Here is a 57,671-nt window from a genome sequence, read left to right on the forward strand (position 1 = left end):
GAAAATACTAGAGCCGATATTTTATATAAAATGGGATTTGCATCTATGGCTTCAAAAAATATTTTAGATTCTAAAAAATTTATTTTTTAGAGGTAAACTTAGCTTCCCTCTTAGTCTTATATACCTCTTCGATGGTTGGATTTTGAGGGCAGCTTTTTATTTGCTCAAACTTATCACCTGACTTTACATAACCTGTTTGCAATATTTTAAAGTAAACTCCTGGTATGTTTTGTTGCCAAAATTGTTTTACGATTTTCATATCATTAAAACGCACTCCTAGCTTCATGCATGGTTGACGTGGTTTAGTTACTTCAATAATAACCTCTCCTACTTTAAAAGTATCTCCCACGTGCAATTGACTTTCCTCTAAATCCGAAACAGTCAGATTTTCACCAAACATTCCATGTTTCCAATCTAAACTTGGGTATAACTCTTTCCAATATGCATAATGCTTCTCTGAATAGGCATAAACTGCTTGATCTATTCCTCCATGATATTCTCTATCACAAATAGCATCATCTTTTACTTTTTCAACATCTAAAAAGATAGGTTTCTCAACAGGAAACTTAAAAATACCTGTAGTAACGGTTTTCCCTTTCCAATCGATTTCTTTTCTTTCTCCTATGTTGGTGGCTACAATTTTCATTTTACTTCTTTATTCAATTAAAAAATTCTGCAATACATCCGCAATTTTTCGGTTATCTGATAATTGTGGAATCTTATTCTGACCTCCAAACTTTCCTATGGATTTCATATATTCATGGAAACCTCCTTTTTTCACTTTTCTAATAATAAGAGGACGTAAAATTTTACCTTCAATTAAATCGAAGTAATATACATTTTGCTCTTGCATAGAAGCATCAATTTTAGATGCTAACTCATCCAAATTCTCAGGTTCATTTTCAAACTCAATAAACCACTCATGATAAGGTAATCCACTTTCAGGATTTACTTGCGGAGCTACTGTAAACTCGCTTACATTCACATCAGTTCCTTTTATAGCATCATTCAACGCTTTTTCTACCTCTTTCCCTATTACATGCTCACCAAAAGCAGAGATAAAGTGTTTTATACGTCCTGTTACTTTTATTCTGTAGGGTTTTAAAGAAGTAAATTCTACAGTATCGCCAATATTATATCCCCATAAACCCGCCGAGGTGTTTAAAATAATAACATAATTCACCCCTAATTGAACGTCTTTTAATGATATTCTTGTTGGATTCTCATCAAAAAATTCATTTGCTGGAATAAATTCATAAAACATTCCTGAGTTTAACTGCAATAACATTCCTTTTTCGGTTTGAGAGTCTTGATATGCAATAAACCCTTCAGATGCTGGATATAACTCTACATAGTCTATTTTTTTCCCTATTAACGCTTCAAACTTGTTCTTGTATGGTTCAAAATTCACACCTCCATACACAAAGAAATTGAAGTTTGGAAAAATTTCAGAAACTGTCTTTCCAGTTTTCTCAATCAGTCGTTCAAAATACATTTGTACCCATGATGGAATTCCGCTAATTACCGTCATGTTTTCTGGCAAGGTTTCTTCAACTACTTTATCTACTTTGGTATCCCAATCTTCAATACAGTTGGTTTCCCAACTTGGTAAACGATTTTTTAAGAGATAATTTGGAACATAATGCGCTGCTATTCCACTTAACCGCCCTAATTTCACGCCGTTTTTATCTTCTAAAACTGGACTTCCCTGTAAAAAAATCATCTTCCCATCAACAAAGCTGGCATCGTTTGTTTCTGTGATATAAAACAACAAAGCATTTCGAGCTGCTTTAATATGTGTGGGCATGGATTCTTTACTTATAGGAATATATTTGGCTCCTGAAGTAGTTCCTGAAGTTTTGGCAAAATATAAGGGCTTTCCTTTCCACAAAACATTCTCTTCTCCTGCTACAACTCTATCTACATAACTACGTAAACCTTCATAGTCGTTAATAGGTACTCTTTTTTTAAAGTCTTCGTAATTGTTGATTGATACAAAATCATGATCTTTTCCAAATGCTGTTTTACATCCTTCTGTAACCAAATATTGAAAAACTTTTTCTTGTGTTTTATGTGGGTTGTTTGCCCATTTATATACTTGTTTTCGGACAATTTTTGCAAATGGAATTGCTAATATTGATTTTATACTCATGTTCTTTTTCTATTTACTGAAAATCTATATAGTTTGTTGGGTTAACAGGAAATCCATTATTCCACAACTCAAAATGTAAATGAGGTCCGGTAGTTAATTCTCCTGTGGAACCTACACTTGCTATTGCTTCTCCAGACTTTACGACGTCTCCTTGTTGTTTTAACAAAGTTCCGTTATGTTTATATACTGATATAAATTCGTTAGAATGTTGTATCGTTATTACATACCCTGTTTCTGCTGTCCATTCTGCTAAAATAACTGTACCGTCGGCTACGGCTTTTACAGGCGTGCCAGTTTTAGCTACAATATCGATCGCATAATGTTTGTCATTAACGTCGAATGGTTGTGATATGTTTCCTGTTAAAGGTGAAAAGAATACATTTTTAACTCTATTTGCCCCTCCGTTATGCAAAGGAAATAAGTCTTTGCTCTCTACTTTTTCTCTAAATAAAGAATCCTCCTTTGATGCTTGTAATTTACTTTCATCAAAAGCTATTGTTTTCATTTCTTTTGTTATAGAGTCTATCTTTTCAGGCTCAATTTGACCTGTTAAAACTGGCTTTAAAGCTTTAGTGTAACTTTCAATAACTGACAATCTAGTTTTTAAAGAATCTGCTTCATATGTTAATCTGGTAGCTTTTCTTTTTAAGGCTGTTGATGAATACCCTGGTATATATTCACGTATACCCGTAAAAGCAATTAACAAAGTGGTGAGTACTATAAGAAGTATAGAAAACACTCCTCCAAATACAAAAACATTTAATCGTGATAGCTTTAAAGAAAATCGTTCTTGAAACGTATCTTCATTAATTATTACTAGACGATACTTATCGGTAAGTTTCTGTTTAAGTTTTCGTTTTTTTTTATTTTTTGCCACGTTTTATACTTGTTTGGATTTCAAATATACAACGAAAAAACGGCGAAACTATTTTTTATAAAAATTCATCTCATCAATATACTTCCAAACCTTTTGAGACAACAAAGGTTTACAGTTTTTTTCTTCTTTTATGGCTTTGCGAATCATGGTTGAAGAAATTTCTATTATTGGAGCTTCAACTCTATGAATTTTTTTGTGATTTTTAAACTGGCTTTCAACAATTCCTTCAGAAACCCTAGGGTAAACATAAATATTATAATCTTCTAAAATTGCCTCATAGTTTTTCCATTTATGCAAACTTTTTAGATTGTCTTCTCCCATAATTAGGCTAAAGTTATAACTAGGGTGTTTTTCAGAAATATGTGCTAAGGTATTTATAGTATAATTTGGTTGAGGAAGCCTAAACTCTATATCTGATGGTTGAATCTTCTCATATTCTTCTGTAGCCAAATATACCATATCTAAACGATGATGGTTATCTAACAGTGAGCTTTTCTTTTTAAAAGGGTTATGAGGCGTAACCACCATCCAAACTTCATCTAAATTAGAATACTCAACCATATGATTGGCTATAATTAAATGCCCTATATGAATTGGATTAAAAGTTCCGAAGTATAATCCGATGTTTTTCATATTTATAGATACTAGACTTATTCTTTATCCGTTTTTCACTTTCTTTTTTATTCCTAAAAAATCATCTACTAAATCTTCCGCTTCTTGTAATGCTACAGGTAAGTCGTAGTTTTTAATGATTTTATCAAACTGTGGTGCTGTTGCTAATTCTACTGATGCTTTTGCAATACGCATGTTAATCTTGTCTTCGCTTTCGGTACTTCTTTTCTTTAAACGAATTTTTAGCTCATCAACACTTGGTGGCTTTACAAACACAGCTAAGGTTTCTTCTGGAAATTTCTTCTTAATACGTAAACCTCCAACAACATCAATATCAAAAATTACATGTTTTCCTTGCGCCCAAATTCGTTCAACTTCTGTTTTTAACGTTCCATAAAAGTTATCACGATACACTTCTTCCCACTCTAAAAACTCGTCATTTTTTATTTTTTGCTTGAATTCTTTTGCAGAGATAAAATAATAATCTTTTCCATCAACTTCTTCTCCTCTTGGAGCTCTTGAAGTAGCTGAGATTGAAAACTCCAAATTAAAACGTTCTTTTGCCAACAAATGACGTACAATAGTAGTTTTACCTGAACCTGATGGTGCTGAAAACACAAATAATTTCCCTTTAAACTCTTTCGACATTTTTATAAAACGTTTAAAATTTGTTCTTTTATTTTTTCTAACTCGTCTTTCATTTGGATGACTAATTTTTGCATTGGTGCAAAATTAGCTTTTGATCCTGTTGTGTTGATTTCTCTTCCGATTTCTTGTACGATAAATCCTAATTTTTTTCCATTGGAATCTTCTGTTGCTAATTGCTGTAAAAAATACTCTAAGTGATTAGCTAAACGTACTTTTTCTTCGTTAATATCTAACTTTTCTAAATAATAAATCAGCTCTTGTTCAAAACGATTTTCATCAACCTCAACTTTTAAATCTGTTAATGCTTTTTGTAAGCGTTCTTTAACATGCTCTATTCTATCACCATCTAACTTTTTAACTTCTTCTAAAGCAGATTGAATATTTAGTATTCTTGTTTTAAAATCTTCTTCTAACGATTTTGCTTCGTCAGTTCTATATTGAATAATTTCTTTTAAAGCTTCGTCAATATGAGTATCTATTTGCTTCCACTCTTCTTCATCTAACTCTTCACGCTCTGTTTTTAAAGCATCTGGCATTCTAACAGCCATTTTCATTAACTCAACATCATCTGAAGTTCCTACTTGAGTTACATTTCTTAATTGCTGCATGTACTCTCGTACCACACCTGTATTCACCGTAGTTGAAGTTTCATCTGCAGTCATTTCCACATAAATAGAAAAATCCACTTTACCTCTTACCAAGTTACTTGCTAGTTTTTTTCGAACATTGAGTTCTTTTTCTCTGTAATATGAAGGAATTCTAGTATTTAAATCTAAGTTTTTACTGTTTAAAGATTTAATTTCGATTGTTACTTTTTTAGAGGGTAAATGTAGTACGGATTTACCGTAACCCGTCATTGACTGTATCATAACTTCGGTTTAATAATCCGCAAAGATACGTTTATTTATTGGGAGTTTCTGCTGGACGTTTGGTTACCAAAAATACTCCTAAAAAGATTAATAATGCAGCTCCTATTTTAACCAAATCTAAATGATCACTACCTACAATCAATGCGTAAATAGCTGCTACCACAGGTTGTAAATACATAAAAACACTTACTGTGGTTGGTTTTAATTTTGATAATGCAAATAAGTTAAACAAGTAAGTAATACAAGTAGTGAATAATACTACAAAACCTACTTTTAAGAAAATTGAAACAGGCATTGTTTGCCACTGTACCTCTAACAGTTCAGAAAAACCAAAAGGTAGTACCATTATCAATCCAAAAAGATATAACCACTTAACAAAAACAATAGGGTTGTATTTTGCTATTAGTTTTTTTACAACCACCAAATACATACCATACGATGCTGCATTAATGAATACTAAAAAGTTTCCTAGCACCATATTAGTTGCATCTCCTTTAAGTGGGTTTCCGTAAGCTATTAAAATTATGGCTCCTACCATACCAACTACAACTCCTGCTATTTTTCTTAAAACTAATTTCTCTTTTAAAAGAATACTAGCAAAAATTAATACTAAAATAGGAGTAGTCACCATCATAACTGATGCATTGATCGGCGTAGTATAACTTAACCCTTTAAAAAACGTAAGCATATTGAAAGCAATGCCAAAAAAAGCTGCCATTGCTACTCGCTTATAATCTGTTTTATCTATCGATGCCGCTTTAACAAAAAGCCCTAATAGCCAAAAAATCATAGTAGCCCCACCAACACGAAGCAATATAAAACCAAATGGTTGAATATATCCCTCCATCACTTCTTTAGCTACTGTAAATGTAACCCCGTAAATAAGTGTTGCGATTGAAGCTGCTGTAAGTGCTAACGCTCTTTGATTCATTTTTATGGTTTTAAAAACAGGTGCAAATATGATGATAATTTTATTCTTTTTTACTACTATTTTACCTCATACCAATCTTTAAATATCACTTTTACTTAAACTAAAAAAGCACTGCAAATGCAGTGCTTTTCCCTTTGGCTGATTAACTTTTGATTAGTCCACTAAAGGTGGTATTCTTAATACTTGTCCTGGATAAATTTTATCAGGGTGTGTTAACATTGGTTTATTTGCTTCGAAAATTACTGGATACTTCATAGCATCTCCATAAAATTCTTTTGCAATTTTACTTAATGAGTCTCCACTTACTACAGTGTGAAATTGTGCCATAGCAGCTTCTTCGATAACTTCAACTTCTTTAACGGTCATATTGTCTTCTACAGAAGCAATCCCCTCCGTATTACCCACTACTAAAACTACTTTTTCTTTAGTAGCTAAATCTGCTGCTTCTCCTGTTACTGTAGCCTTATCATCTTCCACATTAACAGCTAAGTTTTCAACAGAAAGCTCTAATTTATTTACTGCATCTACTAATTTTGCAGCTTTCTCTGTAGCTTCTTCTTCAGTTGTTTTCCCGATACCGAATACTTTTGCCCCGGCATTTTTAATAAATGAAAAAATTCCCATTCTCTTTTTTGATTTTTTGTTAATATTCTTTTTACTGTCTGACTAAGATACAATTTTTATACCAAAACTCGTATTCCAAAATAATTAAAAAAAAGCCTCTTTAAAACTAAAAAAGCACCTAAACATGGATGCTTAACCTATTATATCTTGTTCTCCTCTACTCTTTATTAAAAGAATTCCAACCTTGTGCTTTTAATTCAATTTCTTGGTTTGCACGTGTTACTAAGTTTATCCCTTCATTTTCTTCAGTAATATGACCTATAACTGTTAAATTAGGATTTCCTTTTATTTTATCATAATCAGCAATAGAAACCGTAAATAACAACTCATAATCTTCTCCTCCACTTAAAGCTATCATCGTACTATCCATATTAAATTCTTCAGAAGTAGAAATAACCTGTGGGTCTAATGGTAATTTATCTTCATATATTTTACATCCTGTTTTACTTTGCGTACAGATATGCATAATTTCAGAAGATAATCCATCAGAAATATCAATCATCGAAGTTGGCTTTACCTCTAATTCTTCTAATAACTTAGGAATGTCTTTACGTGCTTCTGGTTTTAATTGACGTTCGATTATATAAGTATACTTATCCAAATCTGGCTGATTTTGAGGATTCACTTGAAACACTTGTTTTTCACGTTCTAATACTTGTAACCCTAAATATGCTCCTCCTAAATCTCCCGAAACTACAATTAAGTCAGTAGGTTTAGCCCCATTTCTATAAACAATTTTCTCTTTATTAGCAGTACCAATAGCTGTAACAGAAATTAATATTCCTCTTGTTGAAGATGTAGTATCTCCTCCCACTAAGTCTACCTTATATGTATCGCATGCTAGTTGTATTCCTGCATATAATTCCTCAATAGCTTCTAACGGAAAACGATTAGATACAGCGATAGATACGGTTATTTGTTCCGCATTAGCATTCATTGCGTAAACATCTGATAAATTAACCATTACCGCTTTGTACCCTAAATGCTTTAAAGGCATGTAACTCAAGTCAAAATGCACTCCTTCAACCAATAAATCAGTTGTAATTACAGTTTCTTTATCCGATGTATTAATCACAGCTGCATCATCTCCAACCCCTTTCACAGTTGAAGAATGATACATTTTAAAATGTTTTGTTAAATGGTTTATTAACCCAAACTCTCCTAGCTCAGCTAACGAAGTTCTTTCTTGATTTTTATCTTCTAACATGCTGCAAAGATAACGACTAACAAACAAAAAGAAGTATTCTGCTTAAGCTAATCTATACAAAATAAAAATAGGGTTTTGCTGTTTTTATATGTTATATAAATAGTTAATTACTTAATTTAGTGATTTTAAACCCCAATTTATGGAAAACTTTAAAACCTTATTCGTTTTAGTTGGAATGCTGTTTTTAGCTTCTTGCACATCCTCTTCTAGCGAAACTCCAATAAAAACCAATAAAACTGCGTGCTCTAATGGAAAAGCAGGAATTTATTCTTGTGATGGCTATGATTTACTATTAAACATACCTCTAAGCACATTTGATGCTGTTAGCGGAAGTGACTGTTGGGGATGGACAGATCCAACAACCAACAAAGAATACGCTATTATGTGTGTAGATAATGGAACTACTTTTGTTGATATTACCGATACAGAAAACCCTATTTATTTAGGCAAACTTCCAACTGCAACTACGAGTAAAAGTTGGTGGGATGTGAAGGTATATAACAACCATGCTTTTATTGTTAGTGAGGCTACAAATCATGGTATGCAAGTATTTGACTTAACAAAACTTAGAAATATTACAAACCCTCCAAAAACGTTTGTAGCTGACAAGCATTTTACTGGTTTTGGTAGCGCACACAACATTGTTATTAATGAAAATTCAGGATACGCATACCCTGTGGGTACAAATAGATCTGGAACATATAGAGGAGGTCCTTTATTTATCAATATACAAAATCCTCTAAATCCAATAAATGAAGGTGGATGGGGAATGGACAATTATAGTCATGATGCACAAGTGGTAACCTACAATGGACCAGACACAAATTACATAGGTAAAGAAATACTAATAGGAAGTAATGAAAATGAGGTCGTAATTGTTGACATTACTGATAAAGCAAACCCTGTAAACATTTCTAAAGTTTCATATGCAAACGTTGGTTATACACATCAAGGTTGGTTTACTGAAAATCAAAAATATTTTATTTTAGGAGACGAGTTAGATGAACAAAATTTCGGTCACAATACAAGGACTATTGTTTTTGATTTTTCTGATTTAGAGAACCCTAAACAACACTTTATATACACAGGACCTACTTCGGCAATTGATCATAATGGATATATTAAAGGAAGTACTTTTTATTTAGCAAACTATAATGCTGGTGTACGTTTTATTGACATTTCAAATATAGAGAGTAAAACTATTACCGAAACAAATTTCTTTGATACACACCCTGAAAATGATAATGCTGATTTTAATGGTGTTTGGAGCGTATACCCCTACTTTAAAAGCGGAAAAATTGTGGTAAGCGACATTAATAGAGGTTTATTTATCCTTAAAAAACAATAAATGCTTAAAAAACTCCCATTATTAATTTTCTTATTAATTATTTACAGCTGTAATAAAGATGATGGTATACAACTTAATTCTACAACCAAAATCCCTAAAGTTAGTTTGGTTCAAACTTTGGGCGGTTCTATAAATGAAAGCGGTAGAAGTGTAATTAGTACTACTGATGGAGGCTATATTATAGCTGGTTATACTCAAAGTATTGATGGAGATATAGAAACCACTAAAAATATAATTCAATACGACTTTTGGATTTTAAAGTTTGACTCCAATGATAACCTTATATGGCAAAAAACCTATGGCGGTTCAAAAGATGACAAAGCATCTAAAATTATTAAAACAAAAGATAATGGTTTTGCTATTGTAGGTTACGGAAAAAGTGATGATGGAGATGTAAATACAAACGAAGGGTTTGATGACGTTTGGGTATTAAAACTAGACAACAACGGCACAATAGTATGGGAAAAAACTACTGGTTTTTCTGGAGCTGACCAAGGTTTTTCAATTATTCAGACTTCTGACGGAGGTTATTTTGTTGGAAGTATTCTAGATGTTACAGCATCTGGAGGCTTAGGTAATTCAAAACAAGCAGCCAAACATGCCGGTGGAGACTATTGGGGAGTTAAACTCAATATTAACGGAGATATTGAATGGAGAAAATACTTTGGAGGCACAAATACTGATACTTGTTACGACGTAGCAGAAGCAGCTGACGGCTATTTATTAATTGGTTCTTCAGACAGTAATGATGTAGATATAAAAAACAACAAGGGCTCTTATGACTTTTGGGTTGTTAAGATTAATAAAAGTGGAAATTTACTTTGGGAAAAATCTTTTGGTGGTACAGAAATTGATGAAGCTAGAGCAATAACAAAAACCAATGATGGAAACTTCATTATAGTAGGAGATACACGTAGCTCTAATCAAGACATTTCTCAAAATAATGGTGGTGCCGATTTATGGGTTGTAAAAATAACAAGTCAAGGAGCATTGCTTTGGCAAAAGAACTATGGCGGTTCGAGTTTTGATGTTGGCAGATCGATTAAAAAAACATTGAACGGAGATTTTTTAATCTCTGGAAGTTCAAGAAGCGCTGACAACAATTTCATCAATAAAGGTCAAAATGACGCATTGATTATGAAAATTGATACAGATGGAAATCTATTATGGCAAAAAACCGTTGGAGGAACAGAAATAGATTTTTGTTACGATGCTGTAGAATTAACAAATGGTAGTATTATAGCTGTAGGCGATAGTAGCAGCAATAACCAAGATATAACAACAAACAAGGGGTTTTCAGACCTACTAATTATCAAACTAAAATAATAAATGAAATACTTTTTAACTTTTTCCCTTAGTCTATTACTATTTTCTTGTAGCTCAGATAATGATGAACCTATCAAAGAAGTTTCAGTAAAACTAAAATTTAGTCAAAATTGGGATGGTACTTTAATTGAAAAATCTGACTTAGAAAGCACTGAATTCACTAATAAAAAAGGAAGTAAACTCTCTATAAGCAGATTACGCTATTTAATCTCACGTATTAGCCTTGTTAATGGTGCAGGAGATACAACTAAATTTGACAGTTACAAACTAATTGACCTAAGTAAACCAGACAGTTTAACCTACGCTCTTTCTAAAAAAATATCAGAAGGAAGCTATAAACTACTTTTTACCTTCGGTTTTAATAATAGTAACAATTTAAGTGGAACATATCCAGATTTAAACTCTGCTGATTGGAATGTACCAGATATGATGGGAGGAGGATACCACTTTATGCAATTAGACGGTAAATACAAAGACACCTTAGGGGTAGAAAACCCATATAATTTTCATGCTGTAAGAGCTTATGACAAAGAAAAAGATTCTATTTTAGATACTTCTTTTGGAATTGAAACTGGATCTATCCTCTTAAAAAACAATGCTACAATAGAAATTAAAATGAATGTAGCTGGATGGTTTAAAAGCCCTAATGACTGGGATTTAACCAAAAAAAGTGTTGACTTAATGATGGATTTTGAAGCTCAGAAAGAAATTTCTGAAAATGGGAAAAGTGGTGTATTTAGTTTAGGAAATATTTCTCAATAATAATGATGCTAAAAAGTATATATCTTTCTTTTCTACTGTTTCTTTTACTTAGTTGTTCTTCTAAAGGAGAAGAAGAAAGTATATATACTCCTGTTCCTACCAGTTTAGAAATCCCTAAATTATTTCAACAAAAATTAATAGCTCCTGTTATTCCAGCTAACAATCCTCTAACAAAAGAAGGAATAGCTTTGGGTAAAAAATTGTTTTTTGACCCTATTTTATCAAAAGACAACACACAATCTTGCGCTAGTTGTCACGACCCAAAAAACGCTTTTACCGATGACACTCGTTTTAGTGAAGGAGTCGATGGTAAATTCGGAACGCGAAACTCAATGCCGCTATTTAATTTAGCTTGGAATTTTGATGAACGTTTTATGTGGGATGGAAAAGAACTCAGTATTGAACGTCAAGCATTCTCTCCTGTTCGTAATCCAATTGAAATGCACAGTGATTGGAAAAATGTAACTAAAAAACTACAAGAACACGCTGAATACCCGACCCTTTTTCAACGAGCTTTTGGAGCATCAAAAATAGACTCAACATTAGTTACCAAGGCAATCGCTCAGTTTGAAAGAACTCTAATTTCTGGAAATTCAAAATTTGACCAACACCTTTTAGGTAAAGTAGAGTTAACTCCTAAAGAACAAAATGGGTTTAATGTGTTTATGGACGAAACTAGAGGAGACTGTTTTCATTGTCATGGAAGCGACAACAACCCTTTATGGACAGATAACAAATTCCACAACAACGGTTTAGATGAAAATTTTACCGATTTAGGATTAGGCACCGTTACAGGTGACCCTAATGACAACGGAAAGTTTAGAAGCCCCTCTCTACGAAATTTAAAATTTACCGCTCCTTACATGCACGATGGACGGTTTACTACTTTAGAAGAAGTTATAAACCATTATTCTGAAGGTTTAAAATTATCTTCTACAATAGATCCCTTAATGAAGAAAGCCAATCAAGGAGGAGTACAACTCTCAGATAAAGATAAAGCAGACTTAAAAGCTTTTTTGCTAACCCTTTCTGATGATGATTTTGTAAACAATACTGATTTCAAACAATAATCTTCTAACAATCAACCTGTAGATTTAAAGTATAAACAATTTTTATTGCTTAATAACTATATTCATTTCAAAAAATGATATAAATCATATTTTGTCATTATCTTTGCAGTCACTTAGATTTAATCTATTTAAAACGATGATAAAAGTTTCAGACACAGCAAAAAAGAAAGTCATTGAACTAATGACTGATGACGGATTTGACACTACAACTGACTTTGTTCGTGTTGGGGTAAAAAGTGGCGGTTGTTCAGGATTATCATACGACTTAACTTTTGACAAAACCCAACAGGAAAACGACAAGGTTTTTGAAGACAACGATGTAAAAATTATTGTTGATAAAAAGAGTTTTTTATACCTAGTTGGAACAACTTTAGAATATTCTGGAGGTTTAAACGGTAAAGGATTCGTATTTAACAATCCTAATGCTAACAGAACTTGTGGTTGCGGAGAGAGTTTCTCTCTATAAACCTATACATCACAAAAAGAATACAAAAAACTGATGAGTAAATACACCGAGGACGATTTAAGAGAAGAATTAAAAACCAAAGAGTACGAATATGGTTTTTATACTGATATTGAAAGTGAAAAGTTTCCTAATGGAATAAACGAAGATATCGTTCGTGCCATTTCTAAAAAGAAAAATGAGCCAGAATGGATGACTGAATGGCGTTTAGAAGCTTTTAGAATTTGGGAACAAATGGAAGAACCAGAGTGGGCTAATGTTACCTACAAAAAACCAAGTTTTCAAGATATTTCTTACTACTCAGCTCCTAAACAAAAACCTAAATTAAATAGTTTAGATGAGGTAGACCCTGATTTATTAGCAACTTTTGAAAAATTAGGAATTTCTTTAGAAGAACAAAAAAGGTTAGCAAATGTAGCTGTTGATATTGTAATGGATTCTGTTTCTGTTGCTACTACTTTTAAAGAAACCTTAGCTGAAAAAGGAATTATTTTCATGCCAATATCTGAAGCTATTCAAGAGCATCCAGAATTAGTACGAAAATATATCGGTTCTGTTGTACCACCAACTGACAACTTTTACGCTGCGTTAAACTCGGCTGTATTTTCAGATGGATCTTTTTGTTATATTCCAAAAGGAGTTCGTTGTCCAATGGAATTATCTACTTACTTCCGTATTAACGAAGGAGGAACAGGACAGTTTGAGCGTACGTTAGTAGTTGCTGATGAAAGTAGTTACGTTTCTTACTTAGAAGGATGTACTGCTCCACAACGTGATGAAAATCAATTACACGCAGCAGTTGTTGAGCTTATTGCTTTAGACGATGCTGAAATAAAATATTCAACAGTTCAAAACTGGTTTCCTGGAGACTCAGAAGGTAAAGGAGGAGTATATAACTTTGTTACCAAAAGAGGTTTGTGCGAAACCAATGCTAAAATTTCTTGGACGCAAGTTGAAACAGGATCAGCAATTACATGGAAGTACCCAAGTTGTATTTTAAAAGGAAATAATTCTGTAGGTGAATTTTATTCAATTGCTGTAACAAACAATCATCAACAAGCCGATACGGGTACTAAGATGATTCACTTAGGAAAGAATACCAAATCAACTATTATATCAAAAGGAATTTCAGCAGGTAAGTCGCAAAACAGTTATCGTGGTTTAGTTCAAATAAATTCAAGAGCAGAAAATGCACGTAACTTCTCTCAATGTGATTCTTTATTAATGGGTAATGAGTGTGGTGCTCATACTTTTCCTTATATCGAAGCTAAAAATAAATCGGCTCAAATAGAACACGAAGCTACTACTAGTAAAATTGGTGAAGATCAATTATTTTACTGTAATCAACGTGGTATTGATACTGAAAAAGCTATTGCATTAATTGTTAATGGGTTTAGTAAAGAAGTATTAAATAAGCTTCCAATGGAATTTGCTGTAGAAGCTCAAAAATTATTAGAAATTTCGTTAGAAGGTTCTGTAGGATAATTAACCTAATGTGTTAATTATAAACACAACAATTATTAAAAATTAAACGTACGCTTATAGTCAACAGCTTAAAGCCAATAGTATAAGAACAATGTTAAAAATAGAAAACTTACACGCACAGGTAGAAGACAAAGATATTCTTAAAGGAATTAACTTAGAAGTAAAAGCAGGAGAGGTTCATGCAATTATGGGACCAAACGGTGCAGGTAAAAGTACCTTATCATCTGTAATTGCCGGTAATGAAACTTACGAAGTAACTTCTGGTTCTATTGAATTAGAAGGAGAAGATATTAGCGAATTAGCTCCTGAAGAAAGAGCCCATGCTGGTGTATTCTTATCATTCCAATACCCTGTAGAAATACCTGGTGTTACTGTTACAAACTTTATTAAAACAGCCATTAACGAATCTCGAAAAGCCCAAGGTTTAGAAGAAATGCCTGCTAAAGATATGCTTAAAAAGATTCGTGAGAAATCAGAATTATTAGAAATCGATCGTAAATTCTTATCTCGTTCTTTAAACGAAGGATTTTCAGGAGGTGAGAAAAAACGTAATGAGATTTTCCAAATGGCTATGTTAGAACCTAAATTAGCTATTTTAGATGAAACTGATTCTGGTTTAGATATTGATGCTTTACGTATTGTGGCTAATGGAGTTAATAAGTTAAAATCTAAAGATAACGCTGTAGTAGTTATTACCCACTATCAACGTTTATTAGAATATATCGTTCCTGATTATGTACACGTTTTACATGATGGAAAAATTGTTAAAACTGGAGATGCTTCTCTTGCTTTAGAGCTTGAAGAAAAAGGATACGATTGGATTAAAGCAGAGGTAAATAGTTAAAAAGTTGAAAAGTAAAAAGCGAAAATTTGCTCATAAGATAAGCCACTTTTCAGTTTTACAAACTTTTATACTTTATAAACTTTACAACTAAAAACAATGGAGTTGAGAGAAAAAATATTATCATCATACGTAGCTTTTGAAGACAATGTAAATATTAATTCAGATTTACATGAAATAAGAACAAAAGCACTACAAAATTTTGAAAAATTAGGCTTTCCTACAAAAAAATTAGAAGCTTGGAAATACACTTCTTTAAATTCAGTTTTAAAAGAAGATTATAGTATTTTTCCTGATAGAGATGCTTCTGTAGAGTTTGCTGATGTAAAAAAATACTTCATTCATGAAATAGATAGCTATAAAATAGTTTTTGTGGATGGTAAATACAGTTCTTTTTTATCAACTACTACTCATGATGGAAAAGATATTTGTTTATTATCTGCTGCTTTTTCTAAAGAAAAGTATAAGCCTATTATTGAAAAATATTTTAACAAAATTGCTAAACAAGACAATTTAACGTCTTTAAATACAGCTTTTGCTACAGAAGGTGCATTCATTCACATCCCAAAGAATGTTGAAGTTGAAAAACCTATTCAGATAATTAATTTTACTACGGGTAAAGAACATGCAACCATGTTACAGCCTCGTAATTTAATTATTGTAGAGCAAAATGCACATGTTCAAATAATAGAGCGTCACCAAAACCTTAATAATAATGCTGTGTTAACAAATGTTGTAACTGAGATTTATACAGACACACATGCTACAGTAGATTATTACAAGATTCAGAATGACAATAATGATGCTTCTTTAGTTGATAATACATATATCGAGCAACAGAAAGAAAGTACATGCTCTGTACATACTTTTTCTTTTGGTGGCAATATTACTAGAAACAACTTAAACTTCTACCAAAAAGGAGAATATATTAACTCTATTTTAAAAGGAATTACCATTATTGAGGGGAAACAACACGTTGACCATCATACTTTGGTAAACCATATAGAGCCTAACTGTGAAAGTCACCAAGACTATAAAGGTATTTATACCGATCGTTCTACTGGTGTGTTTAATGGTAAAGTTATTGTTGAAAAAGAAGCTCAAAAAACAAATGCTTACCAACAAAACAACAATGTTTTAATAAGTGATAAAGCAACCATAAATGCTAAACCTCAATTAGAAATTTTTGCTGATGATGTAAAATGCTCTCATGGTTGTACCATAGGTCAATTAGACGATCAAGCTTTATTTTATATGCAGCAAAGAGGTATTCCAAAGAAAGAAGCAAAAGCTTTACTTATGTACGCCTTTGCAAATACTGTTTTAGAGAGTGTTAAAATACCAGAGGTTAAAAAAAGAATTACCAAATTAATTGCCAACAAATTAGGGGTTAATATTGGTTTTGAACTATAAAACAAACAAAAGGCATTATATTTAATAATGCCTTTTTAATTCTTTAAATGTTATGAAGTATAAGTTTTTAAAAAGCTTATCAACCCCTTACCCATATTTATTTCATACCAAAAGAAACCTTATTATTGCTTGTATACTAAGTATTGTAATATTCTTAGTTAACTATTACTTTTCTCAAAATACTGTTACAAACAATTTTTTTCCATGTTTAACGGCTAGTATAGTTACTTTTTTTAGCATCTTATTTTTTACTGAATTGGTGCCCACCATTTTTTTTACTTCTGAAATTAAAGAAAATTGGAATACTTTAAGAGAATTTTTCTTTACTCTTGGTATTCTTATTTCAATAGCTCTTTTTCAAAATAGTTTTCTGTACCCTATCAAAAATAGTGTTAATAGTAATTTTTTTTTAAGTTTTATTAATACTTTCTCTTATGTTATTTTAATAGGTACTACACCTATACTCATTATTATTTGGATAAACTATGTGGTTATTTTAAAAGAAAATTTAAGAAGTGTTAAAGCGTACAATAAAGAGCTCGAGAAAGAATTAAAACAAAAAAACAAAGAGATTGTTTTATCTATAAAAACGAATAATATAAATGAGACATTAATTCTTGATTTGGCTACTTTTTTATTCGCTAAATCCGAAGGGAATTATGTAGACATATACACTAAGACTCTTAACTCTGTAGACATTAAACCATACAGAATATCTATTCAAAAATTACTTAATAATTTATCTGATTACCCCTTTATTTTAAGTACACATCGTTCTTATATAATTAATATTAAAAATATTAGAAGAACCTCAGGAAATGCGAGGAACTATAAAATTTCATTTCCTAATGTTTCCCATGAGGTTCCTGTATCTAGAAATAAATTTAAATTATTTAAAGAGAAGTTTGACAAGTTTTATAAATAGAATTTATAATGTATATCCTACTCCCATTCCAAAAAACAATCTTGAATCAAAATCACCTGGTCTAAACCTTCCGCTATCAAGAATTCCTTTTAGTGAACTCCAAACATCAAAGGTTATAGTTACTCTATTAAAAGTATAACCTAGAGAATTTATCATTCCGTAATTAAAGTAAGAATGTGAGTTTTTATACTTTTCATATACACCTATGTGATCTATATATAAACTTCCTTTTGATTTTAAGTTAGTATAGCCAAGAAAAGGTTGAATTGACATGTAAAATCTTCTTTTATTGAAAGGATAAAAACTAAAATCTACCAAACCAACAACAGATAAGTCTCTTGTGTAGCCATCAACAAAACCTGTAAACATATTTTCGTCTTCATTAATAAAACTGTTTTGATAGGCTGCTCCTACCATTAAGGTAATCTTCTTACTTTCCAACAATTTCCTTTTCGCTTTAAAAACAAAACCATAATGCTTTCCAAAACTTGTATTAATTATATCAGTCGTATAGCCCAATTCTAATTTCCACTTTCTTGTAGTATCATGTTCTTGAGCATTCATAAAAAAACTACTTAACAATACTATGTATAAAATTTTCTTCATTTTTTTCTTATTGAATAATTTTTAATCCATTTTTAAATCCTATGATTGGACTATTTCTGTGAGAAATATTTTCTAATCTTTCATAACTGAAATTAAAATCATTATAGTTATTCAATTTTAGTCGCTTAACCATTGCTTTAAATGATGCGTTCATACCAACTCCTTCAAGGTCTCCCATAGCCATGTAAAAAGATTTGCCATCTAACAAACTCAACTTCTTAGCTTTTTCTTCTAAATCGAAAATAAATGAGTTATACCACATTAAATTAGGGCTTACCACAATTGCATTATCAAAAGGGTTTTCTTGTTCTTCTTGCAGCATAACATATAAAGCAAAATAACCTCCAAGTGAATGCCCATAAATTGTTTTTGTTAAACTCTTTATTTGATAATCTTCTTCAATCACAGGGATTAACTCAGAATTTAAAAAGCTAATAAACTTGTTTGCTCCTCCTGAATCTCCATCAAAATCTCTGTCATATGGGTAAGAATAATCTGTACCTCTTTCATTATCGCCCGCATAACCTATGCTCACTATAACGGTATTTTCTTTTTTTTCTAAGCTTAACATTTGCATACATTCATTATAATAGTCGTCACCATCTAATAAATAAATCACGTGACAATCTTTAGTTACATCAACTTCTTCAATGCTCCCTATTTTAATAGCATACTTAAAATTTGTTGAGTTCGATTTTAGAGTGAATTTTTGCTGCTTAATGTTAGAGGGTAAATCTTCTTCAGTGCAACTCATAAAGAAAAAGAGTATAAAACTTAAAAATACAAAAGGTTTTTTTGTGTAAGAATGCGTAATCATTTTTTATGTTTTTTATTAATCCGCATCAAAAATATCTCTCTCACTTGCCTTTAAATATTGTAAAAAGATATATGGTATGAAATGTTCTTTATTTGTGACAAATGGACTCTTTATAGTATAGTTTATATAGTGATTTTTCTTTTAAACCATACTTTTTTAAACCTGATTAAAAATTTTTCTTTATTTTGATGAAGCCTATTAAATAAGTATTACTAATCGCTGATGTTGTATAGAAAACTTACATTCTTGTACAATCGAAAATACAAGTTTTTATGAGTGACATAAACTTAACCAAAGCGCAAAACAACACTGCTTTTTATATGATGATTAGTATTATTGTTATTTATTTAAGCTCACTTTATTGTAAAAAATAATAATAACAATTTCTCTTTTTTAAAACCTCTCCAAAAGGTCTTTTTTGCTTCAATGAAATATTTGTGTAATGAATTAAATTTATCTACGTCAAAAGTATTGTAAACTAATTTATTTACTTAAAATTTAAAAAAATGCGAAAAACAATTACTCTCACTTTTACCTTCATACTAATTTTTGTGAGTATTCAAACACAAGCACAAACTGATGTATATGATGCTTTATTAAAAACCTATGTTGACTCTCAAGGCAATGTGGATTATAAGGGACTAAGAAAAAATCGGGCGGTTTTAGATATATATATAAAGCATTTGGATAACACCATACCTAGTAATAAATGGTCGCAAAATAAAGCAAAAGCTTTTTGGATTAACGCTTACAATGCTTATACAATCAAATTAATTTTAGATAGTTATCCTTTAAAAAAAATTACCGACATTAAACGTAAAGGAAGAAATGCTTGGAAGATTCCTTTTGCTTCTGTTGGTAAAAAACTATACTCGCTAGATTATATTGAGCATAAAATACTTCGTAGATGGCATGATGACCCTAGAATTCATGTTGCCTTAAATGCAGCATCTAAATCTGGACCTCGATTTGTAAATTTTGCTTTTACTAAAGAGAATATAGAAGAAGCGTTGGAAAACTTAATGAAAGCTTTTATAAACGACTCCACAAAAAATAAGATTACGTTAACTAAAGTTGAAGTTTCAAAAATATTTCAATGGTACCAAGAAGACTTTACCTCTCGTAATACTTTAGTAGATTATATAAATAAGTACTCTCACATTAAAGCTAATGATAATGCCGAAGTGCTATATTTGGACTACGATTGGAGCTTAAACAACAAATAGATTACGTTTAAAAGATGAAAGACACATCTTGTTTTTCATCTTTTAAACATGCTGGTCTATTAAAATCATGTTTCCATCAGGATCAAAGAAAACGATGCTAGAAGGGCCAGAAGTCTCTTCATCTGCCTCACTTTTCAATTTGATGTGATTTTCTTTTAAATGTTGTTGAATGGTTCTTACATCGTCAAAGTCATCTAACTCATTGGCATTTTCATCCCAACCTGGATTAAAAGTAAGAATATTATTTTCAAACATACCTTGAAACAACCCAATTAACGAATTACCATTTTTCATAATCAAATAATTGCTTTCTATTTGACCTGCAAAAACAGTGAATCCCAACGTTTCATAAAATTCTTTCGACTTATTAATATTTTTCACTGATAAACTAATTGAAAAGGCTCCTAGTTTCATAATTTTATAGCTTTAATTTTTTTCTTCAAAAAATATAATACTCCCTTTTTACAAATAAATTTTTAGTCTGTTTAATAACAATTTATGACAGTAAGAAGAGTGTATAAGATAATTATTTTATTCAATTCATCCTTTTAAAAATAAATAAAAAAATCCCACACAAGTTGTGTGGGATTTTTTTATTTATCTGTATAAACTTTATACTACATTTCTAAAGCTTTGGTAGGGTTATTATTCATTAATAGCTCTACAGGATTTTCTAACGCTTCTTTTACAGCTACTAAGAATCCAACAGACTCACGACCATCAATAATTCTGTGATCGTATGATAATGCTACATACATAATTGGTTGAATCACTACTTCGCCATTAACTGCCATTGGGCGATTTACAATATTATGCATTCCTAAAATCCCGCTTTGTGGAGGATTGATAATTGGTGTAGATAACATAGAACCAAATACACCACCATTCGTGATAGTAAACGTACCTCCTGTCATTTCATCAACTGTAATTTGTCCGTCACGTGCACGTAATGCTAAACGCTTTACTTCGCTCTCAACTCCTCTAAACGTTAAATTTTCAGCGTTTCTTATTACTGGCACCATTAATCCTTTAGGACCTGATACTGCAATAGAAATATCTTGGAAATCGTGACTTACTTTGTAATCTCCATCAATCATAGAATTTACATCTGGATACATTTTTAAAGCTCTTACTACTGCTAAAGTAAAGAATGACATAAATCCTAAACCTACACCGTGTTTTGCTTTAAACGCTTCTTTATATTCGTTACGTAAGTCGAAAATTGGTTGCATATTAACCTCATTAAAAGTAGTTAACATCGCTGTTTCGTTCTTTACAGAAACCAAACGTTGCGCTACTTTACGACGTAACATTGATAACTTTTTACGCTCTGTACCACGAGATCCCATTCCTGGAGTTCCCATTGAAGGCACTGCTTTTACAGCATCTTCTTTTGTTACACGACCGTCTTTACCAGTTCCTTTAACATCAGATGGATTCATCCCTTTTTCAGCTAATACTTTCTTAGCTGCTGGAGATGCTGTACCAGTTGCATATGTTTCTTTTGCTGGTTCAGCCTTAGGTGCTTCTTTTTTCTCCTCAGTTTTTGGTGCAGCTGCTTTTGGTGCTCCAGCTCCATCTGGCTTTGCAGCATCCATATCAATATGACAAACTACTGCTCCTACTGCTACTGCATCACCCTCTTCAGCTTTTAAAGTGATTATTCCGCTTTCTTCCGCAGGTAATTCTAACGTTGCTTTGTCAGAATCTACTTCGGCAATTGGTTGATCTTTCTCAACGTAATCACCATCTTCAACTAACCAAGTTGCGATTTCTACTTCTGTAATTGATTCCCCCGGAGAAGGAACTTTCATTTCTAAAACCATCAGTTCTAAATTTTATATATCTGAATTATTTTATTTCTTTTATTTGGGCGTTTCCCTATCAGGTCGGGCTTTTCGCACTACACGGTAGTTTGCTTCTATCCCTAACGCATTTATTTTTTAATCAAAAACCTTATCTATAATAGCTTGATGACGTCTTTTAAAACGTGCACTTGAACCTGCTGCTGGCGCCGAACGGTACTCTTCCGAGGCACATTCTAACCTAGCTAATTCAAAACGTTCTAACATATAACTCCAAGCTCCCATATTTTTAGGTTCTTCTTGCGCCCAAACATAACGTTCTACATTTGGATACTTATCCATTACTTCTTTAATTTTATCATTATGTAATGGGAACAATTGCTCTATACGAACTAAAGCTACATCTTCTCTTTCTAACTTTTCACGTTCTGCTAATAAGTCATAATAAAATTTACCTGTACAGAACACCATTTTCTTAACTTTTGATGTATCGATAGTATCATCAATCACTTCTTGAAAAGTTCCGTTTGCTAAATCTTCAATAGGGTTTACTGCTTTTGGTAAGCGTAATAAACTTTTTGGTGTGAAAACAATTAATGGTTTTCTAAAATCACGCTTCATCTGACGACGCAAAATATGATACATATTTGCTGGTGTAGAACAGTTTGCTATTGTCCAGTTATCAGTTGATGACGATTGTAAGAAACGTTCAATTCTACCTGATGAATGCTCTGGTCCTTGACCTTCATACCCGTGAGGCAATAACATTACCAATCCGTTTTGTAACTTCCATTTATCTTCTGCCGAAGAAATATACTGGTCGAACATAATTTGTGCTCCGTTGGCAAAATCACCAAACTGAGCTTCCCAAATGGTTAAGGTATTTGGAGCTGCCATTGCATATCCATAATCAAAACCTAACACTCCATATTCTGATAAGTGAGAGTTGTAAATAGTCATCTCTCCTTTATTCTTAGGGTTTGTGTTTAATAAATTTACACGCTCTAAAGTTTCTTCATCACGCATAATTGCATGACGGTGAGAGAACGTTCCTCTTTCTACATCTTCTCCTGAAATACGAACATCGTATCCTTCTTCTAACAACGTACCGTATGCTAAGTTTTCAGCTGTACCCCAATCTAATAAGTTATCTTCAAAAACCATTTTTTCACGACCTTTTAAGATACGTTCTGCTTTACGAACAAACTTGTGTCCTTCTGGTGTTTTTGAAATAACTCTTGCTATGCCTTTTAAACCATCTACTGAATAGGTTGTATCTACAGGCTGTAACATATCTTGTAATTGCTTACGTACAAACCCATCCCATACATCAGGCATGAACTCTTGAATTTTAGACGTTTCTTTCTTTTTAGATTCTGTAAATTCAGCCTCTAAATGCGCCTTAAATTCATCTGTTATTTTCTGTAAGTAATCCGTTGTTATACTTCCTTCTTCTATTAATTTATTAGCATAAATTTCTCTTGCATTTTTATGCTTAGAAATTGCCTTATATAATTTTGGCTGAGTAAAACGTGGTTCATCTCCTTCGTTATGACCGTATTTACGGTATCCTAATAAGTCAATAAAAATGTCTTTGTTGAATTTCATACGATATTCAACAGCCATTTCCATAGCGTGACAAACAGCCTCAGCATCATCAGCGTTTACGTGTAATACTGGAGATAACGTTACTTTAGCTACATCAGTACAATACGTACTTGAACGAGCATCTAAATAATTGGTTGTAAAACCAACTTGATTATTTACTACAATGTGTATAGTACCTCCTGTTTTGTATCCGTTTAATTGTGCCATTTGCACAACCTCATACACAATACCTTGAGCTGCCACAGCGGCATCTCCATGTACTAAAATTGGTAATATTTTATTTTCGTTTCCTTCGTAGTCTTTATCAATTTTAGCTCTAACAATTCCTTCAGCAACTGCATCAACGGTTTCTAAGTGAGATGGATTTGGAACTAAATTCATCTTCATCTTTTGTCCACCTTGATACGCTTTGCTTAAGGTTAAACCTAGATGATACTTAACATCTCCATCTATATCTTGATCTTCAAAATCTTTTCCTTCAAACTCACTAAATAAATCGCGAATAGGTTTTTTAAAGATGTTTACCAAAGTGTTTAAGCGTCCACGATGTGCCATTCCTAACACGCATTCTTCCACTCCATACAATTCAGCCGCGTCTCTAAGCGCTACACTTACCCCTGGAATTAATGTTTCTCCTCCTTCAACAGAGAATCGTTTTTGACCTACATACTTTGTTTGCAAAAAGCTTTCGAAAGTTGATGCTTGATTTAGCTTCGTAAGAATATACTTTTTAGACTCTACATCATAGCTTGGATGGTTAGCATTCTTATTCAAACGCTCATTCCACCACTTTAACTCTTCAGGGTTGCGTACATACATATACTCAACTCCAATGCTTTCGCAGAAAACAGACTTTAAATAGTTTATAATTTCTGCTAAACTTTTAGGTCCTATTCCTAAAATCTCTCCTGCATTGAAAACAGTGGATAAATCTGATTGATTTAATCCAAAGTTTTCAATATCTAATGTTGGAGTATATGTTCTTCTATTTCGTACTGGGTTTGTTTTGGTAAACAAATGGCCACGGGTACGGTAACCGTTAATTAAATCGATTACTAAAAATTCTTTACGTACTTCTTCAGGGACTTCTACCGAAACTTCTTCATCTGTTAATGAGTATTTCTCGTTAGCCAAATCATATCCTTGAAAAAAACTTCTCCAACTTGGTTCTATCGCATCAGGATTTTTTTGATATTGTTCATACAAATCACCTATAAAACCTGCATGTGCTGCGTTTAAGAACGAAAACTTGTCCATATATTTTGTTATACTTTTCTATCAATAAGAATAATGGAGACAAAAGTACAACTTTTACGAAAAATACCATTCCTTTTTAGTCTAATTTTAAACTCTTTAACGAGTATTAGCTTTTTGTTAAATTTCAGTTAAAAACATAATTCCCTTAAAAAATAAACAACTGAAATCCAGAGGTAAGTAATTTTAATCTTACTTTTTTTAAAAAATAATTTGCAGATATAAAAAATCCCCTTAAATTTGCACTCGCATTTTAAGACAAGTATGTTTTAAATTCCTCCTTAGCTCAGTTGGTTAGAGCATCTGACTGTTAATCAGAGGGTCCTTGGTTCGAGCCCAAGAGGGGGAGCAAAGGCAAGGTAGAAGCCGATAATTTCTACAGTACATATATATTGTTCTACATGAACATTCCTCCTTAGCTCAGTTGGTTAGAGCATCTGACTGTTAATCAGAGGGTCCTTGGTTCGAGCCCAAGAGGGGGAGCAAAACAAAAAAAATCAATCTTTTTTAGATTGATTTTTTTGTTTTAATGATTTTCTATCAAAACCACTCTATTTATTACATCTTTTTTACATCTTTCTTCTCCATAAATGTCTTTTTCACCTCAAAATACACGACATTGTAATACAATCTAAGAATACTATAGTATCAGATAAATAACACCTAAACCTATTGTAATATAATCCCGTTTCTTCATCTTCATACTGCCCCTGATATCTAAAAGGATGCAACGTTTTTTCTCCCGTAAAACTAAGAGCTTTTACGTAATAAGAAAACCACAGCTAAAACTGTGGTTTTGATTTTATCAAAATAGCCATATTTCTTTTAGTTCAATTCAAAAAAGTCTTCTAGGAAATTATTGAAACTATTCCATTTTTTGTCATAGTAATCATCATTAGACAGTTGCTTCATATTTTGCGCCTCTATTAACTTAACACTATCATCATCTTTGTTGTATAATAAGTAGTCATCTGATTCACTTATTAATAAAGAAAAGAATTTTGAATTAATTTTATCATATTTCCTTAATATCATAGTTTGACTCTTATCAAATTGCTTAATGTCAAGCATAAAATCAATAAGAGTACCTTCACTACCATAATACTCATCACTATAAACACTCATAAACTCAATGAAACTTGAGTTCTTTTTTTGACTAAAACCTAACTCTTCAAGCCTTTTTTTATAGTCTTTTTCATACTGAGGCAATATTTTATCAGCATTACCCTCCAAGTACTCTTTTATTTTTTCTGTTAACATAAATAGAATTTATAATTATTTACAACCATTTAACCTAGCTCGTTTTGCTTTCTCTTATCTAGATCTATCTTTACAATAATTTGTTCTATCATTATCAAAAGCTTTTCTATTTACAGGGTCATAGGGATTTTTGACCTTCTCCACTTACTTTATATGGATGTAGGGCACTAGTTCTATCATACGTTTTATGCACTTCATCGGTCATTTCAAAAAGTGGACCATGTCCTTTTTGCTTAGAATGATGCAAATTCATTGGTTTTCCATCTTTACCAAGGGGAGCTCTCCCTTTAGACATTCTATCAAGGTTAGTTCTACCTTTATCATCAATTATATCAAAATCTATATTTTGTTGAAAAATTTTATATGTATTACCTGTTCCTTTAGGACTTGTAGCAGTCCATATTGTAGTAGAACTAAATACACCTGTTAACCCAAACGGATCTACCCAAATAGTACTATTAGCTACATAAGAATACATGTTAGGCATTCTACCAGCCAGTCCAATCGGGTCTTGGCTAATGTACGTTCCTGTATCGCTTGAATAATAACGAAAGCGGTTGTAATACAATCCCGTTTCTTCATATTCATACTACCCTTGGTAACGAAATGGTATAAAAGAACGTTTACCAGTAATATTACGAATTTTACCGTAAATATTATATTCTGCTTCCCATGCTTTATCTTCTTTATTTTTATATAAAATTGTGTTTTCTAGTTCTACTACATTCTCACAAGCAAGGTATTTATGCCAGCTAGTGCCTTACTTAGAGACTCTAAAACTCAAATAAGTATAACAATAAAAACAACTACATCTAAATATGCCTATTTCTATTTTGCATTGTTTTCTAATTTAGAATATTAACATAATAAAAGTCAGTGAAGTCAGTTTTTCACTTCCAAAACCCTGCATGAGAATTTTGAAATTGATATTTCAAAGCCAAAGACTCAAACTCATTAGTTTCAGAATTATCCTTACTTCTAAAGTAAAAAGTATCTAATAACATATTCTTTGCAATCTTTTTAATCTCTCCAAATTCTATATTAGCATCTGTTATTGCTAATTTTTCCAATTTTTTATATGAGACTATATTATGGATATTCTGCAAATTTTTACAATTTAAAAATTCTAGTCTTTTAATTATTTTAGACTTCAAAGAAGGAACTTCTGTAATCGTATTTACTCTATTGAATGAGATATTTTCTAAATCTAACAATTCGTTTAAAAATGAAAAATCAGCAATTTTCTTACAAAAACTAAGTTTTATAGTTTTTAAACTGGGATATTTTTGTGTCAGCAGATGTTCATTTTGTACATTATCAAGAATGACGAGTTCTTTTAAATTAGTATTCTTCGAAACATATTCTAAATTAATATCTTTTAGTTTAATCTTCACTAAAGAATCTTTGATTATGCTATAATCTTTTTTGTTTATTGAATGTTCAAAACTTAATTCTTTAAGATTATTATGTTTTTTCAGAACATTTAAGTTTATTTTTTTGTTATAAAACCCACCTAGAGAAAACGACTGTAAATCTTTTATGTAATCAATCTTATCTATACTTTCAAGAGGGGTTGAAGAACCAACAATAATACTAATATGTTTCAAATTATTTAAAAATTGTAATACATCCAAATTTCTAAATAAATTATCTCGATTTGTTTTGTTAGGATCACAAAACAGAATTAATTTAATACTTGAAATATCATTAAGAATTTCATTCAGTTTATTCAAAACATCTGCGCTAACTCCTTTTTCTATAGTTATGGTATTATTCTCTTTCAAAAAAGAAATATTATTTCTCAAATAAGATAGGTCTTTCTTGTCTAAATTAATATTTTAATTATTTACACATTCCTTTAGGTTTATAATGATCTTTAACTCTTTTATCTATTATTTCATCATAATCATCACCAAAAATATCAACCAACCATTTACACTCAAAATATTTGGTATTATACTTTATAAACTAAATAAGTTTTCAAACATTAAAAAACAGCTACAAATTAATGTAACTGCTTTTATTTTCATCTCTACACTGATTACAAATCCTCATCAACAAATTTAAAAAATTACTCATCTATCAATTAATCTCCTTCAAATAGACCTATATACTTTAAGCCATTGTAACTCTCCTTTGGTTCTTTTATTTCTAAACTGGAATCTTGATACCACAATATTGCATTAGCTTTTTTTATCCCTAAGCTCTTACAAACTTCTTTTACGTTATCCCATTCATATTCATCTATTGCCGCCTCTTCTAAAATTTCATCTAATTCAATTTCTTTCTCAAATAATGGTATAATCCCTATAAAGTCGTGATCAAACCATTTTTTCCCTATATCAGTACAGAAACCACATACTTTATAGTTTGGATCATCAAAATCTCCTTCAGTAGAATAATCTAACTTAAAATATTTCAAATATTCTTCTTGTGAAATATTTACACTACCAATCCATAAGTGTACTTTATTTTCTTCCATTTTATATTATTTACAAGGTGATAATTTCATGTGCTTTTTATGGTGCTTTGCAATTATTTTTTTAGCCTCTAACTTAGTTTTTGCTCCTTTTAAATCTTCTATTAATTTATTATGAAAATGTCTACCTGCTCTACTTCCATGATGTTTTCCGTCAGGTAATATATTCCCTCTTTTATCTTTAACATTTGTAAATATTATACGATCAGTCTCAACGGTCATTTTCTTTATTTCTTCAGCTGTAAATCCAAGTTCTTTAGCCTTAGCTGCCTGAGAAACTGGAAACATTTCATGCATACCACCAGTCCCTCTTAAAGCACTAGATACAGACTCTTTATTAGCTATTATATCCTGGACAGATGCTTTATTAAACCATTCATTAAACCCTCCTTTAGGCCATGGTGCTAACCCTAAAGGGTCAATACATGTATTACTATCATATACATACGCATAAAAATTAGGCTCGCCAGAAAGTAACCCAATGGGGTCTTTACTTATGTAAGTTCCTGACTCTGGAGAGTAATACCTAAACCTATTGTAATACAAGCCCGTTTCTTCATCCTCATACTGCCCCTGATATCTAAAAGGAATGAACGTTTTTTCTCCTGTAAAACTAAGGGGTTTTCCGTATACACCCAACCCACATTCCATCTCTTTTCTTTTGCCTTCATTGGACTCTATTAGGCTTAAAACCAAATAAACTTTCTTACGACAAAAAACACAGTTTAATAACTGTGTTTTTTATCGTATTCTTTTATTACTTACCTCACTTGTAGTGAACCTTATATAAAAAAAAGAGAGGACTAAAAAATTATTGAAAAGTCATTTTCTTTTATTCCTTCTTCTATCCTAGTAGGGTGATGAATTATCCATTCTTTATATTTTGACCTCTCATCAACACTTATATTCATCTTCTGCCCTCCTTTCCATAATATAGGAGAACCTATATCTCCTAATAAAAATGTTATTCCACTATAATTAGAATCTTTTTCTTTATCATAATTTTCAGTTTCAAATATAAACCTCCATCTCTTTTTCTCAAAAGCCATGGCTATATGAATGGGTTCAAACATTAGTCCTGAATTTATAATAATATCTTTATTCTCTGGTATACTTCCTCTATAATTAAATACTTCAATTAAATCTCCTGTAGTTTTATTTATATTGATTAATCTACCAAAAGCATAATCTTCATCTTTATCAAATTTATAATTTGAATAACTTTTTCTATTATCTTTTATACCCAATGGCAAAAACAATGGGATGAAAAATATATTTCCTTCTTTTTCTTCCATGTATTTCATATTATTTACATCCTTTTTTTAATTTATCATACTCAGCTTTAAATGCCTTTCCTCTTTTATCTGTTCTTGTTTTGTCAAATGAGTTTATTTTATTACCTCTATTGGTCGTTGAAATATCTTCTCCTATTATGCCAGTTTTTGTACTATGCTTTTCAATTAAAAATTGCTCATGTCCCCTAGCTTGCTCAATAGTTAAATCTTCATGCAAAACTTTATGTATTGTATTGTTCCCATACCTACCAGTATCCATATGTTGATCCATCCTAACTTGAACATTCTGTTTTGTAATTCCAATATAGTACGGGGTTACACTTCCTTTATCATATAAAGCATATACAGAAAATCCTCCAGTACCTAAAGGATCCAACCCATAAGGGTCAACCCATGTATTACTATCGTGAACATAGGCATAAATATTCGGATTATTCCCTGCCAACCCAATCGGATCCTGAGAAATGTAAGTTCCTGTATCAGGTGAATAATATCTAAACCTATTGTAATACAAGCCCGTTTCTTCATCTTCATACTGCCCTTGGTAACGAAAAGGAATGAACGTTTTTTCTCCCGTAAAACTACGAGCTTTTCCGTATATATCCAACTCACATTCCCATACTTTTTACCACTACTATGATATGTTTGTATAGGTGTACCTATAAGTTTTTTTCAAATTTTATAAGCGATGTGGATAACATGATGCGAAAAAACCACAGCATCGCTGCTGTTCTTTATATTTTCCTGACTCTTTGCCGCTTACTCATACACGGTACGAGCGTGACGCTCGCGCTAGCGAGGGGAGATATCTAACTATAACAAAGCTGTTTTGCAACGCATTAACGATATAGAAAAATTAGATAATAGCACTAAAAGTATCTTATTTAACCTTATTGATACCTACATACAAAACTTTAAAACAAAACAAGCATTTGCGCAATAAAAAAACCACAACTCTAAACTGTGGCTTTTCTATTTTTAAATATTATTTAAGGTGGCTTTGATTACACAACTAATTAAACATCTGTATAAATAGAATGTCCTTCTTCTATAAAGTTAATTCCTTTTAAGTTAGCTTTTTCACACTTATTTTTAAAAACTTCTGTAACTATAATATAAGATTTATGTTCTTCCATTCTTACTATATCCATATTTTTCAAAGCACCTTTAATAAAATGAAGTTTTTTAATTTTTAAAGTACCATATCTGGTTTTTTCTGTAATTGATTTTTCTTCATCCATACAAGAAATTACATTTAGAATATTCAAAGCGAAAAAGTTAGTATTTTTATTTTGCTTATCATCTCTAATTATAACAGGAATAAACTCTATTTGGCTTTTAGTTAAATCAAGAAAAGTATCTCTAAATTTTTCACTTACTAATGGTAGACCAATAGTTGGTAATAAATCATAAGAGTTTATATAGCTATCTATTTTATCAACTGTATATAAAAAGGGGGATGCAAATTGTATTTTTTTCCTTCATTTAAAGTAGAAAAGTCTATATCGTTTTCATCATCGAAAACAAAACTAACATCTCTTTTGTAGAAATCTGAAAATTGATAATTCATTAATATAATTAGTCTGATAAATTATCAACAAATGTTTTGAAATGCTCTTTAAAGCTATCAGAAACTTTAACAGGTTCAGCCAATTTATTATCATATTTTATATCAAAACTAAAAATTGGTGAATCCTCTAGTTCTTCATCTAAAGAACACTTTAACGCATACAAATTTTCATAATCTTGATATTCAATAACCACAAACTCACCTCCAAGAGAAAATTCATCTCTTGCAAATAAAGTATCCCCTAAAACTGTACCTCTTTCTTCATTTTCTCCATCTGAATCTAAACCAAGTAATATACTATCACCAAAACCTATATATCCACATTCTGAAATATATTTTTTGTACTCTTTAGGTAATTTTAGACCAAGAATCTTTTCACATTCATTTATTATTCCACCTGATACATTTCCATCACTATAAAAAGTATCATCTTCTATGTTTTTTATAACATCAATATAACTCATGTTCTATAAAATTATTAACAACAACTTAATCCTTTAGCTCTTTCTTTCCAATATTTTTTTCTAAAACTTTCATAAGCATTATGCAATGCTTTATTGTTTCTAAAACTTCGTTTATTTTCTATTAAACCATGTAGTGCTTTATGATGTTTTTTATGGAATGAAGAAGTAAGCTCTACCATTGGCCCAGGTTCTTGCCCTATAACATGATGTAGATTTATTTGTTTTCCATCTATTCCTATAGGAGCATTCCCTGTTTTCATCAAATCTAAATTGGTAGCCCCATTGGCAATTCTCTTTCTAATGTGTTTATTAACACTTGAATCAACAATATCAGGAGTTCCTGTGACAAAATCTGTTCCGTTTTGATATACCTTTCTTCCTAAAACTTCGATAGGATTAAACTTTGTAAGTCCTAGAGGGTCAACCCAACTATTACTATCGCTTACATAGGCATACATATTCGGCATTCCTCCTGCTAACCCAATCGGGTCTTGACTTATGTACGTACCACTTTCAGATGAATAATAACGAAAACGGTTGTAATACAATCCCGTTTCTTCATCTTCATACTACCCTTGGTAACGAAATGGTATAAAAGAACGTTTACCAATAATATTACGAATTTTACCGTAAATATTATATTCTGCTTCCCATGCTTTATCTTCTTTATTTTTATATAAAATTGTGTTTTCTAGTTCTACTACATTCTCACAAGCAAGGTATTTATGCCAGCTAGTGCCTTACTTAGAGACTCTAAAACTCAAATAAGTATAAGTATAACAATAAAAACAACTACATCTAAATATGCCTATTTCTATTTTGCATTGTTTTCTAATTTAGAATATTAACATAATAAAAGTCAGTGAAGTCAGTTTTTCACTTCCAAAACCCTGCATGAGAATTTTGAAATTGATATTTCAAAGCCAAAGACTCAAACTCATTAGTTTCAGAATTATCCTTACTTCTAAAGTAAAAAGTATCCAATAACATATTCTTTGCAATCTTTTTAATCTCTCCAAATTCTATATTAGCATCTGTTATTGCTAATTTTTCCAATTTTTTATATGAGACTATATTATGGATATTCTGCAAATTTTTACAATTTAAAAATTCTAGTCTTTTAATTATTTTAGACTTCAAAGAAGGAACTTCTGTAATCGTATTTACTCTATTGAATGAGATATTTTCTAAATCTAACAATTCGTTTAAAAATGAAAAATCAGCATTTTTTCTTACAAAAACTAAGTTTTATAGTTTTTAAACTGGGATATTTTTGTGTCAGCAGATGTTCATTTTGTACATTATCAAGAATGACGAGTTCTTTTAAATTAGTATTCTTCGAAACATATTCTAAATTAATATCTTTTAGTTTAATCTTCACTAAAGAATCTTTGATTATGCTATAATCTTTTTTGTTTATTGAATGTTCAAAACTTAATTCTTTAAGATTATTATGTTTTTTCAGAACATTTAAGTTTATTTTTTTGTTATAAAACCCACCTAGAGAAAATGACTGTAAATCTTTTATGTAATCAATCTTATCTATACTTTCAAGAGGGGTTGAAGAACCAACAATAATACTAATATGTTTCAAATTATTTAAAAATTGTAATACATCCAAATTTCTAAATAAATTATCTCGATTTGTTTTGTTAGGATCACAAAACAGAATTAATTTAATACTTGAAATATCATTAAGAATTTCATTCAGTTTATTCAAAACATCTGCGCTAACTCCTTTTTCTATAGTTATGGTATTATTCTCTTTCAAAAAAGAAATATTATTTCTCAAATAAGATAGGTCTTTCTTGTCTAAATTCATATTTTAATTATTTACACATTCCTTTAGGTTTATAATGATCTTTAACTCTTTTATCTATTATTTCATCGTAGTCATCCCCAAAAGTATCAATCAACCATTTTTCTCCTAAATCTCTTCTATAGGTTTTTTTCTTATTATCCATATTTACTGGTCTTTGTGCATTAGTCATAGGGTCAATCTCTCCTGCTGCTTCCATTTTTTTCATTCTTTCATAAGTAATTTGTTCAACCCCTTGAGCTGTATCAGTATTAGGAATACCATCAAAAATATCTGTAGCTATATTTTTATTCCCATATCTTTTGGCAGCATTATACTTTGCCTTTCCCACGTATACTTCTTTGTTTCTTAAGTAAACTGTAGAGAGTCCAAAAGGATCTACCCATATATTAGAATTATTTACATAGCTGTAAAAATTAGGTTCTCTTGAAGCTAGTCTTATCGGATCTTGGGAAATATAAGTCCCTGACTCTGGTGAGTAATACCTAAACCTATTGTAATACAAGCCCGTTTCTTCATCCTCATACTGCCCCTGATATCTAAAAGGAATGAACGTTTTTTCTCCCGTAAAACTACGAGCTTTTCCGTATATATCCAACTCACATTCCCATACTTTTTTACCGCTACTATGATATGCTTGTATAGGTGTACCTAAATGATCGGTAATAATAGAATAAGTTTCATTGTTTTCTATTTTTGCTTGTGGCACAAAGCTGTCTTCTTCAAAAATCCAAGTAACTAAATCTTCCTTATCTGACAGACTCCATTCGTGTAAAGGCACATTTTTATCGTACACCCAATAGGTTATTTTTTGGTCGTTGTATTGTTTACTTATACGCCTGCCTAAAGCATCGTACGTAAATGAAATAACATCTTTATTAGGTTGTATTACCTGAGAGAGCATTCCGTTTTCTTCCCATGTATAACGCCAAACCTCAACACTTTTTTTAGCTCTTTTTTCTACTAAATTACCATTAGCATCATAGTTATACTCAAAATCTGGGCACGATAGTAACTGACCTGCTTTACCATAGGTTCGTTCATTTTGTGCTTCGGTTTGGTATAAATTACCTACCGCATCGGGTAGTTTATAGTCAAAACTACCATCTGAATACCCTGCCTTGGCTAAGTTATTAAAAGCGTCATAACTAAAAGCAACTCCTTTGTTTGCTATATTGTCAAAAATTCGGGTAAGCTTATCGTTAATATCCCAACTATAGCGCCTATGTGTGGTTTGTTTTTCATTTACTGAAACCGCATGTACTTCAGGTTTTCCATCGGGTCTTCTTTGCCAAGTATTGGTTACTCCTCCTGGTAAGTTACGTTCTATTTCTAAACCTAAAGCATCATAGGTATATTGTGCTTGCCAACTCGCTTCTTCTGTTTTGGCTACCGTATTGGCTATTGAGTTGTCTTTATTACGAGTAATAGCTATATTGGCTCCTAAACTACTTTCTAAATGGGTACGATATCCCATGGCATTATAGGTGCTTTTTACCTCAATACCGTTTTGGGTTTCGGTTATTATATTTCCTGTTTCATCTCGTTTAAAAACAACAGTAGCGTTTTTATTTATAGCCTGAACTAAAAGTCCGTTTTTATCGTATTGATAAGTTTCTTTATCTCCGCTTGGGTAAACTACTTCGCTTACTTTTCCTAAACGATCGTATGTTATTTTGGTACTTACTCCTAAAGGGTCTATTTTTTCAACTACATTTCCTACTGGATTTGTTAAATAACGTTGAGTTTTTCCATCAAACCCTATTTCTTTAACAATGTGTCCTGCTGCATTGCGCTTAAAGCTATACACATTTTTTTCTTCGTTAACTATGGCTTTTAAGTTATCGGCTCTGTCGTATTTAAAAAGTATTTCTGTATTGTTTTGTTTGCGACTTAAGAGTTTGCCTGCAGAATTGTATTTAAAATTTATATTATGTTGAGCGTCTTTTAGTTGTATTAAATTACCTAGGGCATCATATTTTAAGTTAATACGGTTGGCTTCCATAGTAACAATGCTTGTTACGCGCCCTAAACTATCGTATCGATAATTTTCTGCTATATTTTCGCTGTTTTTTATCGTTAGTACTCTACCTAACTCATCATATTTCCACTGGGTTACTACTTTATTATGATCGGTTATGGTATTTAATTGATAGTTTTTAGTATATGAGATATAGGTTCGTAAACCATTGGGGTTAATAACCGTGGTTAGTAAATTGTTTTCGTATTCGTAACGTGTTATATCGTTAGTATATCCTATTTGTGTTACAAGTTGCCCAATTTCGTTATATTCTAACAACATAACAGCTCCCATGGCATTGGTTACGCTTGTTAGTTTATTGTTTTCATAAGTATATAAGAGTTCTGCTCCGTTTGGTAACCGAATATGAGTTTGGTTTCCGTATACATCGTAACCGTAATAGGTGTTTTGCCCAAGAGCATCTGTATAACAAATTAGGTTATCGTTTAAATCATATTCCCAATATTCGCTGTGCCCTAAGGGGTTTTGTACTTGTACTATTTTTTCGTCATTAATATAATACGTAGTCGTGTTTCCTTTTCCATCTGTTATTTTAGTAACGCCCTTTTCGTATGTAAACTTCTCTACACTTGTACCATCGGTGAATCCTCGTTTGATACATTTTGGTTCGTCTGTTTTATTTTCATATTGCCAATAAAATACGCTTCCATTACCATCTATTTTTTTCGTTAAAAAGTTGTTATTGTATTCGTATTGCTCTGTAATACCTTCACTATTTGTTACCGAAGTTAATCTATTTTCTTCATCGTATTCATAGCTCACCAACGTATGCATTTTTCCTTCTGCCAGCACTTGCACCTGTACTATAAGATTATTTTCGTTACGTAAAAAGGTAATTTCACGATTGGCGGTATCGGTAATAAGCGCTAACATTCCGTTTGTATAATTCAAATCAATACTAAATTGATATTTTTGAACATTCGTTAGCTTATAATGGTTGTTTCCTAAAAAATTATCTTTGGTAAACACATACCATAAGTCTTCTTCGTAATTTTCTAGAATAATTTGATTTCCTTTACGTTGATAACTAATTTTTTCGTCTTTAAATACGTTTTCTTCTCCGTCTTCTACATAAGGTATGGATACAATGCTTCCATTGTTTTTTTTCCAGTTAATATATTGTTCGTGAACAACTAACTCTAAATATTGGTCAAAATTATGTGTCCAAATAGTACCTAAATCACTTTTATTGTAGGTTACCCAAGATTGGTTATTTCGTTTCCATTCAAACGGAATAATTCCTGGCAATTCAAAATCGGTATTTTGGATGTTTAACTGTCCGGTTGGGATGTGTAACATAGCTTTTTTCTTTTTTAGGTTTTATGATGGGCAATTACAACCTTTCTTTAATTTTTTAGCAAGTTTTTTAAAGGTTTTACCTCCAAATTTCATTAAAAACTTTAGGCCTCCTAGCATAGCGAGTTTCATAACAACTCCCATTAAATCGGGTACTTGAGGTCCACCTACAATAACAGGAGGTCCTGCTGGAATAGGTATTGTGGTAGTGGTAGGTGTGTACATATTTGGCGATCCTAAAGGAATTCCTATACAACTACAAGTCATCATATTATAACTTGCAACACTAAAATAAGAGCTATCTACTTCTACTGTTTTACTACCAAAAAAGTGCAATCCTTCATGGTCTATTAACGGCATAGTAGCAGGATAAAATCCGGCTCCTAAAGGAAAGTGTTTTATGGTTCCTAAAGTAGCCATGGTACCTGCATTTGCTCGTTTTTGATTGTTTACATACACATTGGTTCCTATAACAGGAATATAATCCATTGGGTCGAAAATCATTCCTATAAAAGGGTGTGGTATAGGAATTGGTGCTGGTGATGGTGGTATAGTTACAAAATGAATATCTATACCCATTGCTATATTTGTATGTTTTGATGCTGGCTGCATATTTTTTTAGGTATTTGTTATCATACTAACTGGTTGTATCATTTCTTCTGGCTTAGGTTTTTTCCAATGTTCTCCCCAAATACTCTTTGCCAAATTTTCAACTGTTATTGCTGCATCTTTCTCATTGTTTGCATGGTATTTATCATATAGTTTTTCGCACACTAAAAAAAAAGTTGTGTAACGTAACATTGTTTTATCCAATTCTTTTACCGTTTCAAAACAGTTGTTAAGTAACTTGTAGGCTTCTTTACTGTTAAATTGTTTTACAGATAATTCGGAAGCTAACCTGATTGATTCTATATAAGTTGGATATACTTGATAGCTTTTAGCTGTTTCTGCTGTTTTTAAATAGTATTCAATAGCTTCACTTTTATTTCTTTTTACATGATAAGTGGCTGCTGTAAAATTGTATCCCTGAATTAATAAACTCTCACAAACTGTATCGTCTTGAGCAATTCCATCATAGCAAACTGTTAAAGCGTTTTTAAATTTAACCAATGCTTTATCGTACTTTTTAAGCTGAAAGTATGCACTACCATAAGTAATAAGCACCGTTGCCTCTAAACTTTTACTGGCTGCTTCTTTAGCTACTTCAATACCTTTATTTCCCCACAATTCAACTCCACGTATGTTTTCTTTTTGAAGCTCTTCAAATATGTTTAAAAGACAGGTATTTATAGCTATTCCTGGTTCATGAGCATCTCCAGAAGAAGCTACTATTTCTTTCATAGCCTGAAACATCTTTAAATTGGCTTCTATACTTACTTCTTTTACCTCGTTTGGTATATACCTAAAAGCTTTGCTATCTTTATAATCTACAACCATTATTTGTAAATTATCTGGAAGCTTTTCAGTTAAAGACAACACCCAATTTCCCCATTGTTTTCCTAATTGTTTTAAATTTTGAGGTAATAAAACTAGCACCAACCTAGCATTATTAGAAATAGCTTGTGCAAAAGAACTCATACACTCCAAGAACTCTTGTTCTCTATTCTTTACAGCTGTATTCTCATAAGGCTGACTTTGCCATTGTGGTAAAAGTTTTTTAGGAACTTCATCTCTATACTGTTTATTATTCCATGTGTCAATCCAAGCATTTTTTAGGTTTAAAGCAAAAGATTCCTCTTTGTTATCGAAAAAAGGTATTGTAAACGGGAAAAAGAATTCTGACAAAACTCCATGTTCTCCCGATTCTAACAACACAAAAGCTTCTAGCATTCTATACTCATTTTCTTCAATCAGCCATCTTACCAGTTTTGTATCTTCTTTTACTTTTCTAAACCATTTTGTTTGTAGTTGTGTAATTCTATGTGTTATAGCATTATTCTCCTGCATAGCTAATTAATTTAGTTTAAGCTTAGCTTAACATTTCCTTTTACACTAGTATTCATTCCTTGAATATCTACACTTTTCCCTTCAACACTATATTTACTCGACTTAGTTTCTTGTGTTTTAGATTCTATTTTAAGGTTCGATTTTGTTTTTATTTCTACTAAATCACTTCCCTCTTGTACTATTTTCTTAGAGTTTACAGAAACTTCGTCTTTACCATCTATAGTTACAGATTTACTAGCTTCTATTTTAATTTCTTCTGAACTTAGCGTTATACTTTTAGGTGCACTAATGCTAATGGTTTCATCTCCATTCAATGTAACCGTGCTTCCACTTGGATCACTAACTGTTATTTTTCCTTTTCCTTCATCATCATCAAACGTTATGGTACTTCCACTACGAGTTGTAATGCTTTTTATTTTATTGTTATCACTTCCTCCTGCTCCTGTTTTTCCATTAAAAAAACTTCCCATTACAAATGGACGATTAGGAGTATTATACCTAAACCCTATCATTACTTGATCTCCTTCTTCTGGTACAAAAACAAACCCTCTATTAACATTCACTTGATCACTTTTACCACCATCGGGAGTTAGTACTGGTATCCAACTAGATTTCATATTATCTACTTGCCACTGGAATTTTACTTGAACTCTTCCTTTATTTTCTGGATCTTTGTTGGATACGACTGTAGCTAGCTGTGGTTCAGCAATTGGGAAATTAACTTCAAAATTGGTAGGTAAAACTTCTACACTAGAAGCTATTGCGGTAAAGCTATTTTCATATCCATCTTTAAAGGCTTCATGCTCTATTTCAGTTATAATATACTCTCCATAAGGCTTCTGCTCTTTTGCTCCCTCTCCATCTTTAAACCCTATTGCTAAAACTTTAATTATAGATCCTACAGTTAAACTTTGTTTGTTTGATTTACCTTTAATTACATGACTATTTGCCATTTTTGACGATCGTAAAGCTTCTATCGCTTTTTCTATTTTAGATTTGTCGTTAAAAACACCATTTAAATGTTGATTAGATGCTAACTTAAACACGTCTTTAGACGCTTTAAATGAATGAGCCCCTAATTCGTTAAGACCTTTTACATTTCCTTTTACTTTTTCTGAATGTTTTTCATCTAATAAACTGTTATAGGAAAATGCACTAAAATTATTTGGTTTTGTTTCAATACCTATATGTAAAGAAGGTAAATCTTTTCCATAAATAAGCTCTATAGCTGCTTTTTGAGAAGAAGGCTTGCCAAATAATAGTTTTTGACCATCGTAATATAACCATTCATTATATTGTTTTGCTAAACGTTTAATTAGTGTATAATGACTTTCGTTATACTGACATTCATATTCTATCTCTTCTTTAAAAACTGGGGTTACCTCAGCTTTAACACTAGCTTGCTCTGTTACATCTTTTATTATGGTAGATAACTCTTTTTTTAACCAAGACTGCAAGTGTTTACCTGCCTCTAACAAAATGGTTTTTGAATAGCCTGATACATGCAACCTACTCTCAAACCCATTGTTATGTACTAACTCTATATTAGTTATTACTCCTGAAAAGCTATAATCTTCAAAAACAATCATCATATCTTTTCCTAGCCATTTTTTAGAAGCATCTATTGTATGTGTTCCTAACTTTTCAATAACTTGATAATCTAATTCAACACAGAAAAAGTGATGATTATATATTTGTTGCGCCAAGCTTATTGATTCATAATAATCAATAAACTGCCCGTCTATACTAATTTTAGTATCAAATTTTTTCATAATTTATTTTTTTTATTCGTAAAAGGCAAAATCTTTAACATTACCTTTCTTTTTTAATAAAGACGTTAAACTTTTTTTTACTCTAACCATCTCCTCATTAGTAACACTATGATTATCTGAACTAATCCTATAAATACGATTATCATAAGTTACCCATATCCAATTTATTGTATTGAATTTTATTTCTTTTTCTCTGTACTTTTTTAGATTATTAAAAACTGTGTGTGCATCGCTAATTTTATCAAAATCCCATTCTTCAATACTTATACACAAATCATTGTATTCTTGTTTTTCTTTTAACGATAAAACAGAAAGCGTTTTTAAACTTTTAACTTTTAAAAAAGACGTGTTTTCAAAACTTCGTGCTAATTCTTCTAAAAAAACTTTAGGATATTTTTTATAAATCTTTTTTTGAGATTCAGTAACCTCACAAAGATTAAAATCATCTTTTAGCTCCTTAAACAATTCATTAAGATAGCTATTGTCTTCTTTCAATTCAGAAAACACTGTATAATACTTGTTGTCTTTCTTTTGACCTAACGATGATGTACTTTTACATGCAAACAAGAAAAACAATAAGATATATATGTAACTATATGATTTTTGAAAAATCATTTATTAAGGTATTAGTTTTAGTATCGGTCTAGTAGCTTTTTTATAAATAACTTTTGCCAATTTATTCAAACTAACTTCTTCTTCACTACTACACTTTGTAATTTGCTTAATTAAAGTATTGAATCTTTCCCACTCTCCAACTCCACATATTTCAACACAACCTATTGAACCAAAACCCGCTAAAGGGTTAGCAGGACCTCTATGTATAAAAAAGCCTGAATAAACTCTCCAAGCCATTTCTCGCATTGTAGTTATATAACTCCACTGCAGTGTATATTCTTGATTATCTTGAAGACCTACAACATGCGCTGCTTTAAGTTTTGTACGTTTTACACCAAACCTAATAGCTTTAAATTCATGTGTTTTTTGAGTTTCAAGATTTTTTACATACACTTTATATAAAGGAACCTCATATCTTTTTTTATCAGGACGATAAGGATAACTAGTGATTCTAGCTAATCCTTCTTTTTCATTTGTAACAACTATCTCTACCTTTTTCATATAGCTTAGGTATTAAAAAAGGCAATGCCTAAGTTTAAAACTTAGGCATTGTTTTATATTAAGCTACTGGCCAACGATTGTCTAAGTTAGCGTTACCAATTAATAATTCTTCAGCTGAGAAAGTAACTGTTAATTTCATTGGAATTTCGTTGTTTACATCTAAATCTTCTTTGAAATAAACGATGTAAGCGTTTTTAAACTCCACTTCTTTCATTTTTGAATCTTCTTCTGTTTTCTTGAAAACAATTTTTCCATCTACAGACTTAAACTGGCTATTCACCATTGCCTCGATAACAGAAGTATCTGATGTAGATTCAATAGTTAAAGTAACTCTTCCTCCGTTTACACTTGAAGATGGCTTACCTTTTGTGTCTGTGTTTCTGTTTAAGCTGTACTCAGCTTGTAATACGTCGAATTCTTTTCCTGCGAATTCGAAACTTGCTCTAAATGATCCCATAGTTTCTTTTTTTTGGGTTGAATAATTAATTTAAAACACTTTTAGAGCTTTCTCAATAAAAAAAGAGAAAGCTTTAAACAATATAAAACCTTCTCTTTTTTTATTTTTTGGCGCCATTCTATAAGAAGAAAGAAGATAACAAATATTGCCTTGTGTCGTAACAAATATAAAACTAAATAACTAACTTCCAAACGTTTCATTTAAAAAAATAATTGTTTTTTAGTAATTTTAATATAAAAACTAGTTTTAAAGACATATTATTTTCCTCTATTTTTGCACTATGCAGCTCCCTAATAAACTTAATAAAAAACTCAATCAACGAAAAATAAATAACGCTTTAAGAAACCTCGGTAAAAAGAATTCTTTTGTCGATTTTTCTTCCAATGACTATTTAGGATTTGCTAAATCAGAGATGATCTTTGATAAAACACATCGGTTTTTAGTTGATAACAATCATAAGGTTAACGGAGCTACAGGATCTCGCTTACTTTCTGGAAATCACAAACTATATACAATAGTTGAAAAACAGCTAGCTAAACTTCATAATTCTGAAACTGCTTTAGTTTTCAACTCTGGTTACGATGCTAACATCGGTTTTTTTGCTTCGGTACCTCAACGTGGTGATATTATTTTGTTTGATGAACTTATTCATGCTTCTATAAGAGATGGAATTCAATTATCTAATGCTAAATCTTTTAAGTTCAAACATAATGACACAAAAGATTTAGAAGAAAAAATACTTCGGTTTACTCAGAATAACGATTCAGAAATTTATGTAGTTACCGAATCTGTTTTTTCTATGGATGGAGATTCTCCTAACTTGACAGCAATGTCACAAATTATCAAAAAACATACGAATGTGCATTTTGTTATAGATGAAGCACATGCTTTAGGGGTGTTTAATTTTGGGCTCATTCAAAAATTACATTTAGAAAATGTGGTTTTTGCCCGAATTATTACCTTCGGAAAAGGTTTAGGCTGTCATGGAGCAGCCATTTTGGGAAGCAAGCAACTACAACAGTATCTTATTAATTTTTCTCGTAGTTTTATTTACACTACTGGTTTACCGCCACATGCCCTAGCTACAATAAAAATTGCTTACGACGAATTAATTATTAGCGATTCTAAAGCACAACTTCAACAAAACATTCAACATTTTATTTCAGAATCCAATAGGTTGCGATTAAACTTCATTCAAAGTACTTCTGCCATTCATTGCTGTATTATCTCTGGCAATGAACATGTAAAAAATATGGCTTTGCAATTACAACAACATGGTTTTGAAGTAAAGCCTATTCTATCCCCTACCGTCCCTACAAACCAAGAACGATTACGTTTTTGTTTACACGCTTATAATTCTAAAGAAGAAATTACAAATGTTTTAGAGAACCTTGCTACTTTTGTTTAAAAAATACAATGCAAGATAATTATACCATTTTAGCTGTGTTTGAATACTCTACTGAAGCACAAGTTGTAAAGGCTAAATTAGATTCAGAAGATATTAGAACCATGTTAATGGATGAAAAAACAATTGATTCTGATCCTTTAATTAGTCAAGCCATTGGTGGAGTTAAGCTATTGGTACACAATAATGATTTAGAAAAAGCTGCTACTGTTTATAACGAAATAAGAACTTACGTAAAGGATGAAGAAGGAAACGACATTCATTGTCCAAAATGTAATTCTACAAAAATATTAGTTGCCGATTTACAACGTAAAAACATCTTTTTTATGCTCTTTCCTTTTTTTGAAAGTAAGAAATTCATCTGCAACGATTGTAAAACAATTTTTAAATGAAAAAATATTTTATCACAGGAATCTCTACAGAAGTAGGAAAAACCGTTGCTGCTGCTATTGTCACAGAAGCTTTGCAAGCAGATTATTGGAAACCTATTCAGTCAGGTGACCTAGAACATTCTGATACTCATAAGGTAGAAAAACTAATTTCTAACTCAACCACTGTTTTTCATCCAAACGCATATGCACTACAAACGCCTATGAGTCCGCACGCATCCGCAGAAATTGATGGAGTGACTATTGAAATTGACGACATAAAAGAACCTTCGACTAAAAATAATTTAGTTATTGAAGGAGCTGGTGGATTATTAGTTCCACTTAACGATAAAAACACCTTGTTAGACATTATCAAACCTGATTATAAAGTTATTGTAGTGTCTCGTCATTATTTGGGAAGTATCAATCACACCCTATTAACAGTTAACTTATTAAAAGAAAAAGGATTTGAAGTATCGTTGATTTTTTCAGGAAACAAACATAAAACAACGGAAGACATTATCAAAAAAATGACAGATGTTCCTGTAATTGGACGGATTGAAGAAGAGCCTTATTTCGATAAGAATGTGATTAAAGAATACGCTGAATTATTTAAAAGTAATTTATAAATGAAACCTGTTACCGCAAAACATCTTTGGTCTTTTCCTTTAATTTTTGGTTTTTTAGGAGGAGTTATAGGGCTGGTTTTGCGTTATGCTTTTACAGGAAGCATTGCTAACTTTCCGTTTAAGTTTGTATTGCACTCCCATTCTCACATTATGTTATTGGGTTTTGTTTTCAATGCTTTAATCCTACTCCTTTTTACAAGGTTTACGAATGGAATTGATAACACTTCTTATCGATTATATCTTGCTTTACAGGTTTGTGTTGCCATTTTGTTAGTAGGGTTTATTATCCAAGGGTATGCATTGGTTACTATTACATTCTCTACCTTACACTTGTGGATTAGTTACTGGTTGGTAATTAGACTATGGAAACGATTAATTGGTAAAAAATCAACTTTAACATTAATAAAAGTAGGAATTATCTTTCATTTTATTTCTTCCATTGGTCCGTATGCACTTGGACCTTTAATGGCAATGAAAATGCAAAGTTCCCCTTGGTATCAACAAGCTATTTTTTTCTACTTACACTTTCAGTATTTCGGTTCCTTTTTTCTTTGGATGCTTGCCATTCTTTTTCAAAGAACAACTGTTGAGCTATCAAAAAAACAAACCTTCTTAATTATTAGTGCTCTTGTACTATTATATACACACTCATTAAAGTATAGTTTTAATCATCTGGCTATTCAAATTATAGGAGGTATTGGCTCAATAATTTTGACACTATTTTTCCTAAAACTAAAGAAATCATTTTCAAAGCAAAAGCTTACATACCAATTGTTTTTTGGGATACTACTATTTATCGGAATTATGAATTGCTTTGGCAGTATTCCTTACTTTTCTAACTTAGTTATAACGAATAGGTTTATGCTCATAGCTTGGTTACATTTACTATTTTTAGGAATGTACCTGCCTTTTATTTGGATGGAATTGGAAACAAAACCCCATACAAGCACCTGGATTGTTTACACCTTTTTCTTACTCACTTCAGAAGCTTTTTTAGTTTTTCCTGCATTTTTTTCTGAATTGTTTTCAACCTCAATTATGTGGCTACTGTTTATTGCCTATTTCGGAGTGGTTTTATGTATTTCTATTGTACATTTGACAGCTCTTTTTCAAAAGAACGAAACCTATGAACTTACAAGAACGCGATAAAAAACATTTGTGGCATCCGCTAAAACAACATCAAACACATCCAAACAGTTTGGGAATTGTAAAAGCCAAAGGATGCATGCTAACCGACGAACACGGTAACGAATATATTGATGCTATTTCATCTTGGTATACCTGTATGTTTGGGCATTGTAATGATTACATTACAAGTCGCGTATATGAACAAATGCAAACATTAGATCAAATAATGTTTAGTGATTTCACCCATGAACCCGCCGTAAAATTATCAGAAGAATTGATTAAAATTCTTCCTGAAAATCAAAATAGAATCTTTTTTAATGATAATGGATCTACTGCTGTAGAAGCGGGAATTAAAATGGCTTTACAATACTATTTTAACAAAGGGGAAAAACGTAACACGTTTATTGCTTTTGAGGATGGTTTTCATGGAGATACCTTCGGAGCGATGTCTGTTTCTGGATTATCAGTATACAATGGCCCATTTGAAGATTTTTTAATGGATATTCAACGTATTCCTGTGCCAAACGGTGAAAATAATGAAACTATCACACAAAAATTGCAACAGATTATTTCAGAACATAATGTTGCCGGATTCATATACGAACCATTAGTACAAGGTGCGGCTGGAATGAAAATTCACAAAGCCGAAGATTTGAATAGCATCTTAGCTATTTGTAAAGAAAATGACGTGTTAACTATTGCTGATGAAGTAATGACTGGTTTCGGAAAAACAGGAAACCATTTTGCTTCTGATGAAGTCGCTACCAAACCAGACATCATATGCTTAAGTAAAGCATTGACAGCTGGATTGGTTCCTATGTCAATTACTTCATGTACCGAAGAAATTTATAGGACTTTTTTAGATAATGATATTGCCAAAGGTTTTTTCCACTGCCATACCTATTCTGCAAATCCAATAGCTTGTAGTGCTGCATTGGCTAGTATTGAGTTATTACAAACCAAAGAGATTCAGGACAACATCCAATTTATTGAAAACTCTAATATCTCTTTTTCCGAAAAGATAGAAAATCACCCAAAAGTGAACACAACAAGATGTAAAGGTGTCATTTTGGCGATTGATTTAAACACCAATTCTGGTCGTTATGGAACGCTTCGAGACCAACTTTTAAAGTCTTTTATGGATGAAGGCGTTTTCTTACGTCCGTTAGGAAACACTATTTACATTCAACCACCTTATGTAATTACGAAAGAGCAACTTGAAAAAATATATACAACTATTGAAAAAGTTCTAGATAGTCTCTAGAACTTTTTCCTTTTCTAATAAATTAATCTCTTCTTGAGTTTCTTTAATATGAACGTATAAATCTTCGTAAACCCATTCTCCATCTATCTTAATTCCTCTAACAATAAGAGTTCCTTCTCCTTTATCTCCTCTTATCGGAATAGAAAAATCTACATTTCCATCGTCATTGGTAAGAGAAATATTTCCTGATGGAATTCCATATTTTTCAATAGGTTGTCCCAAGTTTTCAATAACCAACTCGTTTTTAGATGCCTGCTCAATAGCATATTCAACAGGAGTAGAACTTGTCATTATTTTCGACACTCCAAAAAATGCTGCACCTACACCTAAAACAATTAATAAAATAAACCCTAAACATCCTGTTAATGGTATAAACCACAACCAATTTCTTCCAAACCAACTTTTTTGACGTTGCTCACTCATAACTTCAATAATTTTATCCCAAGATAAATATTTTTATTTTCTTTAGAATACTTGATTTTACTTTTATTTTTGCTGAAATTTTATCGTGTTGAAAGAACTTATCTCTATAACATCATTTGCATCTGTTTCAGCCTTAGGAAGCACTACTGAAAAAATTTGGAAAAACTACCTAAATAAGCAACATTTTTTAAGCTCTAAAGAGTTTGAAGATTCTAAAGCATGGGTAGCACAATTGACTGTTGAGGATATACACGCTATTGAGGAGGTTCAAAATTCAGATAATAAATATAAAAATTTAGATCCATCTGTTTTATACACGCTCTTTGTTGCTAGAAAAGCAATGGAACAAACAGACTGGAAATCTTCGGATAACTTTGGAATTAACATTGGTTCTTCTCGCGGTGCTACTTCTTTGTTTGAAAAATATCACAAAGAGTTTTTAGCTACAGGAAAATCATCTACCTTAAGCTCTCCAACTACTACTTTAGGAAATATTTCTTCTTGGATTGCGCATGATTTACAGAGTAACGGACCAGAAATCTCACATTCTATTACTTGTTCTACTGGCTTGCATTCGTTACTTAATGGTGTAGCTTGGTTACAATCGAGAATGTCAGAAAAATTTATGATTGGCGCTAGCGAAGCTTCACTAACTGATTTTACCATCGCTCAAATGCAGGCATTAAAAGTATATTCTAAAGAAAATGATGAATATCCATGTAAGGCTTTTGACCTCAACAAAACCAAAAACACCATGGTATTGGGAGAAGGTGCTTCTGTATTTTGTTTAGAGAGTGGAAGTAAAGAAAATGCTATCGCTTTTATTGAAGGGGTTGGATATGCTACTGAAGTTTTGAAACACAATACTTCTGTAACAACAGATGCAGAATGTTTTCAAAAATCAATGAAAATGGCTTTAGGAACAATTTCTCCAAATGAAATTGACGCTATTGTAATGCATGCTCCTGGAACTATTAAAGGAGATCAATCGGAAATTAATGCGATTCAAAAAGTATTTTCTAACAAAGTACCTTTTTTAACTACCAATAAATGGAAAATCGGTCATACGTTTGGTGCTTCTGGCTTGTTAAGTTTAGAATTAGCCGTACTAATGCTACAACACCAACAAGTTATTGAAGTTCCCTTTGCTGAACCTCAACACACTCCAAAAAAACTCAATAAAATACTGGTAAACGCTGTTGGTTTTGGAGGAAATGCGGTTTCTGTTTTAATCACAACGAAGAACACTTAAAAACAATCGATAAGAGAGATTCTCTTGACAAAGAAAAATAAGAGTCATAAAATTCCGCTTTCGAAGCGGAATTTTTTATTTTTACCACCACAAACAACTCGAATTTATGACTGAAATTAGACACGATTGGACGAAAGAGGAAATTCTAGAAGTATACAATAAGCCTTTAATGGAGCTTTTGTACGAGGCTTCAACTATGCATAGAAAATATCACGACCCAAATACAGTACAGGTAAGTACCTTAATTTCTATAAAAACTGGTGGGTGTTCTGAGGACTGTGGGTATTGTCCGCAGGCAGCACGTTATCATACCAATGTTGAGGGAAATGATTTGATGACTGTAAACCAAGTTAAGGCACAAGCTTTACGTGCCAAAGAAGGTGGATCATCAAGAGTTTGTATGGGTGCAGCTTGGAGAAACGTAAAAGACGGACCAGAATTTGACCAAGTGTTAGAAATGGTACGTACTATTAACAAACTAGACATGGAGGTTTGCTGTACCTTAGGTATGGTTACCGAAAATCAAGCAAAACGTTTAGCGGAAGCTGGTTTGTATGCTTATAACCACAATATTGATACTTCAGAAGATTATTACGATGATGTAATTTCTACACGTGCTTTTAAAGATAGAGTAGACACTATTGAAAATGTACGTAAAACAAATGTAACTGTTTGCTCAGGAGGTATTATTGGTATGGGAGAATCTTTAGAAGACAGAGCTGGAATGCTTGAAACTTTAACTCGCTTCTCTCCACACCCAGAATCTGTACCTATCAATGCATTAGTTGCTGTTGAGGGAACTCCGTTACAAGAGCAACCTCCTGTAAACATTTTTGAAATGGTTCGTATGGTAGCTACTGCTCGTATTGTATTACCAGATTCACAAGTACGTTTATCAGCAGGTAGAACTCAAATGAGTAGAGAAGGTCAAGCAATGTGTTTCTTTGCTGGTGCAAACTCAATTTTTGCAGGAGACAAATTATTAACTACTCCAAATCCTGATATTAATGAAGACATGAAAATGTTTGAAGATTTAGGTTTAAATACACAAAAGCCTTTCTTTAAGCATGAACAAAGAGAATCTGTTGAAGCAGAAAACTCACAATACCAATCGTTAGGTGAAAAACCAAAATGGACAAGACCAGACCATAAAATTGAGCGTAACGAACAAAAGAAGCAAGAGGCTAAAGAAATAAGAGCCTAACATCAAATAAGAAATAACCGTTGAATTAAATTTAACGGTTATTTTTTTATCATTTTCACAAACAGCTCCATACCTTTTCTTCCTCCTGATGAATTGTAACAAGGTTCCATACTTCCTGTAAAATAGGGTGCGAAGTATTTTTCATATTCATTTTTATTCCCTCCAAAAGGTGGATGGTCTTCATTTAGTACTGCATCAAACAGCAAACCAACTAGTTTACCTTTATTAGTTAGTAATTCATGTGCTTTTTGTGCATACTTTAGTCTTAACCCTGGATTGATAGCGCAGAAAAAAGTCTGTTCTATAATCAAATCAAAAGTGCCTTTTAATTCAAAAAAATCAGCATGAATTAAATTTTCCTTTGGGAAGTTAGGAACTCTTTTTTGAATTCTTTTTAACGGTGTTGAAGCAATATCTACTACAAAAACATTTTTAAATCCTTTATTAAATAAACACTCCGCCTCGTATGAGTTTCCTCCTCCAGGTATTAAAACCTGAATACTTTTATCTTCTAATTGATCAACATATTCTTTTAACGGGTTGGATATCTTTCCTAAATCCCATCCTGTTTTATTATGTAAGTACTTATTATTCCAAAATGTTTCTGACAACTCTATCATTTCTTCTTACTTTTATTTTTACAAATTTAAAAATAAAGCTTCTTTAATTTAACTACTGTTAAGAGGATAACTTAATATCAAAAAAAGCGATGCTTAAACATCGCTTTTTTTACTAGAAGTCAAACCCTATATAAAATTGCCAGACTCTATTTTTGGGTTTGTCTTCATCGTAAATATCATTCAATCCTAGATGGTACCTTACTCCTAAACTTACTCCACTATTTGTTTTAAAACCTCCACCAAAATTTAATCCCCAATCAAAATTCCTAGGATCAAACTCTTTTGAGGTATCATACAGAATAAAGCCACTATCAAAGGTTTCTTTATGTGCTATTGAAAGTCCTATTTGAGGTCCTGCCTCTAAAAAAAAGTTTTCAGAAGGATACAGTTTTACCATTAAAGGAAGATTTATATAATCTAGCTCTTGCTTATAAGTACCTCCTCCATCTATAATTTTATACCCTTGTTGTGAGTATAATAGTTCCAATTGAAGTGAAACACTATTTCCTATAAATGACTCTCCATAAAAACCTATATGAAATCCATGTAGCTGCTCTGTTTCCGAATCTCCATTAAAACTCACTGCAGACAAGTTATATCCTCCTTTAATACCAGCTTTGGACTTTTTACTACTATCTTGTGCAACTATAGATGCACTAATCATTGTTATAAATACTATTACTAACTGAATTTTTTTCATCTTTTATTGATTTAATTTTACGATCTACTTTCCACCATTAGCTTGTAAATCTGATATACATTGGCTATCTAATGTTGGAATTTTATTTGATGAGAATACGTTTCCAATACCATGACTAGTTTCTGCTGCCCAATACATTAAACAACTTTCTTCGTTACAATGTTTTGGATGATCTGCATCTTCATGGTCTGTTTGTAAAGGGGTTCCTAAATTTGTAAGTCCTAAAATATGTCCGAATTCATGATGGATTACACTAGACTCTAATAAGCTTCTTTCTCGCTCAAATGTTCCATTACTTAGTTCTCTAATAGTTTCTTCAAAAATTACAAACGATGTATTATAATATGCAGTGCCTAAAACAAAAGAAGAATCGGAATCTTTTGAAGATTTACCATTTATAAACAATGCCCAAACCGTTATGGTATTTTGTGTGTTATAATAAGTTCTATGCTCGTTTTCAATCGTTACAATATCATTGATTGTATATACTTCTTTTCCTATAGTAGGTATTGATTTCGTATATAATTCTACACCGTTTGGTTTGAAAGTTCTTTCTTTAATAAAGTTTTTAAAGTTATTCTTTGCCTCTTCAGTTGGTTCAAATCCTTCAACATAAGCTAACTCTACAATCATTTTTTTATAAACATTGTCTGATAATAACTCATTTGCTGATGCTCCCGTAGGTTTTCTATTCTCTTTTGCAACCTCAACACCATCATTAATTATTGGTTCACTTTCTTTGGAACATCCCCAAATCAAAACACTGAATAGTAAAACTGTAAAAAACTTTTTTCTCATTATTCTTTCTTTATCTTACTTACGTAATTTGAATATCATTGGTTTTTTAAAACTTTAGGCTACTACTAGCGTAGCCATAAAGTTCCAAAATCAACTAGCTTAAAAGATTTTTTCTTTATATCTTTTTAAATGTTAATGTTATTGAAGTATCTGTTGTACTTTGTAATGTAAGTAAAGTGCTTGTATAAGTAGTTACAACCCATTCATTACCTAAAGCGCTTACAACAGTTCCCGCTTCAAACTCAACTTCTAAAAGGACTCTTGTATCTGATTCTACATCATATTCTCCTTCGATATTTTCTAAAGTTGTGTTTACTATATTTCTTGCTATTAATTTCCCTTCATTTGTAAATTCTATAGTATATGCAGCATATTCGTCAGCTTTTTCTACTCCTGCCTGAATAAAGCTTTCTACCTTAAATTTAGCTTTACTGATAATGGTTTCTAACTCGTCGGCTGCTACTTCTGCTGCTTCCTCTTCTTCTTCATAAGAGGTACACTCTTCAATAGCGTCTTCAAATTCAGAATCACTATTAACTTTCACAGAACTGCCGTTATTTAAAGTTATAGTTATTGGATACTTAACAGAGAATAATTCGCTTGAATCTAAGCTATCTACAAAGTTGTACAATTGTTTTTCCGATTCGATTACAACAGTACCTGTTTGTTCTAAATTAACATCATAAGTGAGCATTGATATTGGATATTCTATTTTTGCACAAGAGATAGCATCCTCCATTTCATCTGATGCTTCATCACATTTTCTATTTAATTCTTCCAATTCTGTTTGCGAAGTTATAGTTACTTCTGTATAGTTATTTAACTTTACTGTTATTGGAAAATTAAAAACTACGGTATCATCATCATCATTAAACTCATCCATTATTTCAAGAACTAAACTATAGTCTAATTCATTTATAATAGTCACTTCTTTACCGTTTATAGTTGCTGTTATTGGAAACAATAACTCAGCACATGAATTTCCATCCAAAAAATCATCTTCAGAACCATCGTTCATACCTGTTCTTTTATATTTCTTTGCAGTTTCAGAAGTAGGTGCATTTGCATTTGGATTTGTTCCTACCTGTTCGTTTTCTTCAGATTGACATGAAGTAAAAATTGTTAAAGTAACTAGTGCTAGTATGCTTATTAATTTTATTGTTTTCATCTTAATAAATTTTATTTTTTTAAATATTTGTTTTTTGAGCTCTTTCTGCCCTTTAGAAAACTATAAATCGTTTTACCCTACCTTTGTTTTCGATTTTTTTTCTATTTTAACTTTATAAAAGCATTCATATGACTAAAAAATCACTGTGTAATGAGGAAGACTTTAACGAGTTTTATAAGACTAATATTCAATTCGTTACTAACTTCTCATCTTATAAATCTAACGATAAAGATACTGCCCTAGATTTAATACAAGAAGCTTTTTTAAAAATGTGGGAAAAATGTTCAGAAATATCATATGAAAAGGCAAAATCGTACTTATTTACTAGTGTAAACAACCTTTTTTTAAACAAATTAAAGCATGAAAAAGTTGTTTTAAACTATGCTAAAAGCGCTCCGTATTTGGATATAAATAATCAAAGTCCGGAATATTTATTAGAAGAAGAAGAGTTTAAAAACAAACTAAAAAATGCTATTGAAAATTTAACAGAGGCTGAACGAGAGGTTTTTTTAATGAATAGAATAGACGGTAAAAAATATCGAGAAATTGCTGAGTTACTAAATATCTCGCAAAAAGCTGTTGAAAAAAGGATGTCTTCAGCATTAAAAAAATTGAGATCAAAAATAGAATTATTGTAAGGGTAGGGAAATTTACTTCTTTATTGTCTAAAAGTTAGTTAAGCACAAAATGAAAGATGAACAATACATATTAAAATGGTTAAACGGAGAAATCTCCGATGAAGAACTGTTTCTATTAAAACAAGATAAAAACTTTAAAAATCTTGAAAAAATAGCGCATTATTCTTCTCACATAGAAACTCCTAAAGTGGATATTGAAAAGGCTTTTAAAGAATTTGAATTGAAAAAAGCTACTACTAAAAAAAGTAAGGTTGTTCCATTAAACTACAAGAACTTTTATAAATATGCTGCCGCAGTTATTGTTTTACTAGTTTCTTCTTATTTCTTACTTTTCAATAATTCAGTAAACTTTAGTACGCAATATGCAGAAACAAAAACCTTTAACTTACCAGATGAATCTGAAGTGATTTTAAATGCAAATTCCACGGTATCTTTCAACAAAAAGGATTGGAAAAATAGTAGAGATATACAACTTAAGGGAGAAGCTTTTTTTAAAGTCAAAAAAGGAAAATCTTTTACCGTAAATACTTCTATTGGAAAAGTTACTGTTTTAGGAACCCAATTTAACGTTAAAGGAAGAAAGAATTATTTTGAAGTAAAAACTTACGAAGGTTTAGTTAGTGTAGACTATAACAACTCATTAATTAAATTAGCTAAGGGAAAAATATTTAAAGTTGTAAATGGTAAAATTGACACTTTAAATACTTTTAATATTAATAATAAATCTTGGTTACAAGATGAGTCTAATTTTAAAAGTACTCCTTTACAATTTGTGCTAGACGATATACAAAACCAATATGGTTATGTTATAAAAACTAAGGATGTTAATTTAGAACAACTTTATACTGGTGGTTTTACCCATAAAGACATAAATATAGCTTTGCAAGCAGTTACAATTCCTTTACAGTTATCATATAAAATAGAAGAAAAAAGCATTACTATTTACAAGAATGGTCAATAAAAAAACTACTTTTTTATTTCTCTTCCTATTTTCCTTTGCTATCAAAGCACAGGACATTATTACCAAAAATTTACTGAAAGATATCTTGGTTGAAATTGAAAAAAAACATCAGGTAACTTTTACGTATTCCGATAAGGATTTAGAAAGTGTATACATTGACAAACCTGATGATAGTTTATCATTATCTGAAACTATAAACTACTTAGAATCTGTTACTATCTTTAATTTTAAAATTTTAGATAATCGGTTTATTACTGTATCGTACTTAAAAAAGAAAATTCCTATTTGTGGAACAATAGTAGACAGTAATACACTTGAACCATTGGTTTTAGCTACCATCTTAGTTAATAATACTAGTAATGGAACTACATCTAATACTAACGGTGAATTCAACATCAACTCAGTTCCTGCAAAAGCAAACATTACTATTTCTTACATTGGATACAAACCTATTATACTACCAGCCAAAGATTTATTCTCTCAAAACTTGTGTAAAGAAATATATCTAGAAAGTTTGTCAGAAGAGTTATCAGAAGTAATTATTCCTAACTTTTTAACTACTGGCCTCCAAAAGAACATCGATGGAGGTACCGTTTTAAAAACTAAAAATTTCGGAATTCTTCCAGGGTTAATAGAACCAGACATTTTAAAAACGATTAAAGTACTTCCTGGTGTAGAAAGTGTGAATGAAAGTGTATCGAACATTAATGTGCGAGGCGGAATGAACGATCAAAACTTAATGCTTTGGGATGGAATTAAGATGTACCACACGAGTCATTTTTTTGGTTTAATTTCTGCATATAATCCATATTTAACAGAAAAAGCTACAGTGACCAAAAATGGTACTAGTACAAAGTTTAGTGATGGTGTTTCCAGTACCGTCAATATGCAAACCAACAACAAAATTACTGACACATTCTCTGGAGGTGCTGGTTTTAATTTGCTAAGTGCAGACGCTTTTTTACAGGCTCCTATAACTAAAAAGCTAGGAATTCATGCTTCAGCAAGGAGATCTTATACCGATTTTTTTGATACCCCAACCTACGACAAATATTTTAGTAGAAGCTTTCAAGAAAACTCTATAGCTTCCAATAAAGAAAATGAAGCCTCTACTGATTTCTACTTCTATGATTACTCTTTTAAAGTGTTATATGACATCAATAAAAATCATTCATTAAGAGCTAATTTAATAAGTATAAAAAACAACTTAGAATACACAGAAGAATATACAAACAATGGTTCAACAGTAGAAGAAAACAGTAATTTAAAACAAGAGAATCTTGGAGCTAATATTAGTTGGAATGCCAATTGGTCGCCCAAATTTTCTACAGAACTCTCTACTTTTATTTCTGATTATACAATAAATTCATCAGACTTTAACAGAGAAACTAATCAATTTCAAACTCAATTTAACAAGGTTTTAGAGTCTGAAATTAGGCTTATTACTAATCATCATTTTTCAGATGTTTTTCAACTTACAAACGGTGCTGTTTTTAATGAAATAGGTGTTTCTAACAAAACAACAGTTAATGCTCCTACATTTTCTAAATCTGTAAAAGAAGTTTTACTTAAATCTGCTCTTTTTTCTGAGGTAGTTTATCGTAAGAATAACACTTATGCTAGAGTAGGTTTTCGTGCTAATTATTTTCATGATTTTAATAAACTTATCATAGAACCAAGGATTAACTTAAGACAACAACTTTATAATAGTCTATTTTTAAAATTAAAAGGAGAGTTTAAAAATCAAACAACTGCACAGAAGATAGATTTTCAAGACAACTTTTTAGGTATAGAAAAAAGAAGATGGATTTTGGCTGACAATGATAAAACGCCTATTATTAAAAGTAAACAAGTATCTTTTGGAGCAGAGTATTCAAAAAATAACTTACAAATAGATCTTACTGGTTTTTATAAATTTGTTGATGGTATAACTGTTGCCAATCAAGGTTTTTATAACAATGTTCAAACACTAAATTCTATAGGAAACTATAAGGTAAAAGGTATTGAATTTTTAATTAATAAAAGAACTAAAAAACTTAGTAGTTGGTTAAGCTACTCCTTTACGGAAAATAATTATACATTTGAAACTTTTACTCCTGATACTTTTCCTAGTAGTTTAGATATCACACACTCTTTTAGTAGTGCCATTAACTATAACATTACCAATAATTTTAAGCTCTCTTTAGGTGCTATTCTACGTTCGGGAACCCCATACACAAAACCTGTAAAAGACAATGAAACCATTCAAGACGGTAATAGAGTTATTGTAAATTATGATACTCCAAATAAAGAAAGGCATTCTAATTTCTTCAGAATTAATGCTTCTGGAAGCTATAACTTTAATTTCACAAAAAATCTAAAATCAACTATAAGAGTTGGTTTCACTAATATTAGCAACAGAAAAAATATAATAAACACCTATTATATTGTTGATGAAAATAATACAGATAATGTAAAAGAAATAAATACGTATTCTTTACCATTCACCCCCAACCTTAGCTTTAGAATTAACTTCTAAGATTATTAATTATAAACTTCATTTAATTTTTAACATTATTCACTTCAAAAAACATCGTAACATTTTCTTAACTTTGCTCCTCTAAAAATTGAATGTATGGGATTACAGTTGCAACAAATAGACAGAGTAGAAACCATTACTAAAGAAGACTTTATTAAAAATTACTTCAAGCCTCAAAAACCTGTGGTTATTGAGCGTTTTATTGAAGAT

Annotated in this window: 61 protein-coding genes, 2 tRNA genes and 2 pseudogenes (2 of these 65 cut by a window edge); 24 read left to right on the forward strand and 41 right to left on the reverse strand. The window is 31.4% G+C overall.

Annotation, left to right across the window (positions count from 1 at the left end):
- Positions 1 to 90, forward strand: the 3' end of a protein-coding gene (locus ACXIHB_RS08690; RefSeq protein ID WP_047789922.1) for an HD domain-containing protein. Its footprint begins 666 nt before the window's first position; the window shows 90 of its 756 coding nt (coding positions 667–756); its start codon lies beyond the left edge, outside the window; its stop codon occupies positions 88 to 90.
- Here ACXIHB_RS08690 and ACXIHB_RS08695 read toward each other — a convergent pair.
- From ACXIHB_RS08695 to thiL, 9 genes are all read right to left on the reverse strand, one after another.
- Positions 80 to 646, reverse strand: coding sequence for an MOSC domain-containing protein (locus ACXIHB_RS08695; protein ID WP_047789921.1), 567 nt, complete (start codon positions 644 to 646; stop codon positions 80 to 82). The two genes, ACXIHB_RS08690 and ACXIHB_RS08695, sit on opposite strands and share 11 nt — an antisense overlap.
- Before the next feature lie 9 nt (positions 647 to 655).
- A complete protein-coding gene (locus ACXIHB_RS08700; protein ID WP_462098071.1) occupies positions 656 to 2,152 on the reverse strand; it encodes a GH3 auxin-responsive promoter family protein in 1,497 nt (498 codons plus the stop codon).
- 13 nt (positions 2,153 to 2,165) lie between these two features.
- Positions 2,166 to 3,029 (reverse strand): M23 family metallopeptidase, encoded by an 864-nt coding sequence (locus tag ACXIHB_RS08705; protein ID WP_047789919.1) that lies wholly within the window; start codon positions 3,027 to 3,029, stop codon positions 2,166 to 2,168.
- A 48-nt stretch (positions 3,030 to 3,077) separates the two neighbouring features.
- Positions 3,078 to 3,662 (reverse strand): nicotinate (nicotinamide) nucleotide adenylyltransferase, encoded by a 585-nt coding sequence (nadD, locus tag ACXIHB_RS08710; protein ID WP_462098072.1) that lies wholly within the window; start codon positions 3,660 to 3,662, stop codon positions 3,078 to 3,080.
- 24 nt (positions 3,663 to 3,686) lie between these two features.
- Entirely contained in the window at positions 3,687 to 4,289 is a 603-nt protein-coding gene (gene gmk / locus ACXIHB_RS08715; RefSeq protein ID WP_047789917.1) for a guanylate kinase, read from the reverse strand.
- Between the two features lie 2 nt (positions 4,290 to 4,291).
- Positions 4,292 to 5,158 carry a YicC/YloC family endoribonuclease gene (locus ACXIHB_RS08720; protein WP_231128374.1) on the reverse strand — a complete coding sequence of 289 codons (867 nt, stop codon included), beginning with the start codon at positions 5,156 to 5,158 and terminating at the stop codon, positions 4,292 to 4,294.
- Between the two features lie 31 nt (positions 5,159 to 5,189).
- A complete protein-coding gene (locus tag ACXIHB_RS08725; protein WP_047789915.1) occupies positions 5,190 to 6,089 on the reverse strand; it encodes a DMT family transporter in 900 nt (299 codons plus the stop codon).
- Between the two features lie 153 nt (positions 6,090 to 6,242).
- The gene (lysM, locus tag ACXIHB_RS08730; protein WP_047789914.1) at positions 6,243 to 6,713 is read right to left on the reverse strand and encodes a peptidoglycan-binding protein LysM; all 471 of its coding nucleotides are present in this window, start codon (positions 6,711 to 6,713) and stop codon (positions 6,243 to 6,245) included.
- A 157-nt stretch (positions 6,714 to 6,870) separates the two neighbouring features.
- A complete protein-coding gene (thiL, locus tag ACXIHB_RS08735) occupies positions 6,871 to 7,920 on the reverse strand; it encodes a thiamine-phosphate kinase (protein WP_047789913.1) in 1,050 nt (349 codons plus the stop codon).
- Between the two features lie 139 nt (positions 7,921 to 8,059).
- On the opposite strand from thiL, the gene ACXIHB_RS08740 reads away from it, so the two are divergent.
- The 9 genes from ACXIHB_RS08740 (at position 8,060) to ACXIHB_RS08780 (ending at position 17,553) form a co-directional block, all read left to right on the forward strand.
- Entirely contained in the window at positions 8,060 to 9,268 is a 1,209-nt protein-coding gene (locus tag ACXIHB_RS08740) for a choice-of-anchor B family protein (RefSeq protein WP_082118666.1), read from the forward strand.
- A complete protein-coding gene (locus ACXIHB_RS08745; protein ID WP_462098073.1) occupies positions 9,269 to 10,594 on the forward strand; it encodes a hypothetical protein in 1,326 nt (441 codons plus the stop codon).
- Positions 10,595 to 10,597: 3 nt separating this feature from the next.
- Positions 10,598 to 11,356: an MbnP family protein gene (locus ACXIHB_RS08750; RefSeq protein WP_073182169.1), complete on the forward strand. Its 759-nt coding sequence runs from the start codon at positions 10,598 to 10,600 to the stop codon at positions 11,354 to 11,356.
- 2 nt (positions 11,357 to 11,358) lie between these two features.
- Entirely contained in the window at positions 11,359 to 12,426 is a 1,068-nt protein-coding gene (locus ACXIHB_RS08755; RefSeq protein WP_462098074.1) for a cytochrome-c peroxidase, read from the forward strand.
- 136 nt (positions 12,427 to 12,562) lie between these two features.
- Positions 12,563 to 12,892 carry a HesB/IscA family protein gene (locus ACXIHB_RS08760; RefSeq protein WP_047789909.1) on the forward strand — a complete coding sequence of 110 codons (330 nt, stop codon included), beginning with the start codon at positions 12,563 to 12,565 and terminating at the stop codon, positions 12,890 to 12,892.
- Positions 12,893 to 12,925: 33 nt separating this feature from the next.
- Entirely contained in the window at positions 12,926 to 14,374 is a 1,449-nt protein-coding gene (sufB, locus tag ACXIHB_RS08765; RefSeq protein WP_073182171.1) for a Fe-S cluster assembly protein SufB, read from the forward strand.
- A 91-nt stretch (positions 14,375 to 14,465) separates the two neighbouring features.
- Positions 14,466 to 15,218: a Fe-S cluster assembly ATPase SufC gene (sufC, locus tag ACXIHB_RS08770; RefSeq protein WP_047789907.1), complete on the forward strand. Its 753-nt coding sequence runs from the start codon at positions 14,466 to 14,468 to the stop codon at positions 15,216 to 15,218.
- Between the two features lie 96 nt (positions 15,219 to 15,314).
- Positions 15,315 to 16,628, forward strand: a complete 1,314-nt coding sequence (gene sufD, locus ACXIHB_RS08775) for a Fe-S cluster assembly protein SufD (protein WP_159493467.1) — start codon at positions 15,315 to 15,317, stop codon at positions 16,626 to 16,628.
- Positions 16,629 to 16,680: 52 nt separating this feature from the next.
- A complete protein-coding gene (locus ACXIHB_RS08780; RefSeq protein ID WP_462098075.1) occupies positions 16,681 to 17,553 on the forward strand; it encodes a LytTR family transcriptional regulator DNA-binding domain-containing protein in 873 nt (290 codons plus the stop codon).
- Between the two features lie 3 nt (positions 17,554 to 17,556).
- Here the strand turns inward: ACXIHB_RS08780 and ACXIHB_RS08785 are convergent, their stop codons facing one another.
- Positions 17,557 to 18,159: a hypothetical protein gene (locus ACXIHB_RS08785; RefSeq protein WP_173358890.1), complete on the reverse strand. Its 603-nt coding sequence runs from the start codon at positions 18,157 to 18,159 to the stop codon at positions 17,557 to 17,559.
- A gap of 7 nt (positions 18,160 to 18,166) precedes the next feature.
- The gene (locus ACXIHB_RS08790; protein ID WP_462098076.1) at positions 18,167 to 18,913 is read right to left on the reverse strand and encodes an alpha/beta hydrolase; all 747 of its coding nucleotides are present in this window, start codon (positions 18,911 to 18,913) and stop codon (positions 18,167 to 18,169) included.
- A gap of 569 nt (positions 18,914 to 19,482) precedes the next feature.
- Here ACXIHB_RS08790 and ACXIHB_RS08795 point away from each other — a divergent pair.
- Positions 19,483 to 20,202, forward strand: a complete 720-nt coding sequence (locus ACXIHB_RS08795; RefSeq protein WP_073182176.1) for a DUF547 domain-containing protein — start codon at positions 19,483 to 19,485, stop codon at positions 20,200 to 20,202.
- A gap of 42 nt (positions 20,203 to 20,244) precedes the next feature.
- Here the strand turns inward: ACXIHB_RS08795 and ACXIHB_RS08800 are convergent, their stop codons facing one another.
- The 3 genes from ACXIHB_RS08800 to ACXIHB_RS08810 all read right to left on the reverse strand — a co-directional run bounded on the left by ACXIHB_RS08800 (position 20,245) and on the right by ACXIHB_RS08810 (position 24,872).
- Positions 20,245 to 20,616: a VOC family protein gene (locus ACXIHB_RS08800; RefSeq protein WP_047789902.1), complete on the reverse strand. Its 372-nt coding sequence runs from the start codon at positions 20,614 to 20,616 to the stop codon at positions 20,245 to 20,247.
- A gap of 203 nt (positions 20,617 to 20,819) precedes the next feature.
- Positions 20,820 to 22,028, reverse strand: a complete 1,209-nt coding sequence (gene odhB / locus ACXIHB_RS08805) for a 2-oxoglutarate dehydrogenase complex dihydrolipoyllysine-residue succinyltransferase (protein ID WP_253679469.1) — start codon at positions 22,026 to 22,028, stop codon at positions 20,820 to 20,822.
- 117 nt (positions 22,029 to 22,145) lie between these two features.
- Positions 22,146 to 24,872, reverse strand: a complete 2,727-nt coding sequence (locus ACXIHB_RS08810; RefSeq protein ID WP_173358896.1) for a 2-oxoglutarate dehydrogenase E1 component — start codon at positions 24,870 to 24,872, stop codon at positions 22,146 to 22,148.
- A 272-nt stretch (positions 24,873 to 25,144) separates the two neighbouring features.
- Between ACXIHB_RS08810 and ACXIHB_RS08815 the strand changes: the two genes are divergently transcribed.
- Both ACXIHB_RS08815 and ACXIHB_RS08820 read left to right on the forward strand, forming a co-directional pair.
- Positions 25,145 to 25,218, forward strand: a tRNA-Asn gene (locus tag ACXIHB_RS08815).
- A 60-nt stretch (positions 25,219 to 25,278) separates the two neighbouring features.
- A tRNA-Asn gene (locus ACXIHB_RS08820) sits at positions 25,279 to 25,352 on the forward strand.
- A gap of 116 nt (positions 25,353 to 25,468) precedes the next feature.
- On the opposite strand, the gene ACXIHB_RS08825 is transcribed toward ACXIHB_RS08820, so the two are convergent.
- The 22 genes and pseudogenes from ACXIHB_RS08825 to tssD form a co-directional block, all read right to left on the reverse strand.
- Complete coding sequence (locus tag ACXIHB_RS08825) at positions 25,469 to 25,600, reverse strand: RHS repeat-associated core domain-containing protein (protein WP_253679468.1); 132 nt, start codon at positions 25,598 to 25,600, stop codon at positions 25,469 to 25,471.
- A gap of 94 nt (positions 25,601 to 25,694) precedes the next feature.
- Positions 25,695 to 26,129, reverse strand: coding sequence for a hypothetical protein (locus ACXIHB_RS08830; RefSeq protein WP_159616834.1), 435 nt, complete (start codon positions 26,127 to 26,129; stop codon positions 25,695 to 25,697).
- A gap of 118 nt (positions 26,130 to 26,247) precedes the next feature.
- Positions 26,248 to 26,580, reverse strand: coding sequence for an HNH/ENDO VII family nuclease (locus ACXIHB_RS08835; protein WP_462099335.1), 333 nt, complete (start codon positions 26,578 to 26,580; stop codon positions 26,248 to 26,250).
- A pseudogene (locus ACXIHB_RS08840) lies at positions 26,569 to 26,700 on the reverse strand (RHS repeat-associated core domain-containing protein); the annotation flags it as partial. The gene ACXIHB_RS08835 and the pseudogene ACXIHB_RS08840, both read right to left, overlap by 12 nt.
- Positions 26,701 to 27,019: 319 nt before the next feature.
- Positions 27,020 to 27,913: a hypothetical protein gene (locus ACXIHB_RS08845; protein ID WP_201285150.1), complete on the reverse strand. Its 894-nt coding sequence runs from the start codon at positions 27,911 to 27,913 to the stop codon at positions 27,020 to 27,022.
- A gap of 302 nt (positions 27,914 to 28,215) precedes the next feature.
- A complete protein-coding gene (locus tag ACXIHB_RS08850) occupies positions 28,216 to 28,611 on the reverse strand; it encodes an immunity 22 family protein (RefSeq protein WP_462098077.1) in 396 nt (131 codons plus the stop codon).
- A 6-nt stretch (positions 28,612 to 28,617) separates the two neighbouring features.
- A complete protein-coding gene (locus tag ACXIHB_RS08855; protein ID WP_201285151.1) occupies positions 28,618 to 29,259 on the reverse strand; it encodes an RHS repeat domain-containing protein in 642 nt (213 codons plus the stop codon).
- Positions 29,260 to 29,411: 152 nt separating this feature from the next.
- Positions 29,412 to 29,903 (reverse strand): Imm26 family immunity protein, encoded by a 492-nt coding sequence (locus ACXIHB_RS08860; protein WP_172644866.1) that lies wholly within the window; start codon positions 29,901 to 29,903, stop codon positions 29,412 to 29,414.
- 10 nt (positions 29,904 to 29,913) lie between these two features.
- The gene (locus ACXIHB_RS08865) at positions 29,914 to 30,510 is read right to left on the reverse strand and encodes an RHS repeat-associated core domain-containing protein (protein ID WP_462098078.1); all 597 of its coding nucleotides are present in this window, start codon (positions 30,508 to 30,510) and stop codon (positions 29,914 to 29,916) included.
- A 409-nt stretch (positions 30,511 to 30,919) separates the two neighbouring features.
- Entirely contained in the window at positions 30,920 to 31,375 is a 456-nt protein-coding gene (locus ACXIHB_RS08870; RefSeq protein WP_462099336.1) for an imm11 family protein, read from the reverse strand.
- 106 nt (positions 31,376 to 31,481) lie between these two features.
- Positions 31,482 to 31,937, reverse strand: coding sequence for an SMI1/KNR4 family protein (locus ACXIHB_RS08875; protein WP_047790867.1), 456 nt, complete (start codon positions 31,935 to 31,937; stop codon positions 31,482 to 31,484).
- Between the two features lie 14 nt (positions 31,938 to 31,951).
- The gene (locus tag ACXIHB_RS08880; protein WP_462099337.1) at positions 31,952 to 32,200 is read right to left on the reverse strand and encodes an HNH/ENDO VII family nuclease; all 249 of its coding nucleotides are present in this window, start codon (positions 32,198 to 32,200) and stop codon (positions 31,952 to 31,954) included.
- 156 nt (positions 32,201 to 32,356) lie between these two features.
- Positions 32,357 to 32,494, reverse strand: a pseudogene (locus ACXIHB_RS08885) (RHS repeat-associated core domain-containing protein); the annotation flags it as partial.
- Positions 32,495 to 32,813: 319 nt separating this feature from the next.
- The gene (locus ACXIHB_RS08890) at positions 32,814 to 32,993 is read right to left on the reverse strand and encodes a hypothetical protein (RefSeq protein WP_462098079.1); all 180 of its coding nucleotides are present in this window, start codon (positions 32,991 to 32,993) and stop codon (positions 32,814 to 32,816) included.
- Between the two features lie 163 nt (positions 32,994 to 33,156).
- Positions 33,157 to 33,759, reverse strand: coding sequence for a hypothetical protein (locus ACXIHB_RS08895; protein ID WP_462098080.1), 603 nt, complete (start codon positions 33,757 to 33,759; stop codon positions 33,157 to 33,159).
- Between the two features lie 7 nt (positions 33,760 to 33,766).
- Complete coding sequence (locus tag ACXIHB_RS08900) at positions 33,767 to 37,096, reverse strand: RHS repeat-associated core domain-containing protein (RefSeq protein WP_462098081.1); 3,330 nt, start codon at positions 37,094 to 37,096, stop codon at positions 33,767 to 33,769.
- Between the two features lie 21 nt (positions 37,097 to 37,117).
- The gene (locus tag ACXIHB_RS08905; protein WP_047790812.1) at positions 37,118 to 37,705 is read right to left on the reverse strand and encodes a hypothetical protein; all 588 of its coding nucleotides are present in this window, start codon (positions 37,703 to 37,705) and stop codon (positions 37,118 to 37,120) included.
- Positions 37,706 to 37,711: 6 nt separating this feature from the next.
- The gene (locus tag ACXIHB_RS08910) at positions 37,712 to 39,040 is read right to left on the reverse strand and encodes a tetratricopeptide repeat protein (protein WP_073182187.1); all 1,329 of its coding nucleotides are present in this window, start codon (positions 39,038 to 39,040) and stop codon (positions 37,712 to 37,714) included.
- Positions 39,041 to 39,051: 11 nt separating this feature from the next.
- Positions 39,052 to 40,812, reverse strand: coding sequence for a type VI secretion system Vgr family protein (locus tag ACXIHB_RS08915; RefSeq protein ID WP_389862325.1), 1,761 nt, complete (start codon positions 40,810 to 40,812; stop codon positions 39,052 to 39,054).
- Between the two features lie 12 nt (positions 40,813 to 40,824).
- The gene (locus ACXIHB_RS08920; RefSeq protein ID WP_125064422.1) at positions 40,825 to 41,427 is read right to left on the reverse strand and encodes a hypothetical protein; all 603 of its coding nucleotides are present in this window, start codon (positions 41,425 to 41,427) and stop codon (positions 40,825 to 40,827) included.
- A gap of 3 nt (positions 41,428 to 41,430) precedes the next feature.
- Positions 41,431 to 41,928 (reverse strand): hypothetical protein, encoded by a 498-nt coding sequence (locus ACXIHB_RS08925; RefSeq protein WP_047790808.1) that lies wholly within the window; start codon positions 41,926 to 41,928, stop codon positions 41,431 to 41,433.
- Between the two features lie 58 nt (positions 41,929 to 41,986).
- The gene (gene tssD, locus ACXIHB_RS08930; protein WP_073182189.1) at positions 41,987 to 42,385 is read right to left on the reverse strand and encodes a type VI secretion system tube protein TssD; all 399 of its coding nucleotides are present in this window, start codon (positions 42,383 to 42,385) and stop codon (positions 41,987 to 41,989) included.
- Between the two features lie 280 nt (positions 42,386 to 42,665).
- On the opposite strand from tssD, the gene ACXIHB_RS08935 reads away from it, so the two are divergent.
- Genes ACXIHB_RS08935 through bioA form a run of 5 tightly spaced genes read left to right on the forward strand, consistent with a single transcriptional unit; the run spans position 42,666 to position 47,179 of the window.
- A complete protein-coding gene (locus ACXIHB_RS08935; RefSeq protein WP_462098082.1) occupies positions 42,666 to 43,793 on the forward strand; it encodes an aminotransferase class I/II-fold pyridoxal phosphate-dependent enzyme in 1,128 nt (375 codons plus the stop codon).
- 8 nt (positions 43,794 to 43,801) lie between these two features.
- Positions 43,802 to 44,182 (forward strand): putative signal transducing protein, encoded by a 381-nt coding sequence (locus tag ACXIHB_RS08940; RefSeq protein ID WP_047790664.1) that lies wholly within the window; start codon positions 43,802 to 43,804, stop codon positions 44,180 to 44,182.
- Positions 44,179 to 44,787 carry a dethiobiotin synthase gene (gene bioD, locus ACXIHB_RS08945; RefSeq protein WP_159488522.1) on the forward strand — a complete coding sequence of 203 codons (609 nt, stop codon included), beginning with the start codon at positions 44,179 to 44,181 and terminating at the stop codon, positions 44,785 to 44,787. Before ACXIHB_RS08940 ends, bioD begins: the two co-directional genes overlap by 4 nt.
- Positions 44,788 to 45,936, forward strand: coding sequence for a hypothetical protein (locus ACXIHB_RS08950; protein ID WP_159488524.1), 1,149 nt, complete (start codon positions 44,788 to 44,790; stop codon positions 45,934 to 45,936).
- Positions 45,914 to 47,179, forward strand: a complete 1,266-nt coding sequence (gene bioA / locus ACXIHB_RS08955) for an adenosylmethionine--8-amino-7-oxononanoate transaminase (protein WP_159488526.1) — start codon at positions 45,914 to 45,916, stop codon at positions 47,177 to 47,179. The genes ACXIHB_RS08950 and bioA overlap by 23 nt, the downstream gene beginning before the upstream one ends.
- Here bioA and ACXIHB_RS08960 read toward each other — a convergent pair.
- A complete protein-coding gene (locus tag ACXIHB_RS08960) occupies positions 47,165 to 47,602 on the reverse strand; it encodes a cytochrome c oxidase assembly factor Coa1 family protein (protein ID WP_047790668.1) in 438 nt (145 codons plus the stop codon). The genes bioA and ACXIHB_RS08960 overlap by 15 nt on opposite strands.
- 88 nt (positions 47,603 to 47,690) lie before the next feature.
- Between ACXIHB_RS08960 and ACXIHB_RS08965 the strand changes: the two genes are divergently transcribed.
- Positions 47,691 to 48,854: a beta-ketoacyl synthase N-terminal-like domain-containing protein gene (locus tag ACXIHB_RS08965; protein ID WP_159488528.1), complete on the forward strand. Its 1,164-nt coding sequence runs from the start codon at positions 47,691 to 47,693 to the stop codon at positions 48,852 to 48,854.
- A gap of 106 nt (positions 48,855 to 48,960) precedes the next feature.
- Positions 48,961 to 50,058, forward strand: coding sequence for a biotin synthase BioB (bioB, locus tag ACXIHB_RS08970; RefSeq protein WP_462098083.1), 1,098 nt, complete (start codon positions 48,961 to 48,963; stop codon positions 50,056 to 50,058).
- Positions 50,059 to 50,096: 38 nt separating this feature from the next.
- On the opposite strand, the gene ACXIHB_RS08975 is transcribed toward bioB, so the two are convergent.
- The 4 genes from ACXIHB_RS08975 to ACXIHB_RS08990 form a co-directional block, all read right to left on the reverse strand.
- Positions 50,097 to 50,678 carry a class I SAM-dependent methyltransferase gene (locus tag ACXIHB_RS08975; RefSeq protein ID WP_125064421.1) on the reverse strand — a complete coding sequence of 194 codons (582 nt, stop codon included), beginning with the start codon at positions 50,676 to 50,678 and terminating at the stop codon, positions 50,097 to 50,099.
- A 112-nt stretch (positions 50,679 to 50,790) separates the two neighbouring features.
- The gene (locus ACXIHB_RS08980) at positions 50,791 to 51,378 is read right to left on the reverse strand and encodes a porin family protein (protein WP_047790671.1); all 588 of its coding nucleotides are present in this window, start codon (positions 51,376 to 51,378) and stop codon (positions 50,791 to 50,793) included.
- 24 nt (positions 51,379 to 51,402) lie between these two features.
- Positions 51,403 to 52,176 carry a membrane metalloprotease gene (locus ACXIHB_RS08985; RefSeq protein WP_462098084.1) on the reverse strand — a complete coding sequence of 258 codons (774 nt, stop codon included), beginning with the start codon at positions 52,174 to 52,176 and terminating at the stop codon, positions 51,403 to 51,405.
- A 115-nt stretch (positions 52,177 to 52,291) separates the two neighbouring features.
- The gene (locus ACXIHB_RS08990; protein ID WP_159488534.1) at positions 52,292 to 53,344 is read right to left on the reverse strand and encodes a hypothetical protein; all 1,053 of its coding nucleotides are present in this window, start codon (positions 53,342 to 53,344) and stop codon (positions 52,292 to 52,294) included.
- 128 nt (positions 53,345 to 53,472) lie between these two features.
- On the opposite strand from ACXIHB_RS08990, the gene ACXIHB_RS08995 reads away from it, so the two are divergent.
- The 4 genes from ACXIHB_RS08995 to ACXIHB_RS09010 form a co-directional block, all read left to right on the forward strand.
- Entirely contained in the window at positions 53,473 to 53,982 is a 510-nt protein-coding gene (locus tag ACXIHB_RS08995) for an RNA polymerase sigma factor (RefSeq protein WP_167712850.1), read from the forward strand.
- 49 nt (positions 53,983 to 54,031) lie between these two features.
- Complete coding sequence (locus ACXIHB_RS09000) at positions 54,032 to 54,943, forward strand: FecR family protein (RefSeq protein ID WP_462098085.1); 912 nt, start codon at positions 54,032 to 54,034, stop codon at positions 54,941 to 54,943.
- The gene (locus ACXIHB_RS09005) at positions 54,933 to 57,461 is read left to right on the forward strand and encodes a TonB-dependent receptor (protein ID WP_462098086.1); all 2,529 of its coding nucleotides are present in this window, start codon (positions 54,933 to 54,935) and stop codon (positions 57,459 to 57,461) included. The genes ACXIHB_RS09000 and ACXIHB_RS09005 overlap by 11 nt, the downstream gene beginning before the upstream one ends.
- A 96-nt stretch (positions 57,462 to 57,557) precedes the next feature.
- Positions 57,558 to 57,671, forward strand: the beginning of a protein-coding gene (locus ACXIHB_RS09010) for a cupin-like domain-containing protein (protein WP_073182200.1). The gene runs 756 nt beyond the window's last position; only the first 114 of its 870 coding nucleotides appear in the window; its start codon is at positions 57,558 to 57,560; its stop codon lies off the right edge, out of view.

Source organism: Tenacibaculum sp. IMCC1, from assembly GCF_054906355.1.

Bases quoted from the DNA above. Each gene is read 5' to 3' on its own strand.
- ACXIHB_RS08695 (WP_047789921.1), bottom strand. From the start codon at position 646: ATGAAAATTGTAGCCACCAACATAGGAGAAAGAAAAGAAATCGATTGG.
- ACXIHB_RS08700 (WP_462098071.1), bottom strand. From the start codon at position 2,152: ATGAGTATAAAATCAATATTAGCAATTCCATTTGCAAAAATTGTCCGA.
- nadD (WP_462098072.1), bottom strand. From the start codon at position 3,662: ATGAAAAACATCGGATTATACTTCGGAACTTTTAATCCAATTCATATA.
- gmk (WP_047789917.1), bottom strand. From the start codon at position 4,289: ATGTCGAAAGAGTTTAAAGGGAAATTATTTGTGTTTTCAGCACCATCA.
- ACXIHB_RS08720 (WP_231128374.1), bottom strand. From the start codon at position 5,158: ATGATACAGTCAATGACGGGTTACGGTAAATCCGTACTACATTTACCC.
- ACXIHB_RS08725 (WP_047789915.1), bottom strand. From the start codon at position 6,089: ATGAATCAAAGAGCGTTAGCACTTACAGCAGCTTCAATCGCAACACTT.
- lysM (WP_047789914.1), bottom strand. From the start codon at position 6,713: ATGGGAATTTTTTCATTTATTAAAAATGCCGGGGCAAAAGTATTCGGT.
- thiL (WP_047789913.1), bottom strand. From the start codon at position 7,920: ATGTTAGAAGATAAAAATCAAGAAAGAACTTCGTTAGCTGAGCTAGGA.
- ACXIHB_RS08740 (WP_082118666.1), top strand. From the start codon at position 8,060: ATGGAAAACTTTAAAACCTTATTCGTTTTAGTTGGAATGCTGTTTTTA.
- ACXIHB_RS08745 (WP_462098073.1), top strand. From the start codon at position 9,269: ATGCTTAAAAAACTCCCATTATTAATTTTCTTATTAATTATTTACAGC.
- ACXIHB_RS08750 (WP_073182169.1), top strand. From the start codon at position 10,598: ATGAAATACTTTTTAACTTTTTCCCTTAGTCTATTACTATTTTCTTGT.
- ACXIHB_RS08755 (WP_462098074.1), top strand. From the start codon at position 11,359: ATGATGCTAAAAAGTATATATCTTTCTTTTCTACTGTTTCTTTTACTT.
- ACXIHB_RS08760 (WP_047789909.1), top strand. From the start codon at position 12,563: ATGATAAAAGTTTCAGACACAGCAAAAAAGAAAGTCATTGAACTAATG.
- sufB (WP_073182171.1), top strand. From the start codon at position 12,926: ATGAGTAAATACACCGAGGACGATTTAAGAGAAGAATTAAAAACCAAA.
- sufC (WP_047789907.1), top strand. From the start codon at position 14,466: ATGTTAAAAATAGAAAACTTACACGCACAGGTAGAAGACAAAGATATT.
- sufD (WP_159493467.1), top strand. From the start codon at position 15,315: ATGGAGTTGAGAGAAAAAATATTATCATCATACGTAGCTTTTGAAGAC.
- ACXIHB_RS08780 (WP_462098075.1), top strand. From the start codon at position 16,681: ATGAAGTATAAGTTTTTAAAAAGCTTATCAACCCCTTACCCATATTTA.
- ACXIHB_RS08785 (WP_173358890.1), bottom strand. From the start codon at position 18,159: ATGAAGAAAATTTTATACATAGTATTGTTAAGTAGTTTTTTTATGAAT.
- ACXIHB_RS08790 (WP_462098076.1), bottom strand. From the start codon at position 18,913: ATGAGTTGCACTGAAGAAGATTTACCCTCTAACATTAAGCAGCAAAAA.
- ACXIHB_RS08795 (WP_073182176.1), top strand. From the start codon at position 19,483: ATGCGAAAAACAATTACTCTCACTTTTACCTTCATACTAATTTTTGTG.
- ACXIHB_RS08800 (WP_047789902.1), bottom strand. From the start codon at position 20,616: ATGAAACTAGGAGCCTTTTCAATTAGTTTATCAGTGAAAAATATTAAT.
- odhB (WP_253679469.1), bottom strand. From the start codon at position 22,028: ATGGTTTTAGAAATGAAAGTTCCTTCTCCGGGGGAATCAATTACAGAA.
- ACXIHB_RS08810 (WP_173358896.1), bottom strand. From the start codon at position 24,872: ATGGACAAGTTTTCGTTCTTAAACGCAGCACATGCAGGTTTTATAGGT.
- ACXIHB_RS08830 (WP_159616834.1), bottom strand. From the start codon at position 26,129: ATGTTAACAGAAAAAATAAAAGAGTACTTGGAGGGTAATGCTGATAAA.
- ACXIHB_RS08850 (WP_462098077.1), bottom strand. From the start codon at position 28,611: ATGGAAGAAAATAAAGTACACTTATGGATTGGTAGTGTAAATATTTCA.
- ACXIHB_RS08855 (WP_201285151.1), bottom strand. From the start codon at position 29,259: ATGGAATGTGGGTTGGGTGTATACGGAAAACCCCTTAGTTTTACAGGA.
- ACXIHB_RS08860 (WP_172644866.1), bottom strand. From the start codon at position 29,903: ATGGAAGAAAAAGAAGGAAATATATTTTTCATCCCATTGTTTTTGCCA.
- ACXIHB_RS08875 (WP_047790867.1), bottom strand. From the start codon at position 31,937: ATGAGTTATATTGATGTTATAAAAAACATAGAAGATGATACTTTTTAT.
- ACXIHB_RS08895 (WP_462098080.1), bottom strand. From the start codon at position 33,759: ATGAATTTAGACAAGAAAGACCTATCTTATTTGAGAAATAATATTTCT.
- ACXIHB_RS08900 (WP_462098081.1), bottom strand. From the start codon at position 37,096: ATGTTACACATCCCAACCGGACAGTTAAACATCCAAAATACCGATTTT.
- ACXIHB_RS08905 (WP_047790812.1), bottom strand. From the start codon at position 37,705: ATGCAGCCAGCATCAAAACATACAAATATAGCAATGGGTATAGATATT.
- ACXIHB_RS08910 (WP_073182187.1), bottom strand. From the start codon at position 39,040: ATGCAGGAGAATAATGCTATAACACATAGAATTACACAACTACAAACA.
- ACXIHB_RS08915 (WP_389862325.1), bottom strand. From the start codon at position 40,812: ATGAAAAAATTTGATACTAAAATTAGTATAGACGGGCAGTTTATTGAT.
- ACXIHB_RS08920 (WP_125064422.1), bottom strand. From the start codon at position 41,427: ATGATTTTTCAAAAATCATATAGTTACATATATATCTTATTGTTTTTC.
- ACXIHB_RS08925 (WP_047790808.1), bottom strand. From the start codon at position 41,928: ATGAAAAAGGTAGAGATAGTTGTTACAAATGAAAAAGAAGGATTAGCT.
- tssD (WP_073182189.1), bottom strand. From the start codon at position 42,385: ATGGGATCATTTAGAGCAAGTTTCGAATTCGCAGGAAAAGAATTCGAC.
- ACXIHB_RS08935 (WP_462098082.1), top strand. From the start codon at position 42,666: ATGCAGCTCCCTAATAAACTTAATAAAAAACTCAATCAACGAAAAATA.
- ACXIHB_RS08940 (WP_047790664.1), top strand. From the start codon at position 43,802: ATGCAAGATAATTATACCATTTTAGCTGTGTTTGAATACTCTACTGAA.
- bioD (WP_159488522.1), top strand. From the start codon at position 44,179: ATGAAAAAATATTTTATCACAGGAATCTCTACAGAAGTAGGAAAAACC.
- ACXIHB_RS08950 (WP_159488524.1), top strand. From the start codon at position 44,788: ATGAAACCTGTTACCGCAAAACATCTTTGGTCTTTTCCTTTAATTTTT.
- bioA (WP_159488526.1), top strand. From the start codon at position 45,914: ATGAACTTACAAGAACGCGATAAAAAACATTTGTGGCATCCGCTAAAA.
- ACXIHB_RS08960 (WP_047790668.1), bottom strand. From the start codon at position 47,602: ATGAGTGAGCAACGTCAAAAAAGTTGGTTTGGAAGAAATTGGTTGTGG.
- bioB (WP_462098083.1), top strand. From the start codon at position 48,961: ATGACTGAAATTAGACACGATTGGACGAAAGAGGAAATTCTAGAAGTA.
- ACXIHB_RS08975 (WP_125064421.1), bottom strand. From the start codon at position 50,678: ATGATAGAGTTGTCAGAAACATTTTGGAATAATAAGTACTTACATAAT.
- ACXIHB_RS08980 (WP_047790671.1), bottom strand. From the start codon at position 51,378: ATGAAAAAAATTCAGTTAGTAATAGTATTTATAACAATGATTAGTGCA.
- ACXIHB_RS08985 (WP_462098084.1), bottom strand. From the start codon at position 52,176: ATGAGAAAAAAGTTTTTTACAGTTTTACTATTCAGTGTTTTGATTTGG.
- ACXIHB_RS08990 (WP_159488534.1), bottom strand. From the start codon at position 53,344: ATGAAAACAATAAAATTAATAAGCATACTAGCACTAGTTACTTTAACA.
- ACXIHB_RS08995 (WP_167712850.1), top strand. From the start codon at position 53,473: ATGACTAAAAAATCACTGTGTAATGAGGAAGACTTTAACGAGTTTTAT.
- ACXIHB_RS09000 (WP_462098085.1), top strand. From the start codon at position 54,032: ATGAAAGATGAACAATACATATTAAAATGGTTAAACGGAGAAATCTCC.
- ACXIHB_RS09005 (WP_462098086.1), top strand. From the start codon at position 54,933: ATGGTCAATAAAAAAACTACTTTTTTATTTCTCTTCCTATTTTCCTTT.